The organism is Pseudomonas sp. 18-147, assembly GCF_051048045.1.
Lineage (GTDB): Bacteria > Pseudomonadota > Gammaproteobacteria > Pseudomonadales > Pseudomonadaceae > Pseudomonas > Pseudomonas aeruginosa.
In genome coordinates, this window is record NZ_CP182296.1 from 2,443,366 (window position 1) to 2,496,247 (window position 52,882).

A 52,882-nucleotide genomic window follows, 5' to 3' on the forward strand; every position below is an offset into this window, starting at 1 on the left:
TCAGGCTCAGCGGCACCCAGGTGCCGTGGTCGAATGGTCGCTGTGGGTCGGCCTGGGCCGGCAGGCCGGCGGCCTGGAGCAGTTCGATCGTCCGCTGCGCCAGCGCCGGCGCGCCCTTGGCCGGGTAGCGCACGGCGTAGAGGGGCGGCGGAAAGCCGTAGAAGTCGTGCCAGATATCCGGCACCGCGGCGCCGGTTACCCGCAGGTCGTCGCTTTCCCAGTGCGCGGAAACCACCAGGATCGCCTTCGGCCGCGGCAGCTCTGTAGCCAGGCGGCGCAGTTGTACGCCGCTGGCGCCCGGTTCGAGGGCGAGCATCGGTGAGCCGTGGGAAATATAGAGAGTCGGTAGCATGATTCACCTCGTGACTCGGATGAGCCATGTTCCTCCCTCGATCAATCGAAAACCAGTATATGTTTTTGAGGATACCTATCGACCCAGGCGTTAGGTCGCGGTCTCGCGCGCTACGCCGGTTGGGCTTTCCGCCCAGTAGCGCCGATCGTCGAGGATCGCCCTGTCACGCTCGAACGCCAGGGGCAGGCGTTCCCTGAGGAAGTCCACCCAGGTGCGGATCTTGGCGTCCAGGTAGCGCCTCGAGGAGTACAGCACGAACACCTCGCGGACATGCAGTCGATGGCCCGGCAGTAGCCGCAACAGGCTGCCTTCCTGCAGCGCGCGGGCGGCGACGAAGCCGGGCAGCAGGCAGACGCCGAGCCCGGCCGCGGCGGCGCAGGCGGCCTCGGGAAGGTTGACCTTGAGCGCCTCGTCGAGATCGAGCAGCGTTTCGCCGCGTTCGCCGACGAAGGCCCAGCCCTGCGGGCAGGACGGCGCGGCCACGTTCAGGCAGCGATGCCGCAGCAGGTCCTCCGGCGTGCGTGGCACGCCATGCCGTGCCAGGTATTCCGGCGCGGCACAGACCACGCTGAACACCTGGCCGAGATCGCGGGCGACCAGGGTCGAGTCCGGCAAGGTTCGGCCGAGGGTGATCAGCACGTCCAGGCCTTCCTCGAGCAGGGCCGGGGTGCCCTGGGCCAGCGTGAGGTCGACGGAGACGTCCGGATGGCCGTCCAGGTAGTCCACCAGTAGCGGCATCAGGTGCTCGAGGCCCAGTTCGGTCACCGCGTGGAGGCGCAGGCGACCGCTGGCGTGGGACTGGCTGTCTTCGACGTCCGCCGCGGCGGCGGCGACCGTGCGTAGGATCTGCTTGCAATGCTCGTAGTAGCGCAGACCGCTTTCCGTCACCACGACGCTGCGCGTATTGCGTTGCAGCAGGCGCGCCGAGAGCGCCTGTTCGAGCCCGGCGACCTGGCGCGAAACGGTCGCCGGAGAGGTCCCCAGCGCCTGGGCGGCCTGGGTGAAGCTGCCGTGCTCCACCACGCGGACGAAGGTCCGGATACCTTGCAGCAGGTCCATTTCCAACTCCTTCGCCGGTCCGCGCCCGGCGCCGTCTCAGCCCGACGCCGGGTCGGACGTTGGGCTCCAGCCGCCGCCCAGCGCCTTGTAGAGGTTGACCAGGGTCAGCGACACCGCTTCGTCGCTGGCGACCTGCTGTTCCTGGTTGTCCAGCAGTTGCCGCTGGCTGTCGAGCACGCTGAGGAAGTCCACCGCGCCGGCGCGGTATTGCTCGCGGGCGCTCTGCAGGGCGCGGCGGTTCTGCGCCACGGCTTCGCCGAGGCGCTCCTGGCGGCGCTGGTTGGCGGCGTAGTCGTGCATCGCGTCGTCGACTTCCTGCCAGGCACGCAGCACGGTGCGCTGGTAGTCGATGGCGGCTTCCTGCTGCTGTGCCTCACGTAGCTCCAGGCGTCCGCGCAGGCGTCCGCCTTCGAAGATCGGCAGGCTGAACGCCGGGCCGATGGCGAACTGGCGATGGTCCCAGTCGCCCAGGCTGGACAGTTGCAGGGATTCGAAACCGAAGTTGCCGTTGAGCGTGATGCGCGGATAGAAGTCCGCCTTGGCCACGCCGATGCTGGCGGTAGCGGCGTGCAGGCGCGCTTCGGCACGACGGATGTCGGGGCGGCGCTGGGCCAGTTCGGACGGCAGGCCGACCGGCACGCTGCCCGGCGGACGCGGAATCGCCCGCGCCGGGCCGAGTTCGGCGAGCAGGCTGCCGGGGCTGGCACCGACCAGGTAGCCGAGGGCGTTGACCAGGTGCGCCTGGTTCTTTTCCACCTCGGGCAGGCGTGCCTCCATGCTGGCCACCTGGGCCAGCGCCTGGGCTACCTCGAGGTCGGTGGCGACGCCGTTGGCCAGGCGCGTGCGGGTGAGTTCCAGGCTGCGCCGTGCGGTCTCGAGGTTGTCGCGGATGATCGCCGCACGGTTCTGTTCGCCGCGCAACTGGATATAGTCGCGCGCGGCTTCCGCCAGCACCGAGACCTGCACGTCGCGCAGTTCGTTCTCGCTGGCTTCCACCGTCGCGTCGGCGGCTTCCAGCTCGCGTCGCACGCGGCCCCAGAAGTCCAGCTCCCAGGAGGCGTCGAAGCCGGCCAGGGCGTGGTTGTAGTTGCCTTTGCCGGCCTTGCCGGAAGGATCGAACAGGCCGGCGCTGGTGGTCCGCTGGCGCTGGTAGTTGCCGCTGGCGTCCACCGAGGGCAGGGCGTCGCCGCCGAGGCTGCGACGGATCGCGCGGCTCTGCTGCAGGCGCGCCGCGGCGCTGCGCAGGTCGAGGTTGGCACGCTGGACCCGTTGCAGCAGGGCGTTCAATTGCGCGTCGTCGAACAGCGTCCACCATTGGGCTGCGAGCGGCGCGGCGGCGAGGTGGCTGGGGTTGCCGGCAGCGGCCTGGAGCGACCATTCGCCGGGCGCAGGGCGGTCCGGGCGGGTGAAGTCGGGGCCGAGGCTGCAGGCGCCGAGCGCAAGGCTGGCAATAAGCAGGAGCGGAGTGCCTTTCATTGCTGGGCGACCTCGGCGGAGCGGGTGCCGGTCGCGGTGTCGATCCGTGCTTCCACCGACATGCCCACACGCAACTTGCCCGCCATGGCCTGGCGCGGCTCGAGAACGATCTTCACCGGGATCCGCTGGACCACCTTGGTGAAGTTGCCGGTGGCGTTGTCCGGGGCGATCGGCGCGAAGCTCAGGCCGGTGGCCGGTGCGATGCTGTCGACATGGCCGCGCAGAACCCCGCCGGGGAAGGTATCGACGCGGATCTCCACGGCCTGTCCGGGAGAGACGTGGGTCAGTTGGGTTTCCTGGAAATTGCCGACCACGTAGGCCTGCTGCAGGGGCACCACCGCCAGCAGCGCGCTGCCCGGCGTGACATAGGCGCCGACGCGCAGTTGGCGGCGGCCGACCTGGCCGTCGAAGGGCGCGCGGAGTTCGCAGTAGGAGAGGTCCAGGCGGGCCTGGTCGCGTCGCGCCTGCATGCGTTGCAGGTCGCCACGGGCCTGGCCGACGCGGGCTTCGAGGACGCTCACCTGCTTGCGCGTGGCATCCACTGCGGCCTGGCCCTCGGCCAGCCGGGCGCTGGCGGTATCGATCCGCGATTGCGCCTGCTGGGCGTTCTGCAGGCTGCCGGCGCCCTTGCTGGCGAGGGTCTGGTAGCGGCTTTGCTCGTGACGGGCGAAGACCAGCTCGGCCTGCTCGGCGCGGACCTTGGCCCGCGCCTGTTCGATCAGCGCCTGCTGGCGTTGCAGGTTGGCCTCGGCATTGGCCAGGTTGGCCTCGGCACCGAGCACGTCGGCTTCGGCGGCGGCCAGGGCGGTGCGGAAGTCGCGGTCGTCGAGGCGGGCGAGCAACTGGCCGGCCTTGACCGGCTGGTTGTCCTCGACCAGAACGTCCTGGACGAAGCCGGCGACTTTCGGCGCGACCAGGGTGAAATCGGCGTGCACATAGGCGTCGTCGGTGCTCTGCACGACCCGTGGGGCGAGCAGGTGGAACAGCAGGTAGACCAGTAGGGTCAGGACCAGCAGGGCGGCGAGCAGCAGGCTGCCCTTGCGCGAAGTGATGAACGACATACAGCGACCTTTCAGTGTGTGGGAGCGACCGGGCGGGGCGGGTAGGCCCGTTGCGGCAGGATCGGAATCAGGATCAGCAGGGCGCAGGCCAGGCCGGCCATTGCCAGCAGCACGTCGGCGTTGCCCAGCACCTGGGCCTGTTGGCGGGCCTGTTCGGCCAGGTGCTGCCAGTGCGCGCCGGAGTCGGCGCCCGGTTGCAGGCCGGCGATCTGTTGCAGGCGCAGTTCGACGGCCTGGGGCGCATTGCCCAGGTGATCCACCAGGCGGTTGGAGTGGTAGTGCTCGCGGGCGGTGCCGAGGGCGCCGATCACCGCGGTGGCGACTACCCCGGAGAAGCCGCGGACGGTGTTGAACCAGGCCGAGGCGAAGGGTCCCTCGATGGGCGCGATGACGCTGGTGGAGAGCATCAGCAGCGGAATCACCGCCATCGGCTGGCCGACCACCAGTAACAGCATCGGCAGGTAGAAGTCCTCGCGCACCCAGTCCGCCGTCAGTTGGCTGAAGCTCAGACAGGCACCGGCGCACAGGCACAGGCCGCAGGCCAGCACCCAGCGGCAGTCGACCCGCGGGATGTTGCAGAGGGCCGCCACCAGCGGCAGCGCGACGAGCTGCGGAAGGGCCACCAGCAACACCATGGGTACGCTCTGCAGGGGGCGGTAGCCGCGGATCTCGGCGAGGAATTCGGTCGGCACGCCCATGCTCGCGCCGAGCACCACCAGCACGCCGGCCAGGGTGATCAGGGCGAAGGTCAGGTTGCGGCGCTTCAGCAACTGCAGGCGGAAGAACGGCAGCGGGTGGCTCCATTCGTTGACCAGGAACAGCCCCAGCAGGAGGCTGCCGCTGCCCAGCAGCAGGCAGATCAGCGGCGACTCGAACCAGTCCAGGCGTTCGCCTTGCAGCAGACCGATCACCAGGGCGCAGATCGCCGGGAAGCCGGTGAGCAGGCCGATGCCGTCGAACTGGCGGAAGCGTTCCAGGCGCACCGGGTCCTGGGGGATGCCATGGGACACCGCGGCCATCGCCACCAGGCACAGTGGAATGACCTGCCAGAACACCCACTGCCAGCCGACGTATTCGAACCAGAACGCCGCCAGTGGCAGGCCCAGGTTGGGCCCGAAGGTCGCGGTGAGGGCATAGGCGCCCAGGCCATAGAGCTTTATCCCGGGTGGCAGGAAGCGTAGCGCCACGGTCATCAGCATCGGCGGCAGGCAGCCGGCCATCAGCCCTTGCAGGGTGCGCAGGACCAGCAGGCTCTCGAGGTTCGGCGCGAACGGACAGAGCAGGGCCAGCAGGGCGAAGCCGCCGATGGCGAAGAGCGTGAAGCGGCGCAGGGAAAAGGTCACCGAACACCAGGGTGCGAATGCCATGGCGGCGACCTGGGTGGCTTCGTAGAGCACGGTCAGCCAGGTGCCTTCGTCATGGCCAATGGCGAGTGCGCCGCGCACATCGGTCATGGCGATCTCGGTGACATGACCATTGAGACCGGCGGTGAGCGAGGCGAGCAGCACGCCGAGCAGGCCTACCACGATGCGCGTGCCGAAAGGCTGGGCGGCGGGGGCTGCGGTTGGCGTCGGCTGGCCGAGCGGGGTGGCGAGCGAAGTCATCGCGACCTCGCTACGGCGAGGGTGGGGAAACAAGGCATGGGCGGAAACTCTTCTGATTTCCGCCGCAGTCTAGGAGCGTCCCGGTAGTGTGAAAATTGAAATGATCGAAATGAATCAGTGCATTTTGTGCATCTGTTTCAGTTGGAGCCAAGCAGCGGATGGGGATCGCTCTGCACTTCCTCGCAAATCCGCTTGATCGTTTGCCGGAACCAGCGGTGCGCGGGATCGTTGTCGAAGCGTGGATGCCAGGCCTGGACCACCATCACGGTCTTCAACGGCACCGGGATGTCGAACTGGCGCAGGCCCAGGCCCAGTCGGTTGGCCCGCCACAGGGAATGCTCGGCGATCGGCAGCAGCAGGTCGGAGCCGGGCAGGGCGAAGATCGCCGAGTGGAAGGTCGGGCTGATCAGCTTGACGTCGCGCTTCAGGCCGAGTTCTCCCAGGGCCTGGTCCAGCGGTCCATGGTTGAGGCCACGACGCGAGACGGCGATATGCGGAAAAGCGACGAAGCGCTGCGGAGTGATCTCGCCGTCGAAGATCGGGTGCCCCTGGCGGGCCAGGCCGACGAAGCGGGTGGTGAGCAACTGCTGGGTCTTGACCTCGGGTTCCATCCAGGACGAGGCGCCGATGTAGAGGTCGATGCGGTTCTGCCGCAGTGCCTCGTCGTCGATGTCCGACTCCTGCACGAAGCGCAGGGTGCAGCGCGGCGCCTCCTCGGCGAAGATCTCCAGCAGGCGTATCGACAGACCGCCGACCAGGGTGTTGTTGGAACGCAGGGTGAAGCAGCGCTCCAGCTTGTCCAGTTGGATGGTCTCGCGAGTGTTGAACAGGTCGCGGGCCTGGTCCACCAGTTGCCGGACCTGCTCCTGCAGTTCCAGGGCACGGGGCGTGGGCACCAGCTTGCGGCCGGCGCGGACCATGATCGGGTCGCCTACCGCCTCGCGGATCCGTGACAGGGTACGGCTCATCGCCGGTGGGCTGAGGTGCATGCGGCGCGCGGCTCCGACCACGCTGCCCTCTTCGAGAAGAACGTTGAGGGCGACCAGGAGATTCAGATCGGGAAGATGCATGGAGTGGAAGTATAAGCACGCTGGCATGCGCAGGGTGCAGTCTTTCGTTCTCCCAGGCGTGCGTTCGCTGCATTGCTGGATTGCGTTCGCGGTGCCTTTACGCGCACCGGTGGCTGCCGAAGAATGCCGGTGCACGCTCTATCCGAGGATTTGCCGATGTTCCATACGCTCCTGGTCGCCATCGACGGCGGCCCGCAGACCCGTCGCATTGCCGAGCTGGCGCGGCAGGCCGCCGCGCCGGGCGCGCGGGTCCACCTGCTGTGCGCGGTGGACGCCGGCTATGCGTTGCCGGGCCGGCCGACGCTGCTCGACTATCCGCCCGCCGCGCACGAGTGCGAAGAGGCCCGGCAGGTGCTCGACGAGGCTTGTGCGCTGCTAGCCGGGTGCGAGCTGGAGGTACGGGCCGAGCTGCGTGCCGGCGACCCGGTGCAGGTGATCCTGGGCGAGGCGCGGCGCCTGGGCTGCGAGCTGATCGTCATCGGCCATCGGCACCTGGGACGGCTGGAGCGCCTGCTCGATCCTTCGGTCGGCGACCGGGTGATCCGCGAGGCGCCGTGTCCGGTGCTGGTGGAAGTGCGCGAGGGAGATGCGCAGGGGAGTTGACCTGCCGGCCGATTGTCGCCACCTTGCGGTTTTTCCCACGAATGCGGAGGACAGGATGCAGGCGGATTTTTGGCACGCCCGCTGGGCGAACAACCAGATCGGCTTCCACCTGGACGAGATCAATCCCTACCTGATGCGCCACCTGTCGCGGCTGCGACTGCAAGCGGGCGAACAGATCCTGGTGCCGTTGTGCGGCAAGACCCTGGACCTGGCCTGGCTGGCCGCCCAGGGACTGGAGGTGCTGGGGGTGGAGCTTTCGGAAAAGGCCGTGAGCGACTTCTTCGAGGAGCACGACCTGCGCCCCGAGATCGATCAACTGGATGGTTTCCGCCGCTACCGGGTCGCCGGCATCACCCTGCTGCAGGGTGATTTCTTCGCCTTGCAGGCAGAGCACCTGGCGCAGTGCAGGGCGTTCTACGACCGCGCCGCGCTGATCGCCCTGCCGCCGGAGATGCGTGAGCGCTATGCCGGGCATCTCCAGGCGGTCCTGCCGACGCGCAGCCTCGGCTTGCTGGTCACCATCGACTACCCGCAGGCGGAGATGGCCGGTCCGCCGTTCGCCGTGCCCGACGAGGAGGTGCGTGGCTACTACGCTGGCGGTTGGCGGATCGAGGAACTGGAGCGCGGCGACGTGCTCGGCGTCAACTGGAAATTCCTCGAGCGCGGGGTGTCCTGGCTGGACGAGGCCGTCTACCTGCTGGAGAGAGGCTGAAACGGGGCGCCGCGCGGCGCCCCGTCCATTTTCAGCGGAGTTCGTCGACCAGTACCGCAAGGGTGCTCAGGACGTCCTGGCCGAGCCGCTTGGAGCGGGCGCCGGACCAGCCGGTCCCGGGCTCCGGGTTGTCGTCGTGGTCCTTGAACGGCATCTCGATGGTGAACGCCAGGCAGTCGTAGGTCTGCCCGACGAAGTTGCAGGCCAGCGCCAGGTTGGCCTGGCCCGGCGCACTGCGTGGGTAGCCATGGCGGATCTGGAATTCGCCGCGCGCCATCAGTTCCTCGCGGAAGCGTTGCTCGAGCCGTTCCAGGCGGGGCGTATAGCCCGGGTTGCCCTCGCAGCCGGCGGCGAATACGTGGGGGATTTCCTCGTCGCCGTGGATGTCGAGGAACAGGTCGACGCCATGGCGCTTCATCTCCTGCTGGACGAACCAGACTTCCGGGCTGCGCTCGGCGCTCGGCTCCAGCCAGGCCCGGTTGAGATCCTGGCCGGCGGCGTTGGTGCGCAGGTTGCCGTGGAACGCGCCGTCCGGGTTCATGTTCGGCACCAGGTACAGGTCGGCCTTTTCCAGCAGGCGCTGCATTTCCGTATCGTCCGGCCGCTGCAGGCGCTCGATCAGGCCTTCCATGAACCATTCGGCCATGTGTTCGCCGGGATGCTGCTGGGCGATGACCCACAGCTTCAGGTGGCTGTCGGGATGGCGCCTGACCCGCAGCAATTCGATGTCGCGGCCTTGCACGCTGGTGCCGACGGCGAGCCGTTCGACGCCCTCGATGCCGAGCGCACGTTCGACCAGGCGGGCATGCCGTTCGCGGCTGTAGGGCTCGAAGTAGGCGAAGCGGACTTCGCTTTCTTCCGGTTCCAGCTGGAAATGCAGGCCGTCGGCGTCGTATTGCGACGGTACGCGGAACCAGCGTTCGCCATCGTACGAGGCGACTGCCTGGTAGCCGCTCCAGGCATGGCTGTAGGCCGACTGGCCGGCGTTGACCAGGGTGAAGCGGTGCTCGGTGGCGGCAGCCATGCCCTCGACCTTGAAGTGGAACCACTGGAAATGCTGGCTGGCCAGGTCGGGACGGATCGCCAGGCGGATCCGGCGGGGATCGCTGGCATCGATGACCTGGATGTTGCCGCTGTCGAAATCGGCGCGGATCTGCATGGGAACCTCATCGGGCGAAATCACGGACCCGCATGTTCCGGGGCTGGCTCGCGGCTGTCAAAGCGACCATGGATAGGTGGCTTTCCCGGGCATAAAAAAAGGGCGACCGATGGTCGCCCTGTCCCAAGTGTGAAAGCGGATCAGCGTGCGCTGGCGCGCAGCGCTTCGATACGATCTTCCAGCGGCGGGTGGCTCATCAGCAGGCCGGCCAGGCCGTGCTTGAGGCCGCCATTGATGCCGAAGGCGTTCAGGGTGTCGGGCATCTGCACCGGCACGCCCTGTTCCGAACGCAGGCGTTGCAGCGCGGCGATCATCGCGCCGGTGCCGGCCAGGTGGGCGCCGGCGGCGTCGGCGCGGAACTCGCGGCGGCGCGAGAACCACATGACGATGATGCTGGCGAGGATGCCGAGCACCAGTTCGGCGAAGATGGTCGCGACGAAGTAGCCGATGCCCGGGCCGTCCTCGTTCTTCAGGATGGCCTTGTCGACGAAGTTGCCGAAGATCCGCGCGAAGAACATCACGAAGGTGTTCACCACGCCCTGGATCAATGCCAGGGTGACCATGTCGCCGTTGGCGACGTGACCGATCTCGTGGGCGAGGACGGCTTTCACCTCATCGGGCGAGAAACGTTCGAGCAGGCCCTGGCTGACCGCGACCAGCGCGTCGTTCTTGTTCCAGCCGGTGGCGAAGGCGTTGGCCTCGTAGGCGGGGAAGATGCCGACCTCCGGCATCTTGATGCCGGCTTCGCGGGACAGCTCTTCGACGGTTTGCAGCAGCCACTGTTCGTGACGGGTGCGCGGCTGGCTGATGACTTCGGTACCGGTGCTCATCTTCGCCATCCACTTGGAGATGAACAGCGAGACCAGCGAACCGGCGAAACCGAACACGGCGCAGAAGACCAGCAGGCTGCCGTAATTCTGGCCGGTGAAGCGGTCCACCCCGAGCAGTTTCAGGGTGATGCTGGCAATCACCAGGACTGCCAGGTTGGTGGCCAGGAACAACAGGATGCGCATCATGGTGTAAAGCTTCTCCTCACGGCTGAAGGCACGGAGCGCGGTTCGCAGGCCGCCGGGGCGGGCGAACGGGCTCCTGATAATCATGCGGGGTTATATAAGGGGCGGTCCATGGCGATTCAATCGAGGGACTATTTCAAACTGTGTCGCCTTGCGCGCCCAGATTGCCCTCGAACAGCAGTCGGGTCAGCCCGGCCAGGCGTTCGCCGTCGCCCTGCGCCAGCGCCTGGCGCAACTGGTTGGCCAGGCTGGCCTGTTCGCGGCGCACGCTGGCCGGCGCCTCGGCCAGCGCCGCCGCGGCCCGGGGGACGATACGGGTAAGTCTTAGGAAGGCCTTTTCGCTGAGCACCGCCTGGTCGAGAGCCTCGTAATGAATGGTGTTGGCGAAGCGCAGGTAGCCTTCCTCGGCGAGCCAGAGCAACGCGCCCAGACAACTTTGGTGACGTTTGCTCGGCAGGCTGAACTCGTCCGGCGCCTCGCGGCCGATCAGGTCTTCGACGTAGAGCGCGGTCTTGCGCGGAAACGCCTGGTAGAGAAGTAGGAGGCCGCCAGCGGCGTCCTTGTGGAAGTCGTCGATCTGCAGGTCCATGGATGGGTCGCCGGGCAGGGCGGCGCCAGCGGCGCCGCGGGAGCGGGGGGGTTACTGCTGGTAGCCCTTGAGGAAGCTGCCGATGCGCAGGATCGCCTGCTCCAGGTCGTCGACGCGGGGCAGGGTGACCACCCGGAAGTGGTCGGGCCACGGCCAGTTGAAGGCGGTGCCCTGGACGATCAGCAGTTTTTCCGAGAGCAGCAGGTCGAGGACGAACTTTTCGTCGTTGTGGATCGGGCAGACCTTCGGATCGATCCGCGGGAAGGCGTACAGCGCGCCCATCGGCTTCACGCAGCTGACGCCGGGGATGTCGTTGAGCAGTTCCCAGGCGCGGTTGCGCTGCTCCAGCAGGCGCCCCGGCGGCAGGACCAGATCGTTGATGCTCTGGTAGCCGCCCAGGGCGGTCTGGATCGCGTGCTGCGCCGGGACGTTGGCGCACAGGCGCATGTTGGCGAGGATGTCGAGACCTTCGATATAGCTCTGCGCCCGCTGCTTGGGCCCGGAGATCGCCACCCAGCCGGAGCGGAAGCCGGCCACCCGGTAGGATTTGGACAGGCCGTTGAAGGTCAGGCAGAGCACGTCCGGCGCCAGCGAGGCGGTGGAGACGTGGACGGCGCCGTCGTAGAGGATCTTGTCGTAGATCTCGTCGGAGAACAGCACCAGGTTGTGCTGGCGGGCCAGTTCGACCATGCCTTCCAGCACTTCCCTGGAATACACCGCGCCGGTGGGGTTGTTCGGGTTGATGATCACCATCGCCCTGGTATTCGGCGTGATCTTCGCCTTGATGTCTTCCAGGTCCGGCCACCAGTTGGCCTGCTCGTCGCACAGGTAGTGCACCGGCTTGCCGCCGGCGAGGCTGACGGCGGCGGTCCACAGCGGGTAGTCGGGAGCGGGGATCAGCACCTCGTCGCCGTTGTTCAGCAGCGCCTGCATGGACATCACGATCAGTTCCGACACGCCGTTGCCGAGGTAGATGTCCTCGATGCCGACGCCTTCCACCTGCTTCTGCTGGTAATACTGCATCACTGCCTTGCGCGCGCTGAACAGGCCCTTGGAGTCGCTGTAGCCCTGGGCGGTCGGCAGGTTGCGGATGACGTCCTGGAGAATTTCCTCGGGAGCTTCGAAACCGAACGGCGCCGGGTTGCCGATATTCAGCTTGAGGATGCGGTGACCCTCTTCCTCTAGGCGTTTGGCGTGCTTGAGCACCGGCCCGCGAATGTCATAGCAGACGTTGGCGAGCTTGTTCGATTTGCTGACCTGCATGATGTGTCGAGTCCCGAAGTGAGCGAACACCGTGGAACAGGCTGCGAAAAGCCCGCTGGATCGCGGCTTGGCAGGCTGTAACGCGGGTGACAGACTGGCGTCTATAAGGAGCACGCATGATACGTGCGGCCCGTCCCCCGGAAAAGGGAGCGCCGGGCATTTTTCAGATCGCGAGGTAGAGCCGATGAGCAAGATCGACAAACCCCTGGACTCCTGGCGCGAGGAGTTGACCGAAGAGCAGTTCCACATCTGTCGCCTGGGCGGTACCGAACGCGCCTTCAGTGGCGAATACCACGCCACCAAGACCCCCGGGATCTATCATTGCACCTGCTGCGGCACGGCGTTGTTCGACTCCGACGCCAAGTACGACTCCGGCAGCGGTTGGCCGAGCTATTTCCAGCCGGTGGACGCCGAGGCGGTCCGCGAACTGGACGACTTCAGCCACGGCATGCATCGCATCGAAGTCCGCTGCGGTCGCTGCGATGCCCACCTGGGGCACGTCTTCCCGGATGGCCCCCGGCCCACCGGGTTGCGTTACTGCATCAACTCGGCCTCGCTGAAGCTGGTGCCGCGGGAGAGCTAGAGAGCGACGACCCGTCTTTGGTTCGGGTCGTTTTTCATTCAATCAAGTTGTGTGCAATTGAATTGCGAGCTACTTTATTTCGAGACCCACCCTCAACAAGGAAGACAAGCCATGAGCGATTCGCTGCTGAGCATTCCCTGCACCACCATCAAGGGCGAACAGAAGACCCTGGCCGACTTCGGCGGCAAGGCGCTGCTGGTGGTGAACACCGCCAGCAAGTGCGGCTTCACCCCGCAGTACCAGGGGCTGGAGGCCTTGTGGGAAAAATACCGTGAGCGCGGACTGGTGGTGCTCGGGTTCCCCTGCAACCAGTTCGGCAAGCAGGAACCGGGCGACGAGGGCGAGATTTCGCAGTTCTGCGAACTGAACTACGGGGTGAGCTTCCCGCTGTTCAGGAAGATCGAGGTCAACGGCGCCGGCGCCCACCCGTTGTTCGTCAGCCTGAAGAAGCGCGCGCCGGGCCTGCTCGGCAGCCAGGGCATCAAGTGGAACTTCACCAAGTTCCTGATCGGCCGCGATGGCCAGGTGGTGAAGCGCTATGCGCCGACCACCAAGCCGGAGGAGCTGAGCTCGGCGATCGAGGCGCTGCTTGAATGAGCACCCGGGGAAAAGTCGCCAGGCCGGATGGCGTCGAAGAATCGCTGCTGCTCGACAACCAGCTGTGTTTCAAGCTGTACGCCGCCTCGCGCGCGGTGATCCGCGGCTATCGGCCGCTGCTCGAACAGATCGGCCTGACCTACCCGCAGTACCTGGTCATGCTGGTGCTCTGGGAGTGGCATGCGAGCCCGCCGGAGCAGCCGACGGTGAAGGCCCTGGGCGACCGCCTGCTGCTCGACTCCGGAACCCTGACGCCCTTGCTCAAGCGTCTCGAACAGCTCGGCCTGGTGGATCGCCGTCGCGCCAGTCACGATGAGCGGGAAGTGCACCTGACGCTGACGGTGCCGGGGATCACCTTGCGCGAACGGGTCATTCCGCTGCGCCAGCAGCTGATCTGCAGCACCGGTTTCGACCTCAACGAGATGTTCGACCTGCACCAGCGCCTGGGCGGATTGCTGTCGCGCTTCCGTCTGGTGGTAGGAGGCTAGCCGTCGTCGCGAGGCCGGCTAGTCGCTCGCGGTGAGCGGGCACCAACGGTCGAGGATGGCTTTCAGTTCGTCGCGGTGGAAAGGCTTGGCCAGGTAGTCGTCCATGCCGGCGGCACGACAACGTTCGCGCTCGTCCGGCAGGGCGTTGGCGGTCAGCGCGATGATCGGCAGGCCGCCCCAGCGTCCGCTGTCGCGGATCTGCCGGGTCGCTTCGTAGCCGTCCATCACTGGCATGTTGCAGTCCATCAGGACCAGGTCGATGGGATGCTCCTCCAGCATCTTCAGGGCATTCAGCCCGTGTTCGGCGATCCATACCTGGCAGCCGAGCTTGTGCAGCAGGCCCTTGGCGACCAACTGGTTGACCGGGTTGTCCTCCACCAGCAGGACCCGGGTGTTGCGCTGTTCTCCCGTGGTGTCCGAGGCGCTCGACGGGGCTATGGCAGTGTGTTCGAGCACGTGTTTCAGGGCCTGGTACAACTGGTTGCGACTCAGCGGCCTGGCCAGTTGGCGCAGCGGCGACAGGCGGCGGGCCAGCTCCGGTTCGAGGAAACTGCCGTAGGCGGTGACCAGCAGGATCGGCGTACCGATGCTCGGACGCAGTCCCATCAGACAGTCCGGGCAATCCGATATCAGTACGTCGAGCGAGTGGCCGAGCAGGCTGTCGTCGGTCTCCAGACGCTTGTACTCCAGGCCCCAGCGCGGCAGCCAGGTTTGCAGCAGCTGCGCCAGCCCGCTGTTGGCCGAGCATTGCGCGATCACCCGGCCGCGCAGCGGCAGCGCCTGCAGCGGAGGGCTGACCGGCGCCAGCGGCAGGCCGACGCTGAACAGGCTGCCCAGGCCGACCGTCGACTCCACCGTCAGCTCGCCCTGCATGGCCTCGCACAGCTTGCGCGTGAGGGCCAGGCCGAGGCCTGTGCCGCCGTATTGGCGGGTGATACCCGCGTCGGCCTGGGTGAACGGTTGGAAGATGCGATCCAGCGCCTCCTGGGCGATGCCGATGCCGGTGTCGCGCACACTGATGCGCACACCCTCGGCGGTGGCTTCCACGCGAACGTCGACCCGCCCCAGGCGGGTGAACTTCAGCGCGTTGGACAGCAGGTTGCTGACGACCTGGCGAATCCGCGTCGGGTCGCCGGAAACCTGGGCGGGCAGGGCGGGGTCGACCAGGCAGGTCAGCTCCACGCCGGCCGCGGCGTTCTGCGAGAGGAGGCTGGCGGTGTCTTCCACCAGGACGCCCAGGTCGAACGGGATCTGTTCCAGGACCAGTTGCCCGGCCTCGAACTTGGAGAGGTCGAGCACGTCGTTGAGCAATTCCACCAGCACCTTGCCGGAGTCGTGGGCGATCGACAGTTGCTGGCGCTGTTCCGGGGTGAGCGGGCCGTCGAGGCTCAGCGAGAGCATGCCGAGCAGGCCGTTCAGCGGCGTGCGGATCTCGTGGCTCATGTTGGCCAGGAAGCTGGCGCGGGCCTGGGCCATATCGAGAGCGGTCTGGCGGGCTTCTTCGAGTTCCTGGTTGGATAGCGTCAGGCGCGCGTTGGCGGCCTTCAGCTCGGCGGTACGGGCGGCGACGATGCTTTCCAGCTCCTCCAGGTACTGGGTCAGGCGGTTCTCCGCCTCCCGGCGCTGTTCGATCTCTACCGAGATGCGCCCGAGCTGGCGGTTGATGACTTCCACCAGCACGCCGATCTCGTCGCGTTCGTGGCCCTTGGGGCAGGGCAGGCGCATGCGTGCCGGCGAGCGTGGATCGTGTCCGCTGAGGGCCTGGATCAGGCTGACCAGGGGCTTGGTCAGCAGGGTATAGAAGAGCACCAGCAGGATCAGCGACAGCAGCAGGCTGCGCACGAAGCCGGAGAGCAGGGTGATGCCGGCGCGACGGAGGAAGTCGTTGCCGAACACGAAGGTGTCGATTTCCAGGTGCAGTACGCCGAGGGCCTCGCCCGGCGCATGGTCGACATGCAACGGGTCCTCGTAGACCCGCTTGTGGCCGAAGAGGAAGTCGCTGAGCGGCCGCAGGCGGCTTTCGGCGGATTCGCGCGAGGCGCTGGCCAGCGGCAGGCCGGAGGTGTCGATGATTTCCGCGCGGACCACGGCGGGCGAACGGAGCAGGCCGAGGACCAGCTCCTGGGCCAGCTCCGCATCGATGTTGTAGGCGATTCGCGCGGCGGGGTTGTGGCTGACGTCCAGGAGCGCGCGCACTTCGCGATTGATGGATGCGTCCTGGCTGGCATAATCGACGCCAACCTGAATCAGGCTGAGCAGGGTTCCCAGGATAAAGGCCACCAGCACGGTGAGGCTGGCCTGTTTGAACGACAGGCGATGGGTCAGCGCTATATCCATGGGGGCGGGGATCAGCCTTGGCGAGGTTCTGCCGCCTAGCATAGCCCATCCCGACCGTCTGTCGGGGTTCCTGGGCGCAACCGATGATCGATCCGTGACGTCAGTCCGATCCGAGGAGAACAGAGTGGATTCCCGATTGAGCGATTTTCTTGCCCGCGCCGAAAGCGTGCTCGCGCGCCTGGAGCCGCTGCTGCCGGCCGTACGCGAAGCCGTCGACTGGGAGCGCAGTCTGGCGGCGCGCTGGCACCGCGACGGCCGTAGCGGCTACCTGCAGCCGCTGGAGGTCAGCCTCGACCTGCGCCTGGCCGACCTGCTGGGCGTAGAGCGGCAGCGCGAGCAACTGGAACGCAACACCCGCCAGTTCGTCGCCGGCCAGCCGGCCAACCACGCCTTGCTCTGGGGGGCCCGCGGGACCGGCAAGTCCTCCCTGGTTCGTGCGCTGCTGGCCGAGCTGGCCGGCGCCGGGCTGCGCCTGATCGAGATCGAGCGCGACCACCTGGCCGACCTGCCGCGCGTGGTGGAGCAACTGCAAGGCCTGCCACAGCGCTTCGTGCTGTTCTGCGACGACCTCTCGTTCGATGCCGGGGAAGGTGACTACCGGGTACTCAAGAGCGTGCTCGACGGCTCGCTGGAACAGGCGCCGGAGAATGTGCTGCTCTACGCCACCTCCAACCGCCGGCACCTGGTTTCGGAGAAGCAGAGCGACAACGAGAACTGGAAGATGGTGGACGGCGAGCTGCATCCCAACGAAGCGGTGGAGGACAAGATCGCCTTGTCCGACCGTTTCGGCCTGTGGCTGTCGTTCTATCCCTTCACCCAGGAGCATTTCCTCAGCGTGGTTCGCCACTGGGTGGACGTGCTCGCGGAGAAGGCCGGGCTGGCCTGGAGCTGGAGCGAGGAACTGGAGAAGGAAGCGATCCGCTGGGCGCTTGGCCGCGGCAACCGCAACGGCCGTTGCGCCTATCAGTTCTCCCGCTACTGGGTGGGCAAGCAACTGCTGGAGCGCCAGGCATGATCGATCTGCAGCAATCTGGCGCCGGGCTGGCCGGCTACGCCCTGCTGGCGGCGCAGGCCGAGGCGCTGTTCGCCGACGAGCGCGATTTCATCGCCAACGCCGCGCAGTTCTCCGCCTTTCTCTTCCATGAGCTGGGCGACCTGAACTGGGCCGGCTTCTATCTGAACCGCAACGAGGAACTGGTCCTGGGACCGTTCCAGGGCAAGGTCGCCTGCGTCCGCATCCCCTTCTCCAAGGGCGTCTGCGGCGCCGCGGCGCGTGCCCGGCTGACCCAGCGGGTCGACGACGTCCACGCGTTTCCCGGCCACATCGCCTGCGACAGCGCTTCCAGCAGCGAACTGGTGGTGCCTCTGCTCAAGGACGGCCGCCTGGTCGCTGTGCTCGATCTGGACAGCCCGAGCGTGGGACGCTTCAGCGCCGAGGACCAGGCCGGGATCGAAGGCCTGGTGGAGATATTCCTGCGCCTGACGGACTGCTGAGCGACGCGTTCAGGCTTTCGCTGCGAGCTTGTCGAGGGTCCGTCGTTCCCCCGGCAGCAGCGCTTGCATCGCCGGGCGTTCGAGCATCCGCGCGAAATGCGCGGCGAGGGCCGGCCAGCGTTGCTCGTCCAGGTTTTCGCCGGCGTGACGCAGGTTGACCAACTGGCTGGCGATCGCCAGGTCGGCGAGGGTCAGTCGCTCGCCGACGAAGAAGGCCCGGCCGTCGAGATGGTTTTCCAGGTAATCGAAGTGCGCTGGCAGCTTTTCCTCCAGCGCGCGACGCACGTCGTTCTCCTCGCAGGCCTGGCCCATCGCCGGCTTGAGTATCCGGTTGCGGAAGATCGTCAGCGTGGCCAGGGGAGCGATCTCGTAGTCGGCGTATTTTTCCAGCCAGCGCACCGCTGCGCGGCTGGCGGGGGCGTCGCCCTGGAGATTCGGCGGTTCGGGATAGCGTTCTTCCAGGTACTGGCAGATCACGCTGGAGTCGGCGAGGGCCAGGTCGCCGTCGCGCAACGCCGGGATGCGGCCCAGCGGACTGATCTCGCGATACCAGGCCGGCTGGCCGAACGGGGCGATCGCTTCCAACTGGTAGTCGAGGCCCTTTTCGGCCAGGAGCAGGCGGACCTTGCGGACGAACGGAGACAGCGGGGCTCCGTAGAGTGTCAGGCTCATAACGATTTCCTCGGTCGATATGAGCCTGGGTTATAGCACGGCTGCCGTAGGCAGGCCGGAATCAGTCGTAGACGTTCTTCTTCTTCCACAGGTCGTCTGCATCGAGGGCCTTCAATCCCTCGTTGAGTTCGCTGGGCTCCTCGCTCGCCGGCTGGCTGTTGTTCAGCACCATCGCGTTGGCGCGGGCCAGCTGCGCTTCCATCTGCTGCAGCTCCGCCTGGTAGCGCGCCAGCTCGGGCTGCTTGCGCAGGTACTGGGCGCCGCGTTCGAAGGCCAGGCGCGCCTGGCGCGGTTCGTTCTGCTGCAGGGCCTGCTGGCCGAGATTGCCGAAGAACTCGATATGCAGGCGCACCAGGAGGTGGCGAATCTCCTTGACCCAGATCTGCGCCTCGCTGCGCGGCAGGTGGCCGTCCTGGGTGAAACGGGTGAGCTGGGCATGCAGGGCTTCGAAGAGGAAGCGGACTTCCTTGGCCTTGTCCTCGGTCAGGATCGCCTGGGGCGGATTGCGCACCGGGATCGACTCGCCCTTGGCGACCAGCGCGCGCAACTCTTCTATACGAGCCTTGAGCCCGGCATCGGCTTTCTTCTCCAGCGCCAGTTGCTGCTCGCTGAGGCTGAGCTCGATCTGGCTCATCAACAGCTTCAGCGACGGGCTGACGAACTGGCCGGGAAGGCTCTCGGAAATCTGCGCGCAGCGCCGGACCCGGTCGTTGAGTTCGGCCTTCAGGCGCGCTTTCTCCAGCTTGCTGTTTTCCACCACGTGGTTGATATAGCCAATGGCGATGAGGAGGGCGATCCCGCCGATGATGAGGGCGGTAATGAGGAGTGGCGACACCTTGGGACTCCGCTGTAAGAATTTTCTCAGTCTAATGTCTTGGTGCTACCACTGATAGCAGCAGCTCATTATTTGCACAGAAGTCTTTGATTTAAAAAAATTTTCTCAGAAGGGTTGACGCCTCCCCGGACGCTCCATAAAATGCGCGCCACTTCCAGCGTGAAGCCAAACGCGAAACACTGGAAGCCGGAAAGATCTGTTGTAAGTTCCGGGCCGCGTCCCCTTCGTCTAGTGGCCTAGGACACCGCCCTTTCACGGCGGTAACAGGGGTTCGAGTCCCCTAGGGGACGCCATTGCGGGAATAGCTCAGTTGGTAGAGCACGACCTTGCCAAGGTCGGGGTCGCGAGTTCGAGTCTCGTTTCCCGCTCCAAATTCTACAACCTGGCTTCGGCGGGGTTGGTGAAAGTTAGGCGTCAAAGGTTCGGTTTCGGCCGAACGGGCAACAAGTTGTAACGCGGGAATAGCTCAGTTGGTAGAGCACGACCTTGCCAAGGTCGGGGTCGCGAGTTCGAGTCTCGTTTCCCGCTCCAAACATGATCTAGGTTTCGGCCTGGGTCGAAGAGAAAAGGGCCTTCGGGCCCTTTTTTCGTTTCTGCGCCCCAGGCTGCTCGTCCTGGTCTCCTTTACTTGCCTCGTTCTGCCGTTCAAGCCCCGCTGTCTCGCGGTAGCGAGGACGTCCCGGGTCCCGCGCGCTGGACGCCTTTTCCGTCGCGTTCGGCGGCGGAGGTGGGCGCGGTCGCTCGCCAGGCTTCTGGGGTAAGATTCGTTCCGGGCGCCGGCTGCGTTGCGCCGCAAATAGGTGCAGGCTGGCGCGAGCGAGCCGGCTCTGTCGGGGTGTTCCCGTCGCCGGACGTTGTCGGATTCGTGCTTGTATTTTCAATCTCATACGGACATGACCCTGATCCCGGCAATCCCGGGCGGGCTTCGTGCAACTTGCGCGGGAGCGTGGCACCTATGCAGATCGGCAGGCCGCGGCGGGACAGTCTCTTTCATTTCGGTATCGTGATCGCCGCGCTCGCGGCCGTCCCGTTGCTCATGGCGCCGCTGGTGTACCAGCAGGCCAGGATGCGTGCCGAAGGCGAGGCCGCGGTAACCTCTGTCGCCATTCTTCGCCAGTTGGACACCCTGCTCGGCGTTGTCTCGGACAGCCTGGACAAGAGCCAGGAGGCGGTGGGCAAGCCGTGCCGGGAGGTCCTGGGCCGATTGACCCGGATGACCATGCTGAGCCCGTATTTCCGCTCGCTGGTCCTAGTGGAACGCGAGAACGTCTATTGCTCCTCCCTGCGGGGCGAGTTGCACGATCTGCCGTTGCAGGTGGCCTTCAAGGCTTTGGGCAGCCTGCCGGCCGGGCAGCGCATCACCCCCAGCAACGCGACGCCGCAGGTACCGGAGCGGGCTTCGGTCATCATGTCGCGTGGCGATGAAAACGGATCCGGCGTGCTGGCGATAATCGACGGTCAGTACCTGCTGGATATCCAACAGGCGGCTTCCTACGACGAACGGTTCCAGGTGCAGATGGTCCTGAGACAGTCGCAGCGACAGCTACCCGGCGGCGCGCCCGCCACCGGCGATGGCGTCGCCGTAGCGGCTTCGGCAAGGTTTCCGGTCGAGGTGCGGGTGGCGGTCGCTCCCGCGCTGGCCAGCGCCTATCGTGCCGATGCCTGGCGGCATTACGCCCCCTTCATCCTCCTGGCCGCGTTGCTGGCGGGATATCTGGCGCACCTGTTCTGCCGTCGCCGGCTGTCGCTGGTCGGCGACATGTATCGGGCCATGCGCGCCCGTGAGTTCCACATGGTCTACCAGCCGATCATCCACCTCGATACCGGAGAGTGCCGGGGCGTCGAGGCGTTGGTGCGCTGGCAGCGGCCGGACAGGAGTCAGGTGCGGCCGGACATCTTCATCCCCCTGGCCGAAGACAACGGCATGATCGGCGATCTGACCCGGCACATCTTCGGCCTGGTCGCCGCCGACCTGGCGCAACTGGGCCTGGGGGCGGGCGATCATCTCGGTGTCAATGTCAGTGGCTCGCACTTGGCGAGCCATGGGTTCGTCGACGACGTGCGGCGTTTGCTCGGCGCCATCGGCAGCGAAGGCCCGCAACTGGTCCTGGAAGTCACCGAGCGCGAGGCGCTGCCGCACGATGCGCAGTTGCAGCACAACATCCAGCAACTGCGCGAGCTTGGCGTGCAATGGGCGCTGGACGATTTCGGCACGGGGCAAAGCTCGTTGTCCCACCTGCAGAAGCTGCATGCGGACTTTCTCAAGATCGATCGCTCGTTCGTCAGCAGCGTCGGCAGCGGATCGGTGAATGCCGTGGTGCTGGAGACGATCATCGCGCTGGCGCAGCGCCTGGACCTGGCCATGACCGCCGAAGGCATCGAGACCCGGGAGCAGGAACAGTACTTGTGCGGGCACAGCATCCAGTGGGGGCAGGGCTACCTGTTTTCCCCGCCGCTGAAGGCGGCCGAGCTCTGGGCGTGGCGCAACAGCCGGCGCGGCGCAGAGCGCGAGGCGCGCGTAGCGGCGAGCTAGAGGGGCAGATGAGCGTGCGGCGGAAGCGCAAAGAGTCGCGCCGGCGTGCGTACGGCGCGAGGCGATTCAGTGCCGCGGGCTGTCCTCGGGCAGCGCGAGCAACTGCTTTTCGCGGTTCCAGTCGAACGTTTCGCCGCGCTCTTCGGCTTCGTAGCGGCGCTCGTCGAGGCGCTGGAACAGGTCGATCTCTTCGTCCGGCATGAAGTGCAGGCAATCGCCGCCGAAGAACCACAGCAGGTCGCGAGGTACCAGGTGGGCGATCTGCGGATAGCGGTGGAAGACCTGGGAAATCAGGTCCTGGCCGAGGTATTGGGCGCCTTCCGGGTCGCGCGGCAGTTCGTCCATCAGTTCGTCGAAACGCTCGAGGAACAGCCCGTGGTTTTCTTCCAGCACCTGTTCGGCCTCGCCCAGGGCGCCGAGGATGTTGCGCAGGTGCTGGAGCAGGGCGAGGTGGTGCTCGAGGTAGGAGTTGGCCATGACGGGTCCTCTGGAAAAAAGCTGGGCAGTATAAAGGGTTTCGCGGCGCCGGCCAGTTTCAGCGGATCGCCGGGGGCTGGCTCTGGCGCCGGCGGTTTTCCAGTTGCCGGCGTTCGCTGTCGAGGCGCCGCTGGTCCTGCTCCAGGCGCCAGCGCTGCTGGTCCAGTTGCTGCTGGCGGATCAGGTTGTCCTGCATCTGTCGCTGCTGCCGTTGCCGCTGCAGGTTCTGCTGCTGGCGTTGCAGTTGATCCTGCTGCAATTGCAGGCGTTGTTCGTCGAAGCGCTGGCGCTGTTCCTGGAGCTGGCGTTGGCGCTGTTCGCCGGCGCGCTGCACCGCCTGCTGGTGCGGCTGCACGCCATAGGGCGCAGGCGGTGCGGCCTGCGCCGGGGGCAGGAGGAGAAACGAGGCTGCCAGGCCGGTGGCAAGTAGCTTGAGCATGATGGCCTCCCGTACGTCAGGGATGTGCCCGTCGATTCTAGCCAATCGCCCGGGTTTGGGTGGGTGAAGACGACAAAGGCGCCGGAAGGCGCCTTTGTCGGTTGCGACCGTCGCTTTGCCGCGGAGTGTCAGCGGATCCTGCCGTCGGCCAGTTGCAGTTCCTCCTTGGCGAAGTCGTCGACGTCGATCACCTTGCGCCGTGCCGCTTCGGCCTGGTGCAGGGCCTGCGCCTGCTCGGCGCTCAGCACGCCGGCGGCGGCGCCGGCATCGATCGGGTTCTGCCCCGCTTGCGGCTGGACCCTGCCTTCCTTGATCGCCTTGTGCAGGGTTTTCTCCAGCGCGGCGCTTTCGCGTACCGCGTCGAAGGCGTGGGCGAGGGCACCGACCGGGTCCTGCGGGTCCTTCGGCAGGAACGCGCCGGCGAGGATCGCCTGCAACGCCGGGTCGTCGTCCGGACGGCCGAGGATTTCCGCGATCTCGGCGTCCAGTTCGTCGCCCGGCCCTTTGTGCCGGCGGCCGAACGGCAGTACCAGGACCTTCAGCGCGCAGCCGAAGAAGCGGCTGGGGAAGTTGTTCAGCAGGTCCTCCAGCGCCGCCTCGGCCTTGCCGAGGTTTTCCTCCATGGCCCAGCGCAGCAGCGGATGCAGGTAGTCCGGGTTGCCCAGGTCGTGGTAGCGCTTGAGCGCCGCCGAGCCCAGGTAGAGATAGCTGAGGACATCGCCGAGACGCGCGGAGAGGCGTTCCTTGCGCTTCAGTTCGCCGCCCAGCAGCATCATGCTGAAGTCGGCGAGCAGGGCGAAGGACGCCGCCAGGCGGTTCAGCGCGCGGAAGTAGGGACGGCTGATGCGGTCGCCGGGCGCGTTGCCGAGGTGGCCGCAGCTGAGACTGAGGAGGAAGCTGCTGGCGGCGTTGCCGACGGCGAAGCCGATGTGCTTCACCAGCAGCGCGTCGAACTCGCGGGCGGCCTGGTCCTTGTCCTCGCGCTGGGCCAGTTCCATTTCCTTGAGCACGTACGGATGGCAACGGATCGCGCCCTGGCCGAAGATCATCAGGTTGCGCGAGAGGATGTTCGCGCCTTCCACCGTGATGAAGATCGGCGCGCCCTGCCAGGAACGACCCAGGTAGTTGTTCGGGCCCATGATGATGCCCTTGCCGCCATGGATGTCCATGGCATGGGCGATGCACTCGCGGCCGCGCTCGGTGAGGTGGTACTTGAGGATCGCCGAAAGCACCGAGGGCTTCTCGCCGAGGTCCACCGCGTTGGCGGTGAGGATTCGCGCGCTGTCCATCAGCCAGGCGTTGCCGCCGATGCGGGCGAGCGCCTCCTGGATGCCTTCGAAGGCGGCGATCGGCACGTTGAACTGCTCGCGGACCTGGGCGTAGCGACCGCTGACGTAGCTGCTGGCCTTGCCGGCGCTGGTGCCCACCGCCGGCAGCGAGATGGAGCGTCCGACCGACAGGCAGTTCATCAGCATCATCCAGCCTTTGCCGATCATTTCCTGCCCGCCGATGATGTACTCCAGCGGCACGAACACGTCCTTGCCGGAGTTCGGACCGTTCATGAAGGCGGCGCCCAGCGGCACGTGGCGGCGGCCGATCTCGACCCCGGGGGTGTCGGTGGGGATCAGCGCCAGGGTGATGCCCAGGTCCTCCTCATCGCCCAGCAGATGGTCCGGGTCGTGGCACTTGAAGGCCAGGCCGAGGAGGGTGGCCACCGGGCCGAGGGTGATGTAGCGCTTTTCCCAGGTCAGGCGCAGGCCGAGCACCTCGCGACCTTCCCATTCGCCCTTGCAGACGATGCCGACGTCGGTCATGCCGCCGGCATCGGAGCCCGCGTAGGGGCCGGTGAGGGCGAAGCAGGGGATGTCGTCGCCCTTGGCCAGGCTCGGCAGGTAGCGCTGGCGCTGCTCGTCGGTGCCGTAGTGGAGCAGCAGCTCGGCCGGGCCGAGGGAGTTCGGCACCATCACCGTCGAGGCCAGGTCGCCGCTACGGGTGGCGAGCTTCATCACTACCTGCGAGTGGGCGAAGGCGGAGAAGCCCTTGCCGCCGTACTCCTTGGGAATGATCAGGCCGAAGAAGCCGTGCTGCTTGATGAAGGCCCAGGCTTCTTCCGGCAGGTCCATGCGCTGGCCGATGTCCCAGTCGCTGACCATGGCGCAGAGTTCTTCGGTCGGGCCGTCGACGAAGGCCTGCTCTTCTTCGGTGAGTTGCGCCTTGGGGTAGTCGAGCAGTTTCTGCCAGTCCGGGCGGCCGCTGAACAATTCGCCATCCCACCACACGGTGCCCGCCTCGATGGCCTCGCGCTCGGTGTCGGACATCGGCGGCAGGACTTTCTGGAACCAGGCGAACAGCGGACCGCTGAGCACGCGCCGGCGCAGGTCGGGCAGGGCGAGGGGAAGCGCCACCGCCAGCCAGAGCAGCCAGAAGACCAGCAGCAGCCAGCCGGGCGCGTGGCTGAACACGCCCATCAGGATCAGGTAGGCGGCGCTGATGCCGAGCGCGGGAGCGGGTGGGGTACGCCGATGGGCGAGGTAAGCGACACCGAGTACCAGTACGACTAACCAGAGCAACAACATGCGGAATCCTCCATGAAGACGCCAGGCGGCGTCTCGAGCTTAGCCCGTTTGCCGCCGTTTGGCGGCAGGGCCGGTCAGCTTGGCCGGTTTGTCACGTTATAGGCGAAAACTTCCCGTTTAGACTGGGACAAATTGCCCGCCGGGAGCCCGCCATGCAGTCCTACCTACAATCCGGCCGCTTCGTGGATAGTGACCACCCGGTGGTGGTGGAGTTCGCGGAAAAATCCCGGGGGAATTCGGCGAAACCGCGTGACCAGGCGGTCGCGCTGTACTACGCGGTACGCGACGGGGTGCGCTACAACCCCTACGTGTTCAGCCGCGATCCGCAGACCCTGAAGGCCAGCCACGCGCTGCAGCAGGGCGAGTCCTATTGCGTGCCCAAGGCCATCCTGCTCGCCGCCTGTGCCCGGCATTGCCGGATTCCGGCGCGGATCGGCCTGGCCGACGTGCGCAACCACCTGGCCACGCCGCGCCTGCTGGAGGCGCTGCGCAGCGAGGTGTTCGCCATGCACGGCTATACCGAGCTGTACCTCGAGGGCCGCTGGGTGAAGGCCACCCCGGCGTTCAACCGTGCCTTGTGCCGCGCCTTCGACGTCGCTCCGCTGGAGTTCGACGGCGTCGCCGACAGCGTCTTCCATCCGTTCAACCGCCAGGGCGAGCGCTACATGGAATACCTGGCCGATCACGGCCAGTTCGCCGACCTGCCGGAGGAACTGTTCTTCTCCCACTTGCAGCAGCACTATCCGCACCTGTTCTCCGGCCGCCCGCTGGCCCTGGACGGCGATTTCCAGGCCGAGGCCGGACAAGATGAAGGGCGTCGATAGTCACCATCAGCCGGCGCGTCTTCCTTCTTCGGTCCATCCTCGGTAGGGTGCGGCATGTCGTCCGGGCGCTCCGGCGACCCATCCGCCGCATCAACCGAAGAGGGAACGCAGAGTATGTTGACCATCTGGGGCCGGAAGAACTCGAGCAATGTGCGCAAGGCGCTGTGGTGCGCCGAGGAGGCTGGCCTGGAGTACCGGACGGTGGATGCCGGCGGGGCGTTCGGCCTGGTGGATGAGCCGGCGTTCCGCGCGATGAACCCGAACGGTCGGGTACCGGTGATCGAGGACGACGGCTTCGTCCTCTGGGAGTCCAACGCCATCGTCCGCTACCTGGCCGCCCGCTATGCGCCGGGCGACCTCTATCCGCAGGACCCGGTGCGCCGCGCCGACGCCGACAAGTGGATGGACTGGACCACCTCGACTCTCGCCGGGCCGTTCCGCGACCTGTTCTGGGGAACGCTGCGTACGCCGCCGGAGCAACGCGACGAGGCCCTGATCGCAAAGGCGTTGCAGACCTGCGGCGAGTTGCTGCGGGTGCCGGACCAGACCCTGGCCGGCCAACCCTGGCTGTCCGGCGAACGCTTCGGCATGGGTGACATTCCCCTGGGCTGTTTCATCTACGCCTGGTTCGAGATGCCCATCGAGCGCCCGCCGCTGCCCCACCTCGAGGCCTGGTACCTGCGCTTGCGCGAGCGCCCGGCGTTCCGCACCGCGGTAATGACCGAACTGACCTGAGCCGGCTACTGTTGCATTTTGTTACCCGTAGCCTTATCTAGCTCTTCCTCTTCACCTTCCGACACGGGAAGCCTAATGAGTTCCGCCCTGTCCATCCGTCAATTGACGAAAACCTACGGCAACGGTTTCCAGGCCCTCAAGGGCATCGACCTGGACGTCGCCGAAGGTGATTTCTTCGCCTTGCTCGGCCCCAACGGCGCGGGCAAGTCCACCACCATCGGGATTCTCTCGACCCTGGTGAACAAGACCAGCGGTTCGGTCTCGGTGTTCGGCCACGACCTCGACAAGGACCCGGCCGGCCTCAAGCGTTGCCTTGGCGTGGTGCCGCAGGAGTTCAACTTCAACCAGTTCGAGAAGGTCTTCGACATCGTCGTGACCCAGGCCGGCTACTACGGCATCCCGGCGAAGATCGCCAAGGAGCGCGCCGAGCGCTACCTGACCCAACTGGGCCTGTGGGACAAGCGCAACGAAGCCTCGCGGATGCTCTCCGGCGGCATGAAGCGGCGCCTGATGATCGCCCGCGCACTGGTCCACCAGCCGCGCCTGCTGATCCTCGACGAGCCCACCGCCGGGGTCGACATCGAGCTGCGTCGTTCGATGTGGAGCTTCCTCACCGAACTCAACCAGGAAGGCATCAGCATCATCCTCACCACCCACTACCTGGAAGAGGCGGAGCAGCTCTGCCGCAACATCGCCATCATCGACCACGGCGAGATCGTGCAGAACACCAGCATGCGTGACCTGCTGATGACCCTGCATTCGGAAACCTTCCTGCTCGACCTGAAGAACGTCCAGGCCCTGCCGCCGACTCTCGACGGCTACCCGACGCGGCTGGTGGACGATCACACCCTCGAAGTGCAGGTGGAGAAAAGCCAGGGCATCAACGATCTGTTCGCCCAGTTGGGCGCACAAGGCATCGAGGTACTGAGCCTGCGCAACAAGACCAATCGCCTGGAGGAGCTGTTCGTGTCGCTGGTGGAGAAGAACCTGACGAGGATCGCCCGATGAGTAGCGAGCTGAGCGCCAACCTGGTCGCCCTGAACACTATCGTCTACCGCGAGGTGCGCCGCTTCACCCGGATCTGGCCGCAGACCCTGCTGCCGCCGGCGATCACCATGGTCCTGTACTTCGTGATCTTCGGCAATTTGATCGGCCGCCAGATCGGCGATATGGGCGGCTTCACCTACATGGAATACATCGTGCCCGGCCTGATCATGATGTCGGTGATCACCAACGCCTACGGCAACGTGGTGTCGAGCTTCTTCGGCAGCAAGTTCCAGCGCTCGGTGGAGGAGCTGCTGGTGTCGCCGGTATCGCCGCACACCATCCTCCTCGGCTACACCATCGGCGGCGTACTGCGCGGCCTGGCGGTGGGGGTGATCGTGACCATGCTGTCGCTGTTCTTCACCAAGCTGCAGGTGCACCACCTGGGCATCACGGTGCTGGTGGTGGTGCTTACCGCGACCATTTTCTCCCTGGGCGGTTTCATCAACGCGGTGTTCGCGCGCAACTTCGACGACATCTCGATCATCCCGACCTTCGTGCTGACGCCGCTGACCTACCTGGGCGGGGTGTTCTACTCGATCAACCTGCTGCCGCCGTTCTGGCAGACCGTGTCGCTGGCCAACCCGATCCTGCACATGGTCAACGCCTTCCGCTACGGCATCCTCGGCGTCTCCGACATTCGCATCGGCGTGGCCATCGGCTTCATGCTGCTGGCCACCGCGGTGCTCTATCTCGGCTGCGTAAGGCTGCTGGTGAGCGGGCGCGGCATGCGCCAATGAAACGCTCGAAGGCATGAAACAGAAGCCCCCGTCATGGGGGCTTCGCGTTTCATCGGCGCGGGCGAGCGAAATCGATGACGAAACGGGTCCAGCCGTCGGCAGACTCGCAGCGGATCTCGCCGCCGTGGGCCTGGACGATGGAGCGGCAGATCGCCAGGCCGAGCCCGGCGTGTTCACCCTGGCCTTCGCGGCGCGCCGGATCGGCACGATAGAACCGGTCGAACAGGCGCGGCAAGCGCTCGGGAGGAATCGCCGGACCCTGGTTCTCCACGCTCAGGCGTCGGTCGCCGAGACGGATACGTATCTCGCCGCCATCGGCGGTGAAGCGCAGGGCGTTGTCCAGCAGGTTGGCCAGCACCCGCCGCAGCATGCCGCGGTCGCCGGGCAGGCTCAGGCTGCCTTCGCGCAGCAGGCGGATGTCGCGGTCTTCCGCCAGCGGCTGGTAGAACTCCAGCAGCGAGTCGACTTCCGCGCCCAGATCCAGGGCCTGGCGGCTGGGCGCCAGCAGGCCGTGGTCGGCCTTGGCCAGCAACAGCATGTCGTTGACCATCGCGGTGAGCCGTTCCAGTTCCTCGAGATTGCCGTGCAGGGCCTCGCGATAGTCCTCCAGCGAGCGCGGGCGGGACAGTACCACCTGGGTCTGGGTCAGCAGGCTGGTGAGCGGGGTGCGCAACTCGTGGGCGATGTCGGCGGAGAACGCCGAGAGGCGCTGGAAAGCTTCTTCCAGGCGCGCCAGCATGGCGTTCAGCTCGCCGGCCAGTCCGCGCAGCTCCTCTGGCATCCGGCTGGCGTCGAGGCGGGTGGTGAGGGAGTTGGCGGAAACCCGCGCGGCGACTTCGCGCATCCGTCGCAGCGGCGCCAGGCTGGCGCCGGTGGCCCAGGCGCCGAGCAGCGCCGTGGCCAGCGCCGACAGGCTCATGGTCAGCCAGATCAACTGGCGCATGCGTTGCAGGAAGTGCTGGTGATGACTGATGTCGAGGATCACTGTGAGTCGCGGCGAAGCGTCGTTGCCGGGCTCCAGCGGGGCGCCGAGTTCGCGGTTGGCGGGCAGGCCGGGATGCGCAGGCTGCGGCAGGCGCTCGAACCAGAGGTCGCCATCCGGGCCGTTCAGGCGCAGGCCAAGGTCGGGATGGCGTGCCAGTTCGCGCAGCAGTTCCGCTTCGCGGCGGCGCATCTGTTGTTCCGAGCCGAGGCCGCGCAGCTCATCGCGAAACACCGCGAGCTTGGCGGACATCGCCATATGGTCGAGCTCGACGAAATGCTCGTCGATGGCCCTGCTGAAGATCAATCCGGCGATCAGCGAGACCGCCGCCGTGCAGGCGGCGAACAGCAGGCTCAGGCGGACGCCGAGGGACATCCGCGAGCCGAACCCGGCGCTCATTCGTCGCGCTCTTCGAGAACGTAGCCCATGCCGCGCACGGTATGGATCAGGCGCTGCGGGTAGTCGTCGTCGACCTTGGCGCGCAGGCGGCGGATGGCCACCTCGATGACGTTGGTATCGCTGTCGAAGTTCATGTCCCAGACCTGCGAGGCGATCAGCGACTTGGGCAGCACCTCGCCGCTGCGCCGCAGCAGCAGTTCGAGCAGGGCGAACTCCTTGGCGGTGAGGTCGATCCGCTTGCCCTGGCGTTGCACCCGGCGGCGCAGCAAATCGAGTTCGAGGTCGGCCAGTTGCAGGGTGGTCTCCTGCAACTGCTGGCTGCCCCGGCGCAGCAGGGTGCGCACCCGGGCGAGCAGTTCGACGAAGGCGAACGGCTTCACCAGGTAATCGTCGGCGCCTTGTTCGAGGCCGCGCACGCGGTCCTCTACGGCATCGCGGGCGGTCAGGAACAGCACCGGTACGGTCATCCCGGCGTCGCGCACGCTGCGCAGGATCTGCCAGCCGTCACGGCCGGGCAGCATGACGTCGAGGATCAGCAGGTCGTAGTCGCCGCCCAGGGCCAGTTGCTCGCCCTCGTTGCCATCGTCGCTCAGGTCGACGGCGAAGCCTGCCTCGGCGAGCCCCTGGCGCAGGTACTGGCCGATGCGCGGTTCGTCTTCGACGATCAGCAGTTTCATGTTCATCCCTCGTTACATTTGCCGGCCATGCCGACCTGTTTCTGACAGCATCGTAATCAGTGGGTAACGGGGGCGACAGTGGCCCCCGCGCAGACTACAGGGGAACTCATTCGAGGAGACTTCCCATGCGTACCTTCACTGCCTCCACCCTCGCTTTCCTGCTGGTCCTCGCCCCGACCGTTCCGGCCATGGCCGACAGCGGCGGCGACATCGTCTTCGAGCGCATGCAGGCCCAGGCCGCCAAGGCTCGTGCCGCGCACCAGGAGAAACTGGCGAAGCAGGCCGAAGCGACGAAGAAGGACAAGGAAAACTGCTGATCGCCAGTTCTTCCACCCCCGGCTCCACACGGGATGACGGAGGGCTCCGATCCCGTCTTCACCCGCCACCGGTTCCCTGGTTTCCGGTCGGCGGGTTTTTTATGCCCGTCGGTGGCGCTGGGCGATCTTAGCCTTCGCGGTCCGCAACGGCGGCAAGCTGACAAAGATGTAATGCTCCCGACAGCCAGCCGGCAGGCGCAGCGACACAGGATAGGCGACATCAACCCGATGGAGATTCCCCGTATGTTTCCGCGCCGCCTGCTTCCCGCTTCCCTGATCGTCCTCGGCGTGCTTTTCGGTGCCAGCGCCCAGGCTTCGCCGGCCCACGGCCAGGCCTTCGGCAAGCCGGCCCAGGCCGCGCAGGCCAGCCGCAGCATCGAGGTGGTGCTCGGCGACATGTACTTCAAGCCGCGGGCGATCGAGGTCAAGGCCGGCGAGACGGTCCGCTTCGTGCTGAAGAACGAAGGCAAGCTGTTGCACGAGTTCAACCTGGGAGACGCGGCGATGCATGCCGAGCACCAGAAGGAGATGCTGGAGATGCAGCAGTCCGGGATGCTCACCCCGACCGGCATGGCGTCGATGGACCATAGTCAGATGGGCCACGGCATGGCCGGCATGGACCATGGCCGGATGATGAAGCACGACGACCCCAACAGCGTGCTGGTCGAGCCGGGCAAAAGCGCCGAGCTGACCTGGACCTTCGCCAAAGCCACCCGGCTGGAGTTCGCCTGCAACATCCCCGGCCACTACCAGGCCGGGATGGTCGGTCAACTGACCGTGCAGCCCTGAGCCGGCGGACGGCCGGCGTGAAGATGCCGGCCGATCCGTATACACTTGCCGCCGCCCGCCAGTGCGGCGCGGCGCGCGGGGAAGGGCCCTGCGCGATTCATCCAGCAGGTTTCCCTCATGCAGCATCCCGCCGAACATTCGCCGCTGGGCAAGACCAGCGAATACGTCTCCAGCTACACGCCGTCGCTGCTGTTTCCCATTTCACGCACGGCGAAATGGGCCGAGCTTGGCCTGAGCGCCGAGACCCTGCCTTATCGCGGCGTGGATATCTGGAACTGCTACGAGCTGTCCTGGCTGACCCCGGCCGGCAAGCCGGTGGTGGCGATCGGCGAGTTCTCGATCCCGGCGGACTCGCCGAACATCATCGAGTCGAAGTCGTTCAAGCTTTACCTCAATTCCCTCAACCAGTCCGCCTTCGATAGTCGCGAGGCGCTTCGCGCGGTATTGGAGAAAGACCTCTCGGCCGCTGCCGGGGCGCCCGTGGGCGTGCGCCTGCGCAGCCTCGACGAGGTTGCCGAGGAGGGCATCGGGCGTCTGCCGGGGCGCTGCATCGACGAGCTGGACATCGCCGTCGACGGCTACGAGCAGCCGCGCCCGGAACTGCTGCGCTGCGACGCCGGGCGGATCGTCGAGGAGCAGCTCTACAGCCACCTGCTCAAGTCCAACTGCCCGGTCACCGGCCAGCCCGACTGGGGCACCCTGGTGGTCGACTACCGGGGCCCGGCGCTGGACCCGGCCAGCCTGCTGGCCTACCTGGTTTCCTTCCGCCAGCACCAGGACTTCCACGAACAGTGCGTCGAACGCATCTTCCTCGACCTGCAGCGCCTGTTGCAGCCGCAGGCGCTCAGCGTCTACGCGCGCTACGTACGCCGTGGCGGCCTGGATATCAATCCCTACCGCAGCCTGGCGGAGGTCGCACCGGACAACCGACGCCTGGTGCGCCAGTAACGCCTCGCAACACGTGGATACGAAAAAGCCCCGGCCATGCCGGGGCTTTTCATTTCGGCAAGTCGTTCAGATACCCATGTTGGCCAGGCTCTGCACGATGGAGCGGAGCGTGCCGGCGAGGGTCGGGTGGCTGACCTCGAAGCGCTCGACGGCGAGGTTGACCCCATCGACCAGGCTGCCTTCGTTGAGGGCGTCCTCGTTGGCCAGTTTCAGTTCGATGTCCCTGATCAGGAGTTCCAGTTCGGCGCGCTGCTCTTCGTTCAGCGGCGGTTGTTGCTCCAGTTGCTCGCGCAGGGCGGATAGTTCGCGCAGCAGACTCTCTTTCGGCATGGTATTTCCCTCGACGTACAAGTCTTCGGTGGACCTCCGGCGGGCGCCGAAAGGTCCGTCCATGCCGAACAGATTAACCTGTCGGGCGCAGATGTGCGCGATCCGGATCAATCCGCAGCAGGCGTTCCAGCAGCGGGAAGAAGTGCGTCAGTTCGGGGGTGCGCATGGCCGGGTCCTTGGCCAGGTCGTCGAGGCGGCGCAGGGTCAGGCCGTCCTGGGCATAGGGCGCCTTGATGTAGGCCGCGGCGGCACGCTCGTCGAACGGCCCGCCTTGCAGCACCAGGCTGTGCCGGGAGGCCGGCGACAGGCTGGCGTGGTAGCTCGGGTCCACCGCGCAGAGAAAGCGCTTGGCCGATACGTGCAGGCGCACCGGCTGCCAGACCGACTCTGGGAACAGCTCGCGCAGCAGGCGTGCGCCGAATTCCTCGTGGCGCAGGTCCTCCTCGTCGATCTGCGCCGGGTCTTCGTAGAGGTGGCCGATATCGTGCAGCAGGGCGGCGACTACAAGGCTGTCCGAGCAACCGGCGCGCTCGGCCAGGGTCGCACACTGCAGCGCGTGCTCGGCCTGGCTGACTGCCTCGCCATAGGGCTCGGCGCCATGGCTGGCGAAGCGTTCGGCCAGTTCGTCGAGAAAGCGGTGACGGGCGCGGCTCATGGTTTTTCTCCTTTCAGGCGGCGGACGGCGAGGTCGTGCAGGCAGGGTTGCAGCTCGCCCAGGTGATCGATCACGGAATGCACGCCCAGGCGGTACAGTTCCAGGGTGGCGTCGGCACGCAAGCGGTCGCGCTCGGTATGTCCGAGAGCGTCCCAGTCGGCTGGCGAGAGGCCGCACGACGGCCCGCTGGCGGCCAGGCCGATGGTCCATAGCCCGGCATTGAGTCCGGCCTGGAGTTGACGCGGTTGGGCGCTGACCAGCACGCAGCCGTCGAGGCGCTCGATGCCCAGCTGGGCGAGGGCCTGCCAGCAGCCATCGGGGGCCGGCCAGGGGCGCGCGCCGGCGAGGGGAATCAGGGCGTCCGCTCGGCCGAGCGGCGCGGCAAGGCGCTGGCAGACCGATTCCGGTAGCTCGTCCTGCCAGGCGTAGGGAATCCGTTGTTCGTCCAGGCTCTCCAGCAGGGCCACGGCACCGGCGATGGCTTCGGCCTGTTCCTCGGCGGCTTCGTCGAGGGCCTGCTCCAGGCGCTGGCGCTCGTTCTTGTTCGGCTTGCGCTGCAACAGGAAGCTTTGTGCCTCGGCGAAGGGCAGCAGACTGGCGTCGCGGAGGTGTTCGGCAGGGCTATGCGGATGGCTGCGCAGCAGCGCCAGGGACAGGGTCCGGGCGCCGAAATCCACCAGGCCGCCGGAGAGTCCGAAGAGCAGGGCGGTGAAGCGCGGGAGTTGGTCGGAGCTGGGCATGCGAAAGGCGTCTGGCAAATGGTCTAGGCCAGCCTAGAGGGGTTTTGTGACGCCGCCGTGACGTTTTCGTGGCAGTGGCGATAGGCCGACGGGCTGCCGTTATAATCGGCCGGTCTGAATCAGCGAGGCCGTCATGCCGGTCGATCAATCTCGTCAGTACCTGCGCATCCGCGACCAGCTCGCCGCGGATATCGCCCAGGGTGTGCTGCAAGTGAAACTTCCCTCCGAGCGGGAGTTGGCCGAGCGCTTCCTGTGTACCCGCATCACCCTTCGCGAAGCCCTGCAGCAATTGGAAACCGAAGGCCTGGTCTATCGCGAGAACCGCCGCGGCTGGTTCGTCGCGCCGCCGCGGATCCGCTACAACCCGACCCGTACCACCGGCTTCATGGAATACGTCAGCGCCCAGGGACGCCAGCCGCGTACCGAGACGCTGCACGCCGAGCGGCGTGCAGCCGGCGCCTGGCTGGCCAAGCGGATGGGGCTGGAGGACAGCGCGCCGGTGTATTTCCTGCAACGGCGCCGCTGGGTGGACGAGCGTCCGGTGCTGATCGAACTGATCGCCCTGGATGCCGGGTGGTGCCCAGGCCTGCTGGACCACGACCTCGATACTTCGCTGATGAGCCTGCTGCGCGAGCGTTTCGGCCTGCAGCCGACGCGCTGCCAACTGGCGATGCACCCGACCGCGCTGAACGCGGCCCAGGCCGAGCCGCTGCAACTGGCGCCGGGTTCGCCGGCGCTGTACCTGGAGCGACTGAGTTACGCGGAGGGGCAGAGGGTGGTCGAGTTCGACCAGGAGTTCTGGCGCCCGGACGCTCTGGAGATCGTGCTCGACGCGGCCTATCCGGGCGCCTGAGTCAGGCGATCGCGGCGCGTATGCTGTCCGGCACGGGCGTCGAACGGTTTTCCGCGTGGCGCACCCAGACCAGCTTGCAGTGGCCTTCGCCATAGGTGCCTTGCGGATCTTCCAGGGTGCGCAGGCGATGTTCCAGTACCAGGCTGCTGGTGCCCAGCTTGCCGGCGTACAGTTCCACCACCACGGTGGCCGGATGCACCACCGGCTTCAGGTAGGTGTGCAGGCTTTGCAGCACGACCGGCCCCTCGGCAGCGCCTTCCAGGTCGATGCCGAGGGTTTCGAACCAGGCCACCCGGGCCTCTTCCAGGTACTGGAAATAAAGGGTGTTGTTGACGTGCCCGTAGCTGTCCATGTCGCCCCAGCGCACCGGGATATGGGCCGTGTGTAGCAATTATCTGTCAGCCATCTCGTAACTCTTCTAGTCTCAAAATCGATGCGAGCCTATATACTGCGCGCACGCTGAAGCCGCGCTGGCGGCCAAGACTAGTCATGCAAAGGAGATACAGCAATGCGCGCCCGCGGCGTGAACTGGATCGAACGTAGTGCCCGAATCCTGGCTTGCGCCAGCCTCGCATTGGCACCCACGCTGTCCCTGGCGGCCAGTGAAGAAGACCCTTGGGAAAGCATCAACCGTCCCATCTTCACCTTCAACGACACCCTGGACACCTATGCGCTGAAACCGCTGGCCCAGGGTTACCAGAAGGTCACCCCGAACTTCGTTCAGGACGGCGTGCACAACTTCTTCAACAACCTCGGCGACGTGAAGAACCTGGCCAACAACCTGTTGCAGGCCAAGTTCCACAATGCCGGCGTGGACACCAGCCGCCTGCTGTTCAACAGCACCTTCGGCCTGGCCGGCTTGATCGACGTGGCGACCCCGATGGGCCTGCAGCGCAACGATGAGGACTTCGGCCAGACCCTGGGTTATTGGGGCGTCGGCAGCGGCCCGTACGTGATGCTGCCGTTCCTCGGCCCGAGCACGCTGCGCGATGCCCCGGCGAAGATCCCGGACATCTATGTCAGTCCCTACCACTACATGGACGACGTACGCGCGCGCAACGTGATGTTCGGCATCAATACCGTCGACACCCGTGCCAACCTGCTGAAGTCGGAAAAACTGATCAGCGGCGACAAGTACATCTTCATCCGCAACGCCTACCTGCAGAACCGCGAGTTCAAGGTCAAGGACGGCGAGGTGGAGGACGACTTCTAAGTCGACCCGCTTCGTGCGACACCTGGAAAGGCGGCCCTTGAGTCGCCTTTCGTCGTTTCAGTGGATCGCGACGATGCTCAGCCCCAGGCTATGCCGACCCGGGCCGAGGCGTTCGCAGCGCACCACGCGGGCTTCCAGTTCCAGGCCGGTGAGCGTCTCGTGGGTGGACGGGATGCTCACCCGCAGGTGGTCGCCCGGAGCCAGTTCGCTTTGCGCTTCCAGCAGCAGCCCGCTGGCGGACAGGTCCCGGCACAGGGCCACCGACTCGCGGCCTTCGCAGCGGATGGTGACCGGGGTGTCGAGCTTCATGCGGATGAAGTCGCGCTTCTCGCTGTAGTTGTGCTCGATGGGCTGCATGGGCTGATCCTCATGGTCGGGGCGATGGGAGGGCGACTGGCAATCCTGGCGATTATCGTCAAAGTTTATACCGTGCGGACGGGATCGGACGGACAAAGGCGGATTTTCCGGCAAAGGTCAACGGCTTGAACTGCTCAACGGATGGGAGTACCGTCTGCGCCTTGTCGAACCCCGTAGCCGCGCTGTTGTCACTTACAATAAGCGCCTAGGACCCACTGTTTCCGGCGCCGTTTGCCTGGATGACCCATGCATAAAGTCAGTGCCACGCTGCTGATCATCGATGACGACGAGGTGGTGCGCGAAAGCCTCGCCGCCTACTTGGAAGACAGCAACTTCAAGGTGTTGCAGGCCCTCAACGGTCTGCAGGGCCTGCAGATCTTCGAAAGCGAACAGCCGGACCTGGTCATTTGCGATTTGCGCATGCCGCAGATCGACGGCCTCGAACTGATCCGCCGCATCCGCCAGACCGCTTCGGAAACGCCGATCATCGTACTTTCCGGAGCCGGCGTGATGAGCGATGCGGTGGAAGCCTTGCGCCTGGGCGCCGCCGACTACCTGATCAAGCCCCTGGAAGACCTCGCGGTGCTCGAGCATTCGGTGCGCCGGGCCCTGGATCGCGCCTACCTGCGGGTCGAGAACCAGCGCTACCGCGACAAGCTGGAAGCCGCCAACCGCGAATTGCAGGCCAGCCTGAACCTGCTTCAGGAAGACCAGAACGCCGGCCGCCAGGTGCAGATGAACATGCTTCCGGTGACGCCGTGGAGCATCGAGGGGCTGGAGTTTTCCCACCGGATCATTCCGTCGCTGTATCTCTCCGGCGACTTCGTCGACTACTTCCGGGTCGACGAGCGACGCGTGGCGTTCTACCTGGCCGACGTTTCCGGCCATGGCGCTTCCTCGGCCTTCGTCACGGTGCTGCTGAAGTTCATGACCACGCGCCTGCTCTATGAGTCGAGGCGCAACGGCACGCTCCCGGAGTTCAAGCCGTCCGAGGTGCTGGCGCACATCAACCGCGGCCTGATCAACACCAAGTTGGGCAAGCACGTGACCATGCTCGGCGGGGTCATCGACCTGGAGAAGAACAGCCTGACCTACAGCATCGGCGGCCACCTGCCGCTTCCTGTGTTGTTCGTCGAAGGGCAGGCGAGCTACCTGGAGGGCCGTGGCCTGCCGGTGGGCCTGTTCGACGATGCGACCTATGACGACCGGGTCATGGAGTTGCCGCCTTCCTTCAGCCTGTCGCTGTTTTCCGATGGCATCCTCGATGTGCTGCCAGGAGCTACGCTGAAGGAGAAAGAGGCTTCGCTACCGGAACAGGTGGCAGCCGCCGGAGGCACCCTCGACGGGCTGCGCCAGGTCTTCGGGCTGGCCAACCTGGCGGAGATGCCGGATGATATCGCCTTGCTGGTGTTGAGCAGGAACCTTGCATGAGTACCGGTAAAATCCAGTTTGCCGAACAGAACGGCTCCTTCGTTCTGAAATTCGTCGGTGAGGTCCGCCTCACCCTGTGCTCGGCCCTGGATTCCACCATCGAAAAGATCTTCGCTGCGCTGAATTTTTCGGCGATCATCATCGATCTTACGGAAACCCAGAGCATCGATAGCACCACGCTCGGCCTGCTGGCCAAGCTGTCCATCCTGTCGCGGCAGAAAATCGGCCTGTTGCCCACGCTGGTGACCACCAATCCGGACATTACCCGTCTGTTGCAGTCGATGGGCTTCGATCAGGTGTTCAATATCGTCGATCGTCCGATTCCGTGCCCGGAATGCCTGTCCGACCTGCCGCCGCAGGACCAGTCGGAAGATGTGGTGCGCGACAAGGTCCTGGAGGCGCACCGCATCCTGATGGGCCTCAACGAATCCAACCGCGAAGCCTTCCACGACCTGGTCAGCGCCCTGGAGCGCCATTAACCGGTCGATCCCTTCCCGAATTCCTGCTGAATCCTCCGCTGCGCCGGAACGGGACGCCCTGCATGCGCGTCCCGCCGGCAGCGGCGATCAGTGGCGGGTCGCCAACTGGTATTCGAGCTTTTCCTGGTCGCGTGCGAACAGGCGGATGCCTTCGGCCAGCTTTTCGGTGACCATGGCGTCCTCGTTCATCTGCCAACGGAAAGCGCTCTCGTCGAGCACCTGGCGCGGCTCGCCTTCGCCCGGCAGCAGCAGGCGCGGCAGCTCGCCCTGGGCGTCAGCCAGTTGTTGCAGCAGGTCGGGACTGATGGTCAGGCGGTCGCAGCCGGCCAGTTGCTCGATCTGGCCGAGATTGCGGAAGCTGGCGCCCATCACCACCGTCTTGTAGCCGTTGGCCTTGTAGTAGCGATAGATGCGCGAGACCGACTGCACGCCGGGATCCTCGGCGCCGGCGTAGTCGCGGTTCTCGCTCTTCTTGTACCAGTCGTAGATGCGCCCGACGAACGGCGAGATGAGGAACACCCCGGCGTCGGCGCAGGCCACCGCCTGGGCGAAGGAGAACAGCAGGGTCAGGTTGGTCTGGATGCCCTCGCGTTCCAGAATCTCGGCGGCGCGGATTCCTTCCCAGGTGGAGGCGATCTTGATCAGCACCCGCTCGCGGTCGATGCCCTGTTCGTCGTACAGCTCGATCAGGCGGTGGGCGCGGGCGAGGGTGGCCTCGCTGTCGAACGACAGGCGCGCGTCGACTTCGGTGGAAATACGTCCGGGAATGACTCCGAGGATGTCCTTGCCGACTGCCACGGCGAAGCGGTCGCAAGCCAGTCCGGCGTCGCCGCCGCTACCCGCGGTAGCCTGTCGAAGGTGCTCGGCGTAGCGCGGCAGGGCGGCGGCCTTGAGCAGCAGCGACGGGTTGGTGGTGGCGTCCACCGGCTTCAGGCGGGCAATGGCATCGAAGTCGCCGGTGTCGGCGACCACCGTGGTGTATTGCTTGAGTTGTTCCAGCTTCGAAGTCATGGCGAGGTCTTGTCAGGTGGGTTCTTGGGAAGAAGAATTCCCCGACCTTACCCGAGCCGCAGGCGCGGCTCAATGGGAGCTATCGCCCCGCCAGAAGTTCCAGCGCCTGGTCGAAAACCCGCAGCGGATCGGCGGCCTTGTGCACGTCCACCGAGAGCAACTGGCGGAATCGCCGGGAGCCGGGGAAGCCCTGGGCCAGGCCGAGGATATGGCGGGTCACGTGATGCATCGCGCCGCCTTCGGCCTGGTGTCGCTCGATGTACGGACGCAGACGGAGCAAGGCCTCGCTGCGACTGAGCGGCGGCGCTTCGCTGCCGAACAACTGGCTGTCCACCGCGGCCAGCAGGTAGGGGTTGTGGTAGGCCTCGCGGCCGAGCATCACGCCGTCGAAGGTCTGCAGGTGCTCGCGGCAGGCCTCGAGGGTCTTGATGCCGCCGTTGAGGACGATCTCCAGGTCCGGGAAGTCCTTCTTCAATTGCGCCGCGACCTCGTAGCGCAGCGGCGGCACCTCGCGGTTCTCCTTGGGCGAGAGCCCTTCGAGGATGGCGATCCGCGCATGCACGGTGAAGCTCCGGCAGCCGGCCTCGCGTACCTGGCCGACGAAATCGCAGAGTTCGGCGTAGCTGTCGCGCCCGTTGATACCGATGCGGTGCTTCACCGTCACCGCTATCTCCACCGCATCCAGCATCGCCTTCACGCAGTCAGCCACCAGCGCCGGATGCCCCATCAAGCAGGCGCCGATCATGTTGTGCTGGACCCGGTCGCTGGGGCAGCCGACGTTGAGGTTGACCTCGTCGTAGCCGGCCTCTTCCGCCAGCCGCGCGCAGGCCGCCAATTCCGCCGGCACACTGCCGCCCAGTTGCAGCGCCAGTGGGTGCTCGCATTCGTCGTAGCGGAGGAAGCGCTGGCGATCGCCGTGCAGCAACGCGCCGGTGGTGACCATCTCGGTGTAGAGCAAGGTGTGACGGGACAGCTGGCGCAGGAAGAAGCGGCAGTGGCGATCGGTCCAGTCCATCATCGGCGCAACGGAGAAGCGGCGTGAGAGGGCGGCGGGGGCGTTGGTCGGTTCTGGGCGCATCGGGACTTCGGTAGGGGGAGCGGAGCAGGGCGGGGATTTTATCAGGGATGGGGCCTTTGCCATATCGTCGGTAATGAGCAGTTCCACCCGCCCAGCGTCGGTGTCCGATAACCCGAGGCTTTCCAGCACGGCTGGTAGGCTGTCATCAGTACTTCGATTCGGATGATGTCTCCATCAGCCTCTCGACCTGGGCCGCCACCGTTTTTCAGTCACTGACCAGAATCTCCGCCCCTGGTACATCTTTCGTGGGGATGGACTCGATCGCCATTTTCTGGGGCGCTGCCAGGCAAAATGGTTGCCAGACCCGAGGAGGTAGTCGTTACCCTCCACTGGGCCTCTCTACATGCGCTCGACGATAGTATCGAGCTCCCGGATCTTGAAAGCCTTTTGGCAGGGAGGCGGGTTCCAGCCCAAAGGAGCGTTCCCGGTGAGTGGCCTTGACGCTACTGATGGTCAGCTTCGATAGCCCCGAGGAGTCGCCGAGCACATCGCCGATGCTTTTATCGGAGGTGGGATCGAGCGAGGGAAGTTGCCAAGGGTCTGGGCGGCGGTACTCGGGAACGACCGTTGCTTCTGTATGGCTGGCGCACTCTACATGCGTAGAGTTTTCGCCACTTCATCGATTTCGGTGATCGTGGCGTGGTCGGAAATGACTCTGGCCATGAGGTAGTCATGCAACTCTGCATCGCCATCGACACAGCCGTCTCTGAGCACAACCAACTGGTAGTCCAGATCGAACGCCTGGCGAACCGTCGTCAGCACTACGCCTGAGGTAGTGGCTCCAGCGATGAGCAATGTTTCAATATCATGCGCCCAGAGAAGCTCGTCCAGTTCCGTACCCGTGAAGGCGCCGACGCGACTCTTCGTAATGACCGGTTCGCTTTCGATCGGCTGCAAGGCGGCGGTGATCGCCAACCCGGGGCTTCCCGGTTCGATCAAGCCACTTTCACGTAGCTCGCGGAATAGCCTGTTGCGCCTGTCCATTGGCGGACCATCGGGCGGGCAGCCCACCGTTACATGAACTACAAGCATATCGGTTTGCCGTACCCTGGAAAGAAATCTGGAGGTGCGGGCCACTACCTCGGCTGCGCGAGGTGCGGGCACGAAGTTGTTCAGCACGAATTCCTGGAAATCCATCAGCAGCAGGGCGGAATTAAAGGGAGATTCAAGCACGAGCTCAGTCATGACGACCTCTGGGTGGTGGAAAACCGTCTAGCGGGTGGAGTGCCCAAGGGCTCGCCAGTTGAATAGCGCCCCTGCCAGCATCAACAGGCTGGTTACCAGGAAAACGCTGCGCATCCCGAACTGGCCACCGACGAACCCTCCGATTACCGGCCCGATTACCTGGCCGGCGAATTGCGCGGATAGCGACCAGCCCATTGCCGAGCCGACGAATCGCTCCGGGACGCTATGGCGGATTACAGCGGCCATGCACGGAAGCAGGCCGCCAAGCGCCATGCCCATCAGGAAGCGCAGGGCGATGAGTTGCCACCCCGCATATACGAAAGCCTGGGGAATCAGCAGGACGGCCGCGACGCTCAGCGCGGCTATCATGATGACGCCGTAGCCAATCCGGTCGGCCACCTTACCCAGATAGGTCGCGGAGATGATGCTTCCGAGCGCTGCCGCCGACATGGCCAGACCCGCCACAGACGTCACCCGCCTCGAGTCCTCGAGCAGCGTTTCGATATAGACGGTGATAATCGGTTCGACCGACATGTTGGCAATCATCAGCAGCAGGCCTGTCGCCAGCATGGCGAGGATCACCGCCTTGTTGGGCATATTCGACCAACCGACCTTGGGAGGTTCTTCGACGGCGGGGACGGAGGGGCGTGCAGTCTCGCGCAACATGAAGGTCGTGAAGACAAACGCAATGAAGATCAATCCACTGGCGCCCCAGAATGTGGCTCGTATGCCGATCAGAGGAGGCAGGAAGCCGCCAACCAGCGGCCCTAACAGATTGCCGGCCATCACGCCCGAGGAAAGAAGACCCAATGCCCATGCCGAACGGGATTTCGGAGCTTGCACCGCGACCAGGATCGTTGCCCCCGACGAGTACCCGCCGGCGATTCCCGCTAACAAGCGCAAGCCGATGAATTGCCAGATATCGGAGGCCAGCCCCATCAGCAACATGGTGATCGCCATTCCCAGGCTAGCTCGGACCAGCATGGGCTTGCGACCGTAGCGGTCGCCAAGCATCCCCCAAAGCGGTGCTACCAACCCGGCGGTGACGAAAGTGGCGGCGTAGGCGATACCTGACCACTGCACGATTGCAGCGTGGCCCGATACCCCGAGTTGACCTATGTAGACCGGGAGGAACGGCAGGATAAGTGTCATGGCGAAGACGGTGGTGAAGGCTCCAAACAAGCACACGGCGAGGTTGCGTTGCCAGCAGTCGATAGCGGGTTCGTTCATGTTGCCTTGCATCAGCAGACTCCGATCAGAGACACTCGATACCACACAGTCAATTTGGTATACCAATTTGGTATACATTGACGTTGGCCAATGGATCTGTCAATCGGAGGCACCTAATGACGGTCATTCAGCAGGCTGAAGAGCGGCTGCGCCGCTTGATTCTGGATATGGAGATCGGCCCTGGAGAGCGCCTGACGGAGCGCTGGCTCGAAGGGCAGACAGGGGCCTCGCGAAGCTCTATCCGCACGGCACTGGTTCGTCTTGAGGCTGAAGGTCTCGTTGCGAGGGAGGGCCGGGGATGGCTGGTGCCGCCCATCGATCTTCAGGAAATAGAACAATTGTTCGTATACCGGGAGATGCTTGAGGTAACGGCAGTTCGCCTCGGTGGAAAAGAGGCGGAAGAAAGCTATCTCCGGGAGGGGGAGGCCATACTGGATGCGGTGCCGATAAATGCCTCGGCAGAAGAGACCGAGTCTGCCGGACGCCAATTCCACCTTTGGATTGCCGGTTTGGCCCGCAATGAATTCATCAGTCGGGGGCTCGGCGAGGCCCTGACGCGCCTCCAGCGTGTCAGATGGTTGGAGAGCCAACCGGAACATCACGGCTGGGCCGAGCATCGCGCCATCATCGCCGCCTTGAGGGCATGCGATATCGAACGCGCCGCGGGGATGGTCGAATCGCACGTCCGGGAGACAAGGGACCGGTTGCTGGAAACTCTCCGAAAAGACCGGCGCAGTCTCAGGGCACGCGGAATCACCATTCTTCCTGAGTGATGCCGGCCGGGCAGGGCGATTCGGTCTCGTTTCCCGAGGAGGGGCATGCCAGGCGGCGCCGATTCCGACGCCTGAAGGTCTGCAGCCGGTTGTGGGCAGTCTGATCGGGAGGAGCCGAACCAACGAGGGCCGGCGGGCCGTGGCAGCTCCTGGCCCTGCCGGTGTGCCCCTGCCGACCTAGTCCATTTGAAATATTGCGATCCTGGCATGGGCCAGTAAGATGGGCCGTTCGACGACCCGCACCAGCCTCTATCAAGGATCGATGCATGAGACTGCCCCGCCCGCGTTTTGCCCTTTCCGCCGCCTTGCTGCTTTGCCTTTCCGGTTGCGTGTCGGAACTCGATTCGGGCGCCTATGGCAGCATGGACGATCCGCGCAACGCGCAGATGCTGGACCTGGTGGACCAGGCGCTGAAGGGGAACATGGCCGTGGTACTGGTGGCCGACGTGATGCCGCACAAGTCCCTGAGCGATGCCCTGACCATGACCCAGTGGACGCCAACGGCGATCTGGGAGTACGAGAAGGACCCGAAGGTGACCTTCGGCCGCAAGTTCCAGACCAACGCGCTGCAGCGGAAGCCCGACGAGACCTATCTGTTCAAGGCCTTCGAGGTGCATATCCTGCCGCCCGGCAAGTACCTGCTGACCGGCGGCGACGACTACCAGATCCATGGCTTGCTCGACCAGGTCGGCGCCCGCAGCGGTCCGCCCGGTTCGGGCCATGGCGCCAACGGCACCGCGTACCTGTCCCCCGAGCTGTATCGCGAGTACTACCGGGAAGAAGTCTGGAAAGATGCCACCTATGGCAGCGAGATCAAGACCGAGAAGGTCTGCACCGCCGTGCATGTGGCCTCGGGCGCCTGCGTGAGCTGGGGCGAGCAGCAATACACGCAGACGACCCAGGGCTCCCAGGCCGGCTATTACCAGCAGACCGACTCCCGCGACGTGCCCTCGATCAAGGTCCAGGCGCGCCTGCCGGTCGACAAGGCGCTGGCCAGCTTCACCGTGCAGGGCGGGCAATTGCTGCTGGCCCCGCGCATGCACCTGAAGACCCCCGGCTACAAGTACCAGCAGTCGAAGTGCCGGGCGATCGATCCGAAGAAGATCGAATGCCCATTGGAAAACCTGACCGTCTACACCTGGCCGGCGCCGATGGACTTCAGCCAGTCCCTGATCGCCCAGCGGGCCCTGAGCGACAAGCACCGGCAACTGCTGTCCAGGCTCCAGCCCCTGCAGATCACGCCGCTGCGCAAGCAGGGCATGGAAGACCCGGTCTGGGGCGTGCCGCTGTCATTGAAATAGCGGGTGTTCGCTCAGGGGCGCGCCGGGTGCCGCCCCTATCCACGATCGGCAGGGAAGCATTTCCCCACAAGGAAGGTGACATGAACGTATATCGCAAGGTTTCCTGCAGTGCCGCGACTTGGCTGTGCGCCGCGCTGCTGGCCGCATCCGGCCATGCCTGGGCCGAAGACTGGTGGGTGGTACACAAGGGCGACGACCCTGCCGAGCTTGACGTGTTCCTGGCCGATGCCGATTCGCTGGCACCGGTGCCGGGTATCGAAAACGCCTGGCAGTTGCAGATCGCCATGCTGTTCGACTCCTTCCATCTGCTCAGCGCGCACCAGTACCGCTGCGATACGCGAGAGGTGAAGGTGGTCAACGCCAAGACCTTCTCCAACAACGGGCAACCCACGAACCTCCAGTTCACCTTCGCCAAGGGCTGGACCCCGCTGCCCAACGAAAGCCATGAGGCTGTCCTCCAGTTCATCTGCGCGCCGCAGGAGCGCGAACGCAATGGCATGCGCTCCACCGGCAGGGGCGTGCCATTGCAGGCGGTGATCACCGCCGTCGGCATGGTCGAGATGGAGCGCGCCCAGGCCAATCTCGCCGAGGCCCGGCGCAAGCTCGAAGAGGCCAAGAGCGATCGCGTCATGGGCGAACTCGATCGTCTGCTCGGCAACGAACCCCGGAAGCCCTGAGCCGCTCTGACTGAAGCAGGGTGAGGCGAGGCGGATCGGGCCGTTTTCCGGAGCGATCGGCGTAGGTCCGGAAGGCGCGTCGGGAGGGTCTCGATGAAGTGGTATAGCCGCATCAGCCTGGGACTCAGCCTCGCGGTCGCGAGCGCTTTCCTGATGGCGTACTGGCGATCGCTCGTCAGCCATAGCTATCCCAATATGAATGCGCCTGGGCTGATCGCCTACCTGCTGGTCTTTCCTGCCTGCGCCCTGTTGCTGCATTCCCCTGCGTTGGCATTCGTGCTCCAGCAGCGAAAGCTGGGAAGCGCTCGCGAAAGAGCGCTGCAATGGACGATCAACCTGGCGCTGTGGATGGCGCCGCTTTGTTTCATATTTGCCAGTCTTTAATCAGGCACTCGCGGGTGTGTAGCTCGAGTAAGCGGACTGCTTTGACATCTCCTGCTGCGGCGGAATACAGGTGCGTCCTTTGAGTCGCTCAGCGCTTCGGCGCAAAGACCATCTTCACCGGCGCATCGTGCTTCAGGCGCGAGCCGTTCGGTTGGTTCCCGGGCTCGAAGCTAGGGTGCCAGGCCCTGAGTTCCGTATCGGACAGCCACTCCAGTTGCAATTGGTCCGCGGATGCGCGCAGGTCGAATTGCGCCAGCGACCGCACGACTGCATGGCACTTTTCCGATTTCCCGGTTTCGAGGAGGGAGACCTGTATTTCTTCGCCCCAGGTGATCGAACCTTTCTCCGGGCATTTCCGAACCTCGACGTGGTATTGCCCGTTCGGCGACGGCAGGTCGGAAATCAGCTTGTCGGGGCCGCACGCGGCGAGGAGTACGCTCAGTATCAGCAGGGGGCTTTTTTTCATCCATGACCTCTGTGGAAATCTCGGAAAGGAATTCCTCTCTTTTCCTGGCGGAAAATGGGCAGGAAGCGGGCCTGCCCATCCTACGCGCGGACTGCTGGATCTGCCCATGGGCGATCCACAGCTTCGTGCACGAGCGATATCAGATGGCGCTGAGCGATTTCAGGATCAGATAGGTGCAGATGAGCACCCCTGCCATGGACAACAGGCCCAGGGCGACAATGCTGAGTTTCATCGGGTTTCCTCGTTGAACTGCGATGGGCTGCTGTATCAAGGAGGGGAGAGGCAGCAGGCGGGGGGAAAGCCCCGGAGGGATGAGCGGCCTCCGGGGCTTTGGTGACCACCATAGGAGAAAGTCACATTGATAAGGCTAGCCTTGTTTCGCTGTGCGGCAAGCGAAGCGGCATCGCTTTTCCCGCAGGATCGGGAAAATGCCTAGCCATACCGCAGTGATGGCCACGGAGGGTCCATGCGCCTCGTCCATTTCCTGATTGCCCTTCCCGCCGCGCTGCTGGCTGAGCCTCAGATAACCGTGCGGCGCAGGTTCAGCGTTCGTCGCCGATCTCCAGTTCGATGAAGTCGATGACCCCTGCCGCGCGGTTGTCGAGGCGCTCAAGTTCCTGGCCGTCCAGCGTCTGCAACAGCGAGACGCCGTGTTCCAGGCGCTCGCCGGAGGCATGCGAAGCGGCTTCGCGGGTAGGACTGAACAGCCAGGCGTGCGGATGTTGCGCGCGCCAGGCGGCGCGGGGTGAAAGGCTGACCTCGGTGCCTGCCGGGTAGTGCCAGGCGCCCAGTTGCAAGGCCTCGGCGAGGACCGTACCGCCGAGGCCGTACAGGCGGCGGTCGCGGTCGAAGGCCAGGGCGCCGCCGCTCAGCGCGATGCCGCGCACCGACACCCGTTGCCCGGTTTCCGGCATTACCCGCCAGCGCTCGGCGTCGCGGTAGCCGTCGGTGTAGACCATGCCATCGCTGGCGAACAATCGCGCACCGGCGGGGAAGTCGATGTCGTCGGCGCGGTTGCCGATCGCCAGGCTACAGCCTTCGAAGGCGGCGGGACGCCCGTCGCGCTCGCTGGCGAAGGCGATTTCCTGGCTGGCGTCGCAACGCCAGCCTTCGATCTCGGCGACTCCCTCGCCACGCAGGCGCAGCGAAGTGGGATGGACGCCGGTGGTTTTCCATGGGTCCTGCGGGTTGTCCTGCTCGCTCTGCAGCCAGCGTTGCAGGTGGCGGGTGGCGACGCCGCGGATCGTCACCGGGGTGGGGAATTCGGCTTCTCGGAAGCTTTCCGGCTGGTGCTTGAGTTCCAGCTTCAGCCGGGTGCCGGCAGGCATCTCGATGCCTCCGAGGCGGGTGGGGCGCTCGAGCACGGCGCTGTGCGCGGCTTCCTCGCGTGCACGTTCGCGCTCGTACTGCCAGAGACCGATCTCCAGCCAGGCGCGCAGTCCCAACGGGATCAGCAGGAGCAGCATCAGCAGGCCGCGGCTCGGCCAGCGGCGGCGCAAGCGCTGGCGCGCGCGCGGGCTGAAGGCCAGGAGCGATAGCCAGACCAGCAGCCAGATGCCGGCGACGAACGACGACAGGTAGATGAGCGGGACGATCAGGGGAATAGGGGCGACGGGGATCACGCGGGCGTCCTTGCGGGTTGGGTTCCATGACGTCTCCGGCGCGGCGTGCCGGGTACCTGCCAGAGTTTACAGGGCGCGTCCCGATGCCGCAGCGGCAAACTGTCTTCAGGCCTTGTCCGCCGGGGGCCACGCCCTGGAGAGGGAGGCGCTCGGGGATGGAGTCGGCGAAGTGCCGATTCAAGCCCAGGCGCGACGGGCCGATGGGGTGGTTATCGGTTTCTGTAGTCCAGTGGGGAAAAACCAATGAACGAAAGCGTCGCCAGGGTGTTCGATCGGATTCTACGGGGGCTCGGTTTGAAGACCCTGAACGCCCAGTTCCTGCTGTCCTATGCACTGATGTTCGGCCTGGCCGCCTGCGCCTCGGTGGCGTTGTACCTGAGCATGTCGATCTCGCCGGAAACCATCAACGTGGCCGGCGCGCAGCGCATGCTCAGCCAGAAGATGGCCCGCGAGGCGCTGCAATTGCGACTCGGCGCCGGCGACCCAAAGGCCCTGGCCGCGACCATCGCCCAGTACGAACGCTCGGCCGCCGACCTGGATGCGGGCAATGCCGAGCGCAACGTGAGCCGGATGGGCGCGCCGGAGATCGCCGCCCAGCGGCAGAAGGTGGCGCAGATCTGGGGCCGCTACCGGGCCATGCTCGACCAGGTGGCACAGCCTGCCAGCCAGGTCGATCTGCGCGGCTTCTCGCAGTATTCCACCGAGCTGTTGGGCGAGCTGAACAACCTGGTCTCGCTGATGAGCGCGCGCGCCGACAGTGTCCAGCACACCCAGATGTGGATCGCCTTCGGTTGCCTGTTGGCGATCCTGGTGCTGGTGGTGCTCGGCCGGCAGTTCGGCCTGGCGCCGCTGATGCGGCAGTTGCGTGGGTTGGAAGTGGCGCTGACCGAGGTCGGCGCGGCGAACTTCACCCATGCCCTGGCGGCGGGCCATGCGGACAACGAGATCGGCCGCATCGTCGCTGGCTACGAGCGGATGCGCCAGGACGTCAGCGGTTTGCTGGCGAACGTCAAGCGCAGCGCGGCAGAGACCGACAAGGACGTGGCCGAGGCCCTGGAGCAGGCGCTCGGCGCCGGCGACCAGGTGGCGCGCCAGCACCAGGACCTGGACCAGGTGGCCACCGCGATGAACGAGATGAGCGCCACCGTGGCCGAGGTCGCCCGCCACGCCAACCATGCGGCGCACTCCACGCGCGACGCCGCGGCCCTGGCCTACGAGGGACGGCGTCTGGTGGAGCACGCCAGCAGCCAGACCGGTGCGTTGGCGGAGGAACTGGAGCAGACCGCCCTGGCGCTGAACACCCTGCACCAGCATGCGGGCAGTGTCGGCCAGGTGCTTACGGTGATCAGCAGCATCGCCGAGCAGACCAACCTGCTGGCGCTCAATGCCGCCATCGAGGCGGCGCGGGCCGGGGAGGCCGGGCGCGGCTTCGCCGTGGTGGCGGACGAAGTGCGTTCGCTGGCCAACCGTACCCAGCAGTCGACCCAGGAGATCCAGGGGTTGATCGAGCAGTTGCAGGACGGCGCCAACGATGCGGTCGCCGCCATGCGCGGTAGCGCCAGCCATGCCCAGAGCAACCTCGTCGAGGCCGACAGCGCGGCCCAGGCGCTGGGGCGCATCGTCGCCACGGTGGAAGAACTGGACGGCCTCAACCAGCAGATCGCGACCGCCGCCGAGGAACAGAGCCAGGTGGCCCAGGACATCGACCGCAACATCACCAACGTCTCCGGACTCTCCGAGCAGGCCCACGAAGGGACCGCCGCAGTGCTTTCGGCCAACCAGAGGGTCAAGGAGCACATGGCTGGCTTGCGCGTGGTGCTCGGTCGCTTCCGTACCTGAGGCTGGCTGCGGGCGTCGGCGCTAGTCGGCGGACAGCTCGCGGATCAGCGCCACCGTCAGGTACAGGCGGGGGGCGATGCTGGATAGTTCGAGGTATTCCGCCTCGCTGTGCAGGCCGGCGCCGACCACGCCGAGGGTTTCCAGCACCGCCGGTTTGTCGCTGCCGGGCACGTAGGCGTAGCCGGCGTCCGTGCCGAAGCGCATGGCGATCGGCTCGATGCGCTTGCCGATTCGGCCGTAGAGCGTCTGTGCGGTTTCCGCCAGGCGCTGCGAGGCGGGGTTCTTCACCAGAGGCGGACGACCCTTGTCGAGACGCAGACTGACTTCGGTATCGGCGACCAGGCGTTCGCCGGTCAGCTTCCGGGCGTCGGCCAGTACCCGCTCGCTCTCGGCCGGGTCCGAGTAGCGCATGTCGGCTTCCGCCGAAGCCTCGGCGGGAATGATGTTGCGCTTCTCGCCGCCCCTGGCGAGGGTCCAGTTCAGCGTGGTGCCTTTCGCCGGATCGCCGAGGTCCTTGAGACGCAGCAACTGGTGCGACAGTTCGAGAATGGCGTTGCGGCCTTGCTCGGGTGCCGAGCCGGCATGGGACGAGCGACCCTTCACCTCGAGCAGCAGGCCGTCGATGCCATTGGTGGCTACCGTCACTGCGTCCCGGTCCGGCGGCTCGTAGGAGAAGACGTAGTCCTGCTGCCGGGCCAGCTCGGCGATCAGTTGCTTCGAGCCGGCGGAGCCGGTCTCTTCGTCGGGATTGAACAGCACGGTGATCCGTCCGTAGTCCCTGAAGCCTTGCTGCCTGAGCAGCGCCAGGGCATGCAGCACCATCGCCACGCCGCCCTTGGCGTCGGCCACGCCGGGTCCGTAGGCGCGCTCCGCGTCCTCGCGGAACGGACGCTTCGCCGCGCTGCCGGCGGCGAACACGGTGTCGTAGTGAATCATCAGCAGGAAGCGCTTGCTGCCGGTGCCATCGAGGGTGGCCACCAGGTTGTCGCCGGCCGAGGGCGTCGCCGGTGCGCTGCGGACTTGCGCGCCGAGCGCCTGCAGGCGTTCGGCGAGCAGCGCGGACAACTGGCCGAGGCCTTCGGCCTGGCCGGTACCGCTGTCCACCGCGACCAGTTGCCGGAGCGTGTCGAGGTAGGCCGGGCGTTCGGCTTCGGCCTGGCGCAGCAGCTCGGCGGCTGGCGTGTCGGCAGCGAAGGCGGCGGGCGAAAGCAGGAAGGCGAGGGCGAGCGGCAAGAGGCGGGGCAGGCGGCGGGCGTGCACGGAAGGTCCTCGTCTGGCGGGCGGAGGCGGCGCGGTTGTGCGCCGCGGTATCCGATTGACCTTAGGTCATGAGACGGTTTCCGCCAGCAGCGCCTCGACCTTGCGCCGCAATTCTTCCAGCAGGGCTCGTTCCTCGGCCGAATAGTCGCGCGGTCGGCTGTCGAGTACGCAGACGGTGCCGTACGGGGTGCCGTCGGGCGCATGAACCGGATAGCCAAGGTAGTTGCTCAGGCCGAACTCGACTTCATCCTCGTTGCCGGCCCATTCCGTCTCCTGGCGCGAGTCGCGCACGTGCAACGGGGCGTCGCGGTCGACCACGCGTTCGCAGTAGAGGGGTTTGGCGCCGTCTTCATGGACGCTCTTGCGGCCTTCGGCGCCGATCGGGTAGGTGTCCTCCAGGCGTCCGGCGGAGGCCTCGACGCGCATGTGCCGGGGCAGGGAACGCATGATCAGCACCGACGGCACGTCGAGCCGGCGGGCCAGTGCGTCGATATCCCGGCGCAGGGATTCGAATCGTTCGGAGGATTTCGCCATGCCCGGCCTCGCCCATGTCTGGTGGATGAACCGCGACTGTAGCGGCGAAAGGGGGCTTGGCCTAAATACCCTTTGGTGCGCTCCCCCTCGCTCGAGCGCATAAGCGCCCGGCTGTCACTCCTCGGTCGGGCCGGGCAGGTACTCCAGCAGGTCTCCCGGTTGGCACGCCAGGTAGGCGCAGATGGCCTCCAGGGTAGCGAGGCGAATGCCCTTTACCTTGCCCTGCTTGAGCAGCGACAGGTTTTGTTCGGTGATACCGATGGCCTGGGCCAGGTCCTTGGACCTGGCCTTGCGCAGGGCGAGCATGACGTCCAGCCTGATTTCGATGGGCATGGCGGACCTCAGACGAACTGGCGGTTTTCCTCGGCGAGCAGGGCGGCCTTGCGCTGGATGCGCGCGATCACCATCACCGAGGCGGCGGCGAACAGGCTGACCAGTTCCGCCGAACCGAAGCTGAGACTGACGATGCGTTGCCCCTGGGGTTGGAGGAAGGTGACCCAGACCGTCAGCAGCGGTTCCAGCAGGAAGTTCGCCAGCACCCAGCAAGCCAGGCACAGGCCGACCTTGCCGAGCAGCGCCGCGGCGTCTTCGCAGAAATACTCGCCGCGCCCGTAGTGCTGGAACAGCCTTCGCAGCGCCTGCAGCCCACTGGCCAGGACCAGCAGCGGCAGGCTCGACAGGAGGATGCCGCCGAGGGCCTGCCAGAGCGGCATGTCCCGCGCCACAACGCCGAGGTCGCCGGCGACACCGGTGGCGGTGAGAGCGAAGCCGAGGCCGTGCTCGCTGGCGAGGTCGGGGAAGATCCAGCACGCGGCGTTGAGCAGCAGCATGCCGGCGATCAACAGCAGGGTCAGGGTAGCCATCAGGCGGCTGTAGCCGGCCAGGCGGTCGCTTGTCATCGGGGGTACTCCTGGGAAGGTGGGCAGGCCCCTCGGAAACGAGGGAAACCGGAGTGATCATAGTTTAATAATAAATTATCGTAAAACGATAATTTCTTGATCGCTGCATCCGGCCTGG

The 52,882-nt window shown here is 65.8% G+C and carries 57 protein-coding genes and 3 tRNA genes (1 of these 60 cut by a window edge); 27 read left to right on the plus strand and 33 right to left on the minus strand.

Annotated elements, in window-relative coordinates; translation table 11 throughout:
- From ACM0M4_RS11785 to ACM0M4_RS11810, 6 genes are all read right to left on the minus strand, one after another.
- Nucleotides 1-352 carry the start of a DODA-type extradiol aromatic ring-opening family dioxygenase gene (locus tag ACM0M4_RS11785; RefSeq protein ID WP_054375724.1) on the minus strand. The gene continues 419 nt to the left of window position 1, outside the view, so the window shows 352 of its 771 coding nt (coding positions 1-352); its start codon is at nucleotides 350-352; its stop codon lies off the left edge, out of view.
- Between the two features lie 90 nt (nucleotides 353-442).
- Nucleotides 443-1,411: a LysR family transcriptional regulator gene (locus ACM0M4_RS11790; protein WP_033979829.1), complete on the minus strand. Its 969-nt coding sequence runs from the start codon at nucleotides 1,409-1,411 to the stop codon at nucleotides 443-445.
- A 36-nt stretch (nucleotides 1,412-1,447) separates the two neighbouring features.
- Entirely contained in the window at nucleotides 1,448-2,887 is a 1,440-nt protein-coding gene (locus tag ACM0M4_RS11795; RefSeq protein ID WP_003114759.1) for an efflux transporter outer membrane subunit, read from the minus strand.
- Nucleotides 2,884-3,948, minus strand: coding sequence for an HlyD family secretion protein (locus tag ACM0M4_RS11800; protein WP_054375723.1), 1,065 nt, complete (start codon nucleotides 3,946-3,948; stop codon nucleotides 2,884-2,886). The genes ACM0M4_RS11795 and ACM0M4_RS11800 overlap by 4 nt, the downstream gene beginning before the upstream one ends.
- 11 nt (nucleotides 3,949-3,959) lie before the next feature.
- On the minus strand, nucleotides 3,960-5,552 hold the full coding sequence (locus ACM0M4_RS11805) for an MFS transporter (protein WP_003114761.1): 1,593 nt from the start codon (nucleotides 5,550-5,552) through the stop codon (nucleotides 3,960-3,962).
- A 137-nt stretch (nucleotides 5,553-5,689) separates the two neighbouring features.
- On the minus strand, nucleotides 5,690-6,649 hold the full coding sequence (locus tag ACM0M4_RS11810) for a LysR family transcriptional regulator (RefSeq protein WP_003143729.1): 960 nt from the start codon (nucleotides 6,647-6,649) through the stop codon (nucleotides 5,690-5,692).
- A gap of 129 nt (nucleotides 6,650-6,778) precedes the next feature.
- On the opposite strand from ACM0M4_RS11810, the gene ACM0M4_RS11815 reads away from it, so the two are divergent.
- Nucleotides 6,779-7,225 carry a universal stress protein gene (locus ACM0M4_RS11815; RefSeq protein WP_003106084.1) on the plus strand — a complete coding sequence of 149 codons (447 nt, stop codon included), beginning with the start codon at nucleotides 6,779-6,781 and terminating at the stop codon, nucleotides 7,223-7,225.
- A gap of 55 nt (nucleotides 7,226-7,280) precedes the next feature.
- A complete protein-coding gene (locus ACM0M4_RS11820) occupies nucleotides 7,281-7,937 on the plus strand; it encodes a thiopurine S-methyltransferase (protein ID WP_003106082.1) in 657 nt (218 codons plus the stop codon).
- A 31-nt stretch (nucleotides 7,938-7,968) separates the two neighbouring features.
- On the opposite strand, the gene ACM0M4_RS11825 is transcribed toward ACM0M4_RS11820, so the two are convergent.
- The 4 genes from ACM0M4_RS11825 to ACM0M4_RS11840 form a co-directional block, all read right to left on the minus strand.
- Nucleotides 7,969-9,096: a M14 family metallopeptidase gene (locus tag ACM0M4_RS11825; protein ID WP_003090916.1), complete on the minus strand. Its 1,128-nt coding sequence runs from the start codon at nucleotides 9,094-9,096 to the stop codon at nucleotides 7,969-7,971.
- Nucleotides 9,097-9,236: 140 nt separating this feature from the next.
- On the minus strand, nucleotides 9,237-10,112 hold the full coding sequence (htpX, locus tag ACM0M4_RS11830) for a protease HtpX (protein ID WP_003090915.1): 876 nt from the start codon (nucleotides 10,110-10,112) through the stop codon (nucleotides 9,237-9,239).
- Between the two features lie 133 nt (nucleotides 10,113-10,245).
- Nucleotides 10,246-10,698 (minus strand): hypothetical protein, encoded by a 453-nt coding sequence (locus ACM0M4_RS11835; RefSeq protein WP_221345538.1) that lies wholly within the window; start codon nucleotides 10,696-10,698, stop codon nucleotides 10,246-10,248.
- A 51-nt stretch (nucleotides 10,699-10,749) separates the two neighbouring features.
- The gene (locus tag ACM0M4_RS11840; protein ID WP_003090913.1) at nucleotides 10,750-11,961 is read right to left on the minus strand and encodes a pyridoxal phosphate-dependent aminotransferase; all 1,212 of its coding nucleotides are present in this window, start codon (nucleotides 11,959-11,961) and stop codon (nucleotides 10,750-10,752) included.
- A 184-nt stretch (nucleotides 11,962-12,145) separates the two neighbouring features.
- On the opposite strand from ACM0M4_RS11840, the gene msrB reads away from it, so the two are divergent.
- The 3 genes from msrB (at nucleotide 12,146) to ospR (ending at nucleotide 13,629) form a co-directional block, all read left to right on the plus strand.
- Complete coding sequence (gene msrB / locus ACM0M4_RS11845; RefSeq protein ID WP_003090911.1) at nucleotides 12,146-12,544, plus strand: peptide-methionine (R)-S-oxide reductase MsrB; 399 nt, start codon at nucleotides 12,146-12,148, stop codon at nucleotides 12,542-12,544.
- A gap of 111 nt (nucleotides 12,545-12,655) precedes the next feature.
- Nucleotides 12,656-13,141 carry a glutathione peroxidase gene (locus ACM0M4_RS11850; RefSeq protein ID WP_003090910.1) on the plus strand — a complete coding sequence of 162 codons (486 nt, stop codon included), beginning with the start codon at nucleotides 12,656-12,658 and terminating at the stop codon, nucleotides 13,139-13,141.
- On the plus strand, nucleotides 13,138-13,629 hold the full coding sequence (gene ospR / locus ACM0M4_RS11855) for a hydroperoxide stress response transcriptional regulator OspR (RefSeq protein WP_003114767.1): 492 nt from the start codon (nucleotides 13,138-13,140) through the stop codon (nucleotides 13,627-13,629). Before ACM0M4_RS11850 ends, ospR begins: the two co-directional genes overlap by 4 nt.
- 18 nt (nucleotides 13,630-13,647) lie before the next feature.
- On the opposite strand, the gene sagS is transcribed toward ospR, so the two are convergent.
- On the minus strand, nucleotides 13,648-16,008 hold the full coding sequence (gene sagS / locus ACM0M4_RS11860) for a two-component system sensor histidine kinase/response regulator SagS (protein ID WP_003158678.1): 2,361 nt from the start codon (nucleotides 16,006-16,008) through the stop codon (nucleotides 13,648-13,650).
- A gap of 82 nt (nucleotides 16,009-16,090) precedes the next feature.
- Between sagS and ACM0M4_RS11865 the strand changes: the two genes are divergently transcribed.
- Together ACM0M4_RS11865 and ACM0M4_RS11870 are read left to right on the plus strand one after the other, a co-directional pair.
- The gene (locus ACM0M4_RS11865; RefSeq protein ID WP_003143737.1) at nucleotides 16,091-16,981 is read left to right on the plus strand and encodes an ATP-binding protein; all 891 of its coding nucleotides are present in this window, start codon (nucleotides 16,091-16,093) and stop codon (nucleotides 16,979-16,981) included.
- A complete protein-coding gene (locus ACM0M4_RS11870; RefSeq protein WP_054375722.1) occupies nucleotides 16,978-17,460 on the plus strand; it encodes a GAF domain-containing protein in 483 nt (160 codons plus the stop codon). Before ACM0M4_RS11865 ends, ACM0M4_RS11870 begins: the two co-directional genes overlap by 4 nt.
- Before the next feature lie 9 nt (nucleotides 17,461-17,469).
- Here ACM0M4_RS11870 and ACM0M4_RS11875 read toward each other — a convergent pair whose 3' ends face one another.
- Nucleotides 17,470-18,132 (minus strand): glutathione S-transferase family protein, encoded by a 663-nt coding sequence (locus tag ACM0M4_RS11875; protein WP_003114770.1) that lies wholly within the window; start codon nucleotides 18,130-18,132, stop codon nucleotides 17,470-17,472.
- Nucleotides 18,133-18,193: 61 nt separating this feature from the next.
- On the minus strand, nucleotides 18,194-18,967 hold the full coding sequence (locus ACM0M4_RS11880) for a hypothetical protein (protein ID WP_003090903.1): 774 nt from the start codon (nucleotides 18,965-18,967) through the stop codon (nucleotides 18,194-18,196).
- A 217-nt stretch (nucleotides 18,968-19,184) separates the two neighbouring features.
- Between ACM0M4_RS11880 and ACM0M4_RS11885 the strand changes: the two genes are divergently transcribed.
- The 4 genes from ACM0M4_RS11885 (at nucleotide 19,185) to arr (ending at nucleotide 21,500) form a co-directional block, all read left to right on the plus strand.
- Nucleotides 19,185-19,260, plus strand: a tRNA-Glu gene (locus ACM0M4_RS11885).
- A gap of 2 nt (nucleotides 19,261-19,262) precedes the next feature.
- Nucleotides 19,263-19,338, plus strand: a tRNA-Gly gene (locus ACM0M4_RS11890).
- Between the two features lie 84 nt (nucleotides 19,339-19,422).
- Nucleotides 19,423-19,498: transfer RNA gene (locus ACM0M4_RS11895), tRNA-Gly, on the plus strand.
- A gap of 424 nt (nucleotides 19,499-19,922) precedes the next feature.
- Nucleotides 19,923-21,500 (plus strand): aminoglycoside response regulator cyclic di-GMP phosphodiesterase Arr, encoded by a 1,578-nt coding sequence (arr, locus tag ACM0M4_RS11900; RefSeq protein WP_003143739.1) that lies wholly within the window; start codon nucleotides 19,923-19,925, stop codon nucleotides 21,498-21,500.
- A 66-nt stretch (nucleotides 21,501-21,566) separates the two neighbouring features.
- Here arr and ACM0M4_RS11905 read toward each other — a convergent pair whose 3' ends face one another.
- From ACM0M4_RS11905 to ACM0M4_RS11915, 3 genes are all read right to left on the minus strand, one after another.
- Complete coding sequence (locus ACM0M4_RS11905) at nucleotides 21,567-21,977, minus strand: PA2817 family protein (RefSeq protein ID WP_054375721.1); 411 nt, start codon at nucleotides 21,975-21,977, stop codon at nucleotides 21,567-21,569.
- Between the two features lie 58 nt (nucleotides 21,978-22,035).
- Nucleotides 22,036-22,416, minus strand: coding sequence for a PA2816 family glutamine-rich protein (locus tag ACM0M4_RS11910; protein ID WP_003098794.1), 381 nt, complete (start codon nucleotides 22,414-22,416; stop codon nucleotides 22,036-22,038).
- Between the two features lie 128 nt (nucleotides 22,417-22,544).
- A complete protein-coding gene (locus tag ACM0M4_RS11915) occupies nucleotides 22,545-24,992 on the minus strand; it encodes an acyl-CoA dehydrogenase (protein WP_003108955.1) in 2,448 nt (815 codons plus the stop codon).
- Nucleotides 24,993-25,144: 152 nt separating this feature from the next.
- Between ACM0M4_RS11915 and ACM0M4_RS11920 the strand changes: the two genes are divergently transcribed.
- The 4 genes from ACM0M4_RS11920 to ACM0M4_RS11935 all read left to right on the plus strand — a co-directional run bounded on the left by ACM0M4_RS11920 (nucleotide 25,145) and on the right by ACM0M4_RS11935 (nucleotide 28,335).
- Complete coding sequence (locus ACM0M4_RS11920) at nucleotides 25,145-25,816, plus strand: transglutaminase-like domain-containing protein (protein WP_003098789.1); 672 nt, start codon at nucleotides 25,145-25,147, stop codon at nucleotides 25,814-25,816.
- A 114-nt stretch (nucleotides 25,817-25,930) separates the two neighbouring features.
- The gene (locus ACM0M4_RS11925) at nucleotides 25,931-26,551 is read left to right on the plus strand and encodes a glutathione S-transferase family protein (protein ID WP_003108953.1); all 621 of its coding nucleotides are present in this window, start codon (nucleotides 25,931-25,933) and stop codon (nucleotides 26,549-26,551) included.
- Between the two features lie 75 nt (nucleotides 26,552-26,626).
- Nucleotides 26,627-27,559 (plus strand): ABC transporter ATP-binding protein, encoded by a 933-nt coding sequence (locus tag ACM0M4_RS11930; RefSeq protein WP_003090885.1) that lies wholly within the window; start codon nucleotides 26,627-26,629, stop codon nucleotides 27,557-27,559.
- Complete coding sequence (locus ACM0M4_RS11935; protein WP_003090884.1) at nucleotides 27,556-28,335, plus strand: ABC transporter permease; 780 nt, start codon at nucleotides 27,556-27,558, stop codon at nucleotides 28,333-28,335. Before ACM0M4_RS11930 ends, ACM0M4_RS11935 begins: the two co-directional genes overlap by 4 nt.
- A gap of 49 nt (nucleotides 28,336-28,384) precedes the next feature.
- Here ACM0M4_RS11935 and ACM0M4_RS11940 read toward each other — a convergent pair whose 3' ends face one another.
- Entirely contained in the window at nucleotides 28,385-29,716 is a 1,332-nt protein-coding gene (locus ACM0M4_RS11940) for a sensor histidine kinase (protein ID WP_017149140.1), read from the minus strand.
- On the minus strand, nucleotides 29,713-30,393 hold the full coding sequence (locus ACM0M4_RS11945) for a heavy metal response regulator transcription factor (protein WP_003098784.1): 681 nt from the start codon (nucleotides 30,391-30,393) through the stop codon (nucleotides 29,713-29,715). The genes ACM0M4_RS11940 and ACM0M4_RS11945 overlap by 4 nt, the downstream gene beginning before the upstream one ends.
- A 125-nt stretch (nucleotides 30,394-30,518) precedes the next feature.
- On the opposite strand from ACM0M4_RS11945, the gene ptrA reads away from it, so the two are divergent.
- From ptrA to queF, 3 genes are all read left to right on the plus strand, one after another.
- Nucleotides 30,519-30,710, plus strand: coding sequence for a T3SS anti-activator PtrA (gene ptrA / locus ACM0M4_RS11950; protein ID WP_003090881.1), 192 nt, complete (start codon nucleotides 30,519-30,521; stop codon nucleotides 30,708-30,710).
- Between the two features lie 171 nt (nucleotides 30,711-30,881).
- Nucleotides 30,882-31,499: a copper-resistant cuproprotein CopI gene (gene copI / locus ACM0M4_RS11955; RefSeq protein WP_003119888.1), complete on the plus strand. Its 618-nt coding sequence runs from the start codon at nucleotides 30,882-30,884 to the stop codon at nucleotides 31,497-31,499.
- A gap of 117 nt (nucleotides 31,500-31,616) precedes the next feature.
- Nucleotides 31,617-32,447, plus strand: a complete 831-nt coding sequence (gene queF / locus ACM0M4_RS11960) for an NADPH-dependent 7-cyano-7-deazaguanine reductase QueF (protein ID WP_003160562.1) — start codon at nucleotides 31,617-31,619, stop codon at nucleotides 32,445-32,447.
- 66 nt (nucleotides 32,448-32,513) lie between these two features.
- On the opposite strand, the gene ACM0M4_RS11965 is transcribed toward queF, so the two are convergent.
- From ACM0M4_RS11965 to ACM0M4_RS11975, 3 genes are all read right to left on the minus strand, one after another.
- The gene (locus ACM0M4_RS11965; RefSeq protein WP_003090878.1) at nucleotides 32,514-32,777 is read right to left on the minus strand and encodes a DUF4404 family protein; all 264 of its coding nucleotides are present in this window, start codon (nucleotides 32,775-32,777) and stop codon (nucleotides 32,514-32,516) included.
- A 73-nt stretch (nucleotides 32,778-32,850) separates the two neighbouring features.
- The gene (locus ACM0M4_RS11970) at nucleotides 32,851-33,432 is read right to left on the minus strand and encodes a phosphonate degradation HD-domain oxygenase (RefSeq protein WP_003090877.1); all 582 of its coding nucleotides are present in this window, start codon (nucleotides 33,430-33,432) and stop codon (nucleotides 32,851-32,853) included.
- Nucleotides 33,429-34,172 (minus strand): phosphonoacetaldehyde phosphohydrolase-related protein, encoded by a 744-nt coding sequence (locus ACM0M4_RS11975; protein ID WP_003162384.1) that lies wholly within the window; start codon nucleotides 34,170-34,172, stop codon nucleotides 33,429-33,431. Before ACM0M4_RS11975 ends, ACM0M4_RS11970 begins: the two co-directional genes overlap by 4 nt.
- Nucleotides 34,173-34,305: 133 nt before the next feature.
- On the opposite strand from ACM0M4_RS11975, the gene ACM0M4_RS11980 reads away from it, so the two are divergent.
- Nucleotides 34,306-35,025, plus strand: a complete 720-nt coding sequence (locus ACM0M4_RS11980; protein ID WP_003104061.1) for a UTRA domain-containing protein — start codon at nucleotides 34,306-34,308, stop codon at nucleotides 35,023-35,025.
- 1 nt (nucleotide 35,026) lies between these two features.
- Here the strand turns inward: ACM0M4_RS11980 and ACM0M4_RS11985 are convergent, their stop codons facing one another.
- Nucleotides 35,027-35,377, minus strand: coding sequence for an acyl-CoA thioesterase (locus ACM0M4_RS11985; RefSeq protein ID WP_283903191.1), 351 nt, complete (start codon nucleotides 35,375-35,377; stop codon nucleotides 35,027-35,029).
- A gap of 156 nt (nucleotides 35,378-35,533) precedes the next feature.
- Between ACM0M4_RS11985 and ACM0M4_RS11990 the strand changes: the two genes are divergently transcribed.
- Complete coding sequence (locus tag ACM0M4_RS11990) at nucleotides 35,534-36,238, plus strand: MlaA family lipoprotein (protein ID WP_003114777.1); 705 nt, start codon at nucleotides 35,534-35,536, stop codon at nucleotides 36,236-36,238.
- A 57-nt stretch (nucleotides 36,239-36,295) separates the two neighbouring features.
- On the opposite strand, the gene pilZ is transcribed toward ACM0M4_RS11990, so the two are convergent.
- Nucleotides 36,296-36,595, minus strand: coding sequence for a cyclic di-GMP-binding protein PilZ (gene pilZ / locus ACM0M4_RS11995; protein WP_003104055.1), 300 nt, complete (start codon nucleotides 36,593-36,595; stop codon nucleotides 36,296-36,298).
- 246 nt (nucleotides 36,596-36,841) lie between these two features.
- Here pilZ and rssB point away from each other — a divergent pair, with 246 nt between their 5' ends.
- Both rssB and rssC read left to right on the plus strand, forming a co-directional pair.
- Complete coding sequence (rssB, locus tag ACM0M4_RS12000; RefSeq protein WP_003119890.1) at nucleotides 36,842-38,026, plus strand: two-component system response regulator RssB; 1,185 nt, start codon at nucleotides 36,842-36,844, stop codon at nucleotides 38,024-38,026.
- The gene (gene rssC / locus ACM0M4_RS12005; protein ID WP_003104052.1) at nucleotides 38,023-38,505 is read left to right on the plus strand and encodes an anti-sigma factor antagonist RssC; all 483 of its coding nucleotides are present in this window, start codon (nucleotides 38,023-38,025) and stop codon (nucleotides 38,503-38,505) included. The genes rssB and rssC overlap by 4 nt, the downstream gene beginning before the upstream one ends.
- Nucleotides 38,506-38,592: 87 nt before the next feature.
- On the opposite strand, the gene tal is transcribed toward rssC, so the two are convergent.
- From tal to ACM0M4_RS12025, 4 genes are all read right to left on the minus strand, one after another.
- A complete protein-coding gene (tal, locus tag ACM0M4_RS12010) occupies nucleotides 38,593-39,516 on the minus strand; it encodes a transaldolase (protein ID WP_034055042.1) in 924 nt (307 codons plus the stop codon).
- A gap of 79 nt (nucleotides 39,517-39,595) precedes the next feature.
- On the minus strand, nucleotides 39,596-40,594 hold the full coding sequence (dusA, locus tag ACM0M4_RS12015; protein ID WP_003104050.1) for a tRNA dihydrouridine(20/20a) synthase DusA: 999 nt from the start codon (nucleotides 40,592-40,594) through the stop codon (nucleotides 39,596-39,598).
- 591 nt (nucleotides 40,595-41,185) lie between these two features.
- Complete coding sequence (locus tag ACM0M4_RS12020) at nucleotides 41,186-41,779, minus strand: cysteine hydrolase family protein (protein WP_003104048.1); 594 nt, start codon at nucleotides 41,777-41,779, stop codon at nucleotides 41,186-41,188.
- 27 nt (nucleotides 41,780-41,806) lie between these two features.
- On the minus strand, nucleotides 41,807-43,021 hold the full coding sequence (locus ACM0M4_RS12025; protein WP_003090864.1) for an MFS transporter: 1,215 nt from the start codon (nucleotides 43,019-43,021) through the stop codon (nucleotides 41,807-41,809).
- A 104-nt stretch (nucleotides 43,022-43,125) separates the two neighbouring features.
- On the opposite strand from ACM0M4_RS12025, the gene ACM0M4_RS12030 reads away from it, so the two are divergent.
- From ACM0M4_RS12030 to ACM0M4_RS12045, 4 genes are all read left to right on the plus strand, one after another.
- On the plus strand, nucleotides 43,126-43,782 hold the full coding sequence (locus ACM0M4_RS12030; RefSeq protein WP_003116580.1) for a GntR family transcriptional regulator: 657 nt from the start codon (nucleotides 43,126-43,128) through the stop codon (nucleotides 43,780-43,782).
- Between the two features lie 266 nt (nucleotides 43,783-44,048).
- On the plus strand, nucleotides 44,049-45,083 hold the full coding sequence (locus ACM0M4_RS12035; protein WP_003090863.1) for a hypothetical protein: 1,035 nt from the start codon (nucleotides 44,049-44,051) through the stop codon (nucleotides 45,081-45,083).
- 80 nt (nucleotides 45,084-45,163) lie between these two features.
- Complete coding sequence (locus ACM0M4_RS12040; RefSeq protein ID WP_004350257.1) at nucleotides 45,164-45,760, plus strand: hypothetical protein; 597 nt, start codon at nucleotides 45,164-45,166, stop codon at nucleotides 45,758-45,760.
- Nucleotides 45,761-45,853: 93 nt separating this feature from the next.
- Nucleotides 45,854-46,144 (plus strand): hypothetical protein, encoded by a 291-nt coding sequence (locus ACM0M4_RS12045; RefSeq protein WP_115288763.1) that lies wholly within the window; start codon nucleotides 45,854-45,856, stop codon nucleotides 46,142-46,144.
- Nucleotides 46,145-46,232: 88 nt separating this feature from the next.
- Here ACM0M4_RS12045 and ACM0M4_RS12050 read toward each other — a convergent pair whose 3' ends face one another.
- Both ACM0M4_RS12050 and ACM0M4_RS12055 read right to left on the minus strand, forming a co-directional pair.
- Entirely contained in the window at nucleotides 46,233-46,718 is a 486-nt protein-coding gene (locus tag ACM0M4_RS12050; protein WP_003122543.1) for a hypothetical protein, read from the minus strand.
- Between the two features lie 434 nt (nucleotides 46,719-47,152).
- On the minus strand, nucleotides 47,153-48,232 hold the full coding sequence (locus ACM0M4_RS12055; protein WP_004350252.1) for a hypothetical protein: 1,080 nt from the start codon (nucleotides 48,230-48,232) through the stop codon (nucleotides 47,153-47,155).
- A 243-nt stretch (nucleotides 48,233-48,475) separates the two neighbouring features.
- Between ACM0M4_RS12055 and mcpN the strand changes: the two genes are divergently transcribed.
- Nucleotides 48,476-50,071: a nitrate chemoreceptor McpN gene (gene mcpN / locus ACM0M4_RS12060; protein ID WP_058170585.1), complete on the plus strand. Its 1,596-nt coding sequence runs from the start codon at nucleotides 48,476-48,478 to the stop codon at nucleotides 50,069-50,071.
- Between the two features lie 21 nt (nucleotides 50,072-50,092).
- Here mcpN and ACM0M4_RS12065 read toward each other — a convergent pair whose 3' ends face one another.
- The 4 genes from ACM0M4_RS12065 to ACM0M4_RS12080 all read right to left on the minus strand — a co-directional run bounded on the left by ACM0M4_RS12065 (nucleotide 50,093) and on the right by ACM0M4_RS12080 (nucleotide 52,764).
- Nucleotides 50,093-51,331 (minus strand): M20/M25/M40 family metallo-hydrolase, encoded by a 1,239-nt coding sequence (locus tag ACM0M4_RS12065; protein ID WP_003114784.1) that lies wholly within the window; start codon nucleotides 51,329-51,331, stop codon nucleotides 50,093-50,095.
- Nucleotides 51,332-51,397: 66 nt separating this feature from the next.
- Entirely contained in the window at nucleotides 51,398-51,865 is a 468-nt protein-coding gene (locus tag ACM0M4_RS12070) for a GAF domain-containing protein (RefSeq protein WP_003104034.1), read from the minus strand.
- 114 nt (nucleotides 51,866-51,979) lie between these two features.
- Complete coding sequence (locus ACM0M4_RS12075) at nucleotides 51,980-52,198, minus strand: helix-turn-helix domain-containing protein (RefSeq protein WP_003108924.1); 219 nt, start codon at nucleotides 52,196-52,198, stop codon at nucleotides 51,980-51,982.
- Nucleotides 52,199-52,206: 8 nt separating this feature from the next.
- On the minus strand, nucleotides 52,207-52,764 hold the full coding sequence (locus ACM0M4_RS12080; RefSeq protein ID WP_003090849.1) for a DUF2975 domain-containing protein: 558 nt from the start codon (nucleotides 52,762-52,764) through the stop codon (nucleotides 52,207-52,209).
- Between the last annotated feature and the right edge of the window lie 118 nt (nucleotides 52,765-52,882).

Bases quoted from the DNA above. Each gene is read 5' to 3' on its own strand.
- ACM0M4_RS11850 (WP_003090910.1), top strand. From the start codon at position 12,656: ATGAGCGATTCGCTGCTGAGCATTCCCTGCACCACCATCAAGGGCGAA.
- ACM0M4_RS11970 (WP_003090877.1), bottom strand. From the start codon at position 33,432: ATGAGCCGCGCCCGTCACCGCTTTCTCGACGAACTGGCCGAACGCTTC.
- ACM0M4_RS12080 (WP_003090849.1), bottom strand. From the start codon at position 52,764: ATGACAAGCGACCGCCTGGCCGGCTACAGCCGCCTGATGGCTACCCTG.
- ACM0M4_RS11810 (WP_003143729.1), bottom strand. From the start codon at position 6,649: ATGCCAGCGTGCTTATACTTCCACTCCATGCATCTTCCCGATCTGAAT.
- ACM0M4_RS12045 (WP_115288763.1), top strand. From the start codon at position 45,854: ATGAAGTGGTATAGCCGCATCAGCCTGGGACTCAGCCTCGCGGTCGCG.
- ptrA (WP_003090881.1), top strand. From the start codon at position 30,519: ATGCGTACCTTCACTGCCTCCACCCTCGCTTTCCTGCTGGTCCTCGCC.
- ACM0M4_RS11820 (WP_003106082.1), top strand. From the start codon at position 7,281: ATGCAGGCGGATTTTTGGCACGCCCGCTGGGCGAACAACCAGATCGGC.
- tal (WP_034055042.1), bottom strand. From the start codon at position 39,516: ATGACTTCGAAGCTGGAACAACTCAAGCAATACACCACGGTGGTCGCC.
- ACM0M4_RS11870 (WP_054375722.1), top strand. From the start codon at position 16,978: ATGATCGATCTGCAGCAATCTGGCGCCGGGCTGGCCGGCTACGCCCTG.
- htpX (WP_003090915.1), bottom strand. From the start codon at position 10,112: ATGATGCGCATCCTGTTGTTCCTGGCCACCAACCTGGCAGTCCTGGTG.
- dusA (WP_003104050.1), bottom strand. From the start codon at position 40,594: ATGCGCCCAGAACCGACCAACGCCCCCGCCGCCCTCTCACGCCGCTTC.
- ACM0M4_RS12035 (WP_003090863.1), top strand. From the start codon at position 44,049: ATGAGACTGCCCCGCCCGCGTTTTGCCCTTTCCGCCGCCTTGCTGCTT.
- ACM0M4_RS12070 (WP_003104034.1), bottom strand. From the start codon at position 51,865: ATGGCGAAATCCTCCGAACGATTCGAATCCCTGCGCCGGGATATCGAC.
- ACM0M4_RS11990 (WP_003114777.1), top strand. From the start codon at position 35,534: ATGCGCGCCCGCGGCGTGAACTGGATCGAACGTAGTGCCCGAATCCTG.
- ACM0M4_RS11795 (WP_003114759.1), bottom strand. From the start codon at position 2,887: ATGAAAGGCACTCCGCTCCTGCTTATTGCCAGCCTTGCGCTCGGCGCC.
- ACM0M4_RS11835 (WP_221345538.1), bottom strand. From the start codon at position 10,698: ATGGACCTGCAGATCGACGACTTCCACAAGGACGCCGCTGGCGGCCTC.
- ACM0M4_RS11875 (WP_003114770.1), bottom strand. From the start codon at position 18,132: ATGAGCCTGACACTCTACGGAGCCCCGCTGTCTCCGTTCGTCCGCAAG.
- ACM0M4_RS12025 (WP_003090864.1), bottom strand. From the start codon at position 43,021: ATGCAAGGCAACATGAACGAACCCGCTATCGACTGCTGGCAACGCAAC.
- mcpN (WP_058170585.1), top strand. From the start codon at position 48,476: ATGAACGAAAGCGTCGCCAGGGTGTTCGATCGGATTCTACGGGGGCTC.
- ACM0M4_RS11805 (WP_003114761.1), bottom strand. From the start codon at position 5,552: ATGACTTCGCTCGCCACCCCGCTCGGCCAGCCGACGCCAACCGCAGCC.
- ACM0M4_RS11815 (WP_003106084.1), top strand. From the start codon at position 6,779: ATGTTCCATACGCTCCTGGTCGCCATCGACGGCGGCCCGCAGACCCGT.
- ACM0M4_RS12075 (WP_003108924.1), bottom strand. From the start codon at position 52,198: ATGCCCATCGAAATCAGGCTGGACGTCATGCTCGCCCTGCGCAAGGCC.
- ACM0M4_RS11925 (WP_003108953.1), top strand. From the start codon at position 25,931: ATGTTGACCATCTGGGGCCGGAAGAACTCGAGCAATGTGCGCAAGGCG.
- pilZ (WP_003104055.1), bottom strand. From the start codon at position 36,595: ATGCAGCCCATCGAGCACAACTACAGCGAGAAGCGCGACTTCATCCGC.
- ACM0M4_RS12020 (WP_003104048.1), bottom strand. From the start codon at position 41,779: ATGACTGAGCTCGTGCTTGAATCTCCCTTTAATTCCGCCCTGCTGCTG.
- ACM0M4_RS11915 (WP_003108955.1), bottom strand. From the start codon at position 24,992: ATGTTGTTGCTCTGGTTAGTCGTACTGGTACTCGGTGTCGCTTACCTC.
- ACM0M4_RS11980 (WP_003104061.1), top strand. From the start codon at position 34,306: ATGCCGGTCGATCAATCTCGTCAGTACCTGCGCATCCGCGACCAGCTC.
- ACM0M4_RS11840 (WP_003090913.1), bottom strand. From the start codon at position 11,961: ATGCAGGTCAGCAAATCGAACAAGCTCGCCAACGTCTGCTATGACATT.
- rssC (WP_003104052.1), top strand. From the start codon at position 38,023: ATGAGTACCGGTAAAATCCAGTTTGCCGAACAGAACGGCTCCTTCGTT.
- ACM0M4_RS11905 (WP_054375721.1), bottom strand. From the start codon at position 21,977: ATGGCCAACTCCTACCTCGAGCACCACCTCGCCCTGCTCCAGCACCTG.
- ACM0M4_RS12050 (WP_003122543.1), bottom strand. From the start codon at position 46,718: ATGGGCAGATCCAGCAGTCCGCGCGTAGGATGGGCAGGCCCGCTTCCT.
- ACM0M4_RS11945 (WP_003098784.1), bottom strand. From the start codon at position 30,393: ATGAAACTGCTGATCGTCGAAGACGAACCGCGCATCGGCCAGTACCTG.
- rssB (WP_003119890.1), top strand. From the start codon at position 36,842: ATGCATAAAGTCAGTGCCACGCTGCTGATCATCGATGACGACGAGGTG.
- copI (WP_003119888.1), top strand. From the start codon at position 30,882: ATGCTCCCGACAGCCAGCCGGCAGGCGCAGCGACACAGGATAGGCGAC.
- ACM0M4_RS11940 (WP_017149140.1), bottom strand. From the start codon at position 29,716: ATGAGCGCCGGGTTCGGCTCGCGGATGTCCCTCGGCGTCCGCCTGAGC.
- ACM0M4_RS12030 (WP_003116580.1), top strand. From the start codon at position 43,126: ATGACGGTCATTCAGCAGGCTGAAGAGCGGCTGCGCCGCTTGATTCTG.
- ACM0M4_RS11910 (WP_003098794.1), bottom strand. From the start codon at position 22,416: ATGCTCAAGCTACTTGCCACCGGCCTGGCAGCCTCGTTTCTCCTCCTG.
- ACM0M4_RS12040 (WP_004350257.1), top strand. From the start codon at position 45,164: ATGAACGTATATCGCAAGGTTTCCTGCAGTGCCGCGACTTGGCTGTGC.
- ACM0M4_RS11965 (WP_003090878.1), bottom strand. From the start codon at position 32,777: ATGCCGAAAGAGAGTCTGCTGCGCGAACTATCCGCCCTGCGCGAGCAA.
- ACM0M4_RS11985 (WP_283903191.1), bottom strand. From the start codon at position 35,377: ATGGACAGCTACGGGCACGTCAACAACACCCTTTATTTCCAGTACCTG.
- ACM0M4_RS11975 (WP_003162384.1), bottom strand. From the start codon at position 34,172: ATGCCCAGCTCCGACCAACTCCCGCGCTTCACCGCCCTGCTCTTCGGA.
- sagS (WP_003158678.1), bottom strand. From the start codon at position 16,008: ATGCTAGGCGGCAGAACCTCGCCAAGGCTGATCCCCGCCCCCATGGAT.
- ACM0M4_RS11800 (WP_054375723.1), bottom strand. From the start codon at position 3,948: ATGTCGTTCATCACTTCGCGCAAGGGCAGCCTGCTGCTCGCCGCCCTG.
- ACM0M4_RS11825 (WP_003090916.1), bottom strand. From the start codon at position 9,096: ATGCAGATCCGCGCCGATTTCGACAGCGGCAACATCCAGGTCATCGAT.
- ACM0M4_RS11935 (WP_003090884.1), top strand. From the start codon at position 27,556: ATGAGTAGCGAGCTGAGCGCCAACCTGGTCGCCCTGAACACTATCGTC.
- msrB (WP_003090911.1), top strand. From the start codon at position 12,146: ATGAGCAAGATCGACAAACCCCTGGACTCCTGGCGCGAGGAGTTGACC.
- arr (WP_003143739.1), top strand. From the start codon at position 19,923: ATGCAGATCGGCAGGCCGCGGCGGGACAGTCTCTTTCATTTCGGTATC.
- ospR (WP_003114767.1), top strand. From the start codon at position 13,138: ATGAGCACCCGGGGAAAAGTCGCCAGGCCGGATGGCGTCGAAGAATCG.
- ACM0M4_RS11790 (WP_033979829.1), bottom strand. From the start codon at position 1,411: ATGGACCTGCTGCAAGGTATCCGGACCTTCGTCCGCGTGGTGGAGCAC.
- ACM0M4_RS11920 (WP_003098789.1), top strand. From the start codon at position 25,145: ATGCAGTCCTACCTACAATCCGGCCGCTTCGTGGATAGTGACCACCCG.
- ACM0M4_RS11930 (WP_003090885.1), top strand. From the start codon at position 26,627: ATGAGTTCCGCCCTGTCCATCCGTCAATTGACGAAAACCTACGGCAAC.
- queF (WP_003160562.1), top strand. From the start codon at position 31,617: ATGCAGCATCCCGCCGAACATTCGCCGCTGGGCAAGACCAGCGAATAC.